Raw genomic sequence first — 57,671 nt, 5'->3', positions numbered from 1 at the left:
CGCGAGGCCATGCGCGCGGCGCCGGGTCTGCTGAAACTGGTCCGGGAGAACCGGAGTTTCCTGCGCCGCGCCGTCCGGCACGCGGTCGACGCCGGCATCGACCAGTTCCTGGACCTCGGCTCCGGCATTCCCACCCGCGGAAGCGTCCACCAGACCGCCCAGGCGCTGAACCCCGAGGCCCGGGTCGCCTATGTCGACATCGACCCGGTGGCTGTGGCCCACGGTCGTCGACTGCTGGCCGACAACGACCGCGCGACCGCCGTCCAGGGCAGTCTGCTCGAGCCGGAGGCGGTGTTCGACTCCCCCGAGATCAGGAGCGTCATCGACTTCGACCGTCCGGTCGCCCTGCTCTTCCTCTCGGTGCTGCACTTCTTCTCCGACGACAAGGTGCTGCCCGCCCTGAAGGTCTACCGGGACAAGGTGGCCCCCGGCAGCCATCTGGTCTTCTCCGTCGCCACGAACGCGGAGAACGACGATGCGGCCGACATGGTGCGGAGCATCTACGCGGACGCCTGGGCCGACTGCGTCATGCGCTCGCGCGACGAGGCCGCCCTGCTCCTGGGCGATTTCACCGTCCTGCCCCCCGGCATCGTCTTCCCCGTGTACTGGGAGAGCGGCATCCCGCTCGGGACGGAGACCAATCCGGTGCACCACAACTACTTCGTCGGCGTGGGCCGGAAGCCGGAGTAGGGCGTGAGGGACGAAGACATCCGGCTGCTGCACACCCTCGAGGACGCGGTGGCCGAGGAGCTGAACCGTCATCTCGGCACGGCTCAGTCATGGATGCCCCACGAATACGTTCCCTGGGACCAGGGGCGCAACTTCAACGGCGTGCTCGACGGCGAGGAGTGGTCTGCGCACCAGTCGAAGATCTCCGAAGCAGCCCGGCTGTCGCTGGTGATCAACCTGCTGACGGAGGACAACCTTCCCAGCTACCACCACTCGCGCGCGGAACTCTTCGGACTCCAAGGAGCCTGGGGCGAGTGGCTGCACCGGTGGACCGCGGAGGAGGGCCGCCACTCCATCGCCATCCGGGACTATCTGCTCACCAGCCGCTCGGTCGACCCGGTCGAACTCGAAGAGCTGCGCATGACCCAGCTCTCCAAGGGCCACGAGGCGGACGCGAGTGCGAGCATTCTGCATTCCATGGTCTATCTGACCGTCCAGGAACTCGCCACGCGTATGGCCCACCGCAACACGGGGAGCGCCTCAGGTGATCCGATCTGCGACCAGATGATGGCCAGGATCGCCAAGGACGAGAACCTGCACATGCTCTTCTACCGGAATCTGCTCGGCTCCGCGCTCGAAGTGGCACCGGACCGCACCATGGTGGCGTTCAAGGACATCGTCACGCAGTTCAGGATGCCGGGGCACTCCATTCCCGGATTCCAGCGCGCGGCACGGCTGGTCGCCGTCGAGGGAATCTACAACCTTCGTATCCACCACGACGACGTGCTGCTGCCGATTCTGCGCAAGCTGCGCGTCCTGGACCTCGGTGGACTGGGCACCGAAGGCGCGGCCGCCCAGGAGGAGTTGGGAGCGTATCTGTCCGAACTGAGCACCAGGGCAACTCGGTTCGACGAGGTCCGTGCGGCGATCCTGTCCAAGAAGACCGCCCTCGCCGAGTCAGGAGAGAAGCAGTGACCGGACCCCGCGTGCTCGGCATGGGCCACGACCAGCCGGGGACCGTTGTGACCGACGAGATTCCTTCCGGTGCGCCGGCCCTTCTCTTCGGGTCCGGCGGTGACCTGGCCTACGCCGGCCAGGTCGTCCGGCGCCCGTGACCGGACGGACCGACGTGAAACAGAACCCGGTGCCGAGCGTGGCGGCGACCTGGTGGACGCGACTGCGCCCGGCGTCCTCGGACGGCCCGGTCCGCGGCCGACGGCTGTTGGTGCTGCCGCACTCCGCGGCGGGGCCCACCGCGCTGGTCGACGTGCTCGCCCATGTGCCCGAGGACGTCGAGATTCTGGGGCTCGCCCTGCCGGGCCGCGGCGGGCGCTTCACCGAGGCGCCCGGCTGCGGCCTGGACGACGTCCTGGACAGTGCGGTGAGGGAACTCGCCGGCCGGAACGTGCCGACGGTGCTGTTCGGGCACAGTCTCGGCGCCTTGCTCGCCTTCCATGTCGCGGGCGTACTCGGGGAGGACTGCAAGGGGCTGGTGATCGGTGGACAGGTGCCGCGCGGCTGCCGCATCGTGCTCGACGCCGAGACTCCGGAGGAACTGCACGACGTGCTGGTGGCCGGTGGCGGAACCTCGCCGGAGGTGCTGGAGAATCCTGCCCTGCTGAAGGCGGTGACCCGGATCCTGTCCGCCGATGTCGCTCTGGGCAGGGAGGCGTCGGCGGCCGGCCGCCCACTGCGGGCGGGCGTTCCGCTGTTCGTCCTCGGGGCGCTCGACGACCCGCTGGCGCCGTTCGCGCAGCTGCCGGAGTGGGGCGCCCGGACCACGGAGTCGTGCGAGGTCTTTCCCCTGCCCGGGGGGCATTTCGCCCTCCTGGCGCCGGAGAACAGACGCGCCGTCGCGGACGTGCTGGCGAAGGCGCTGCAGAAGGCCGCGCCAGGCGCCTGCCCGACAGCTACCAGGTCAAGGCAGGGTCATGGGTGAGGATCGACTGCTGCAACCGCTTCAGCTGGGGGCCGGGTTCGATTCCGAGATCCTGGACCAGGACTTGGCGAATCCTTCCGTACGCCGCCAGCGCCTCCGCGGTGCGACCGCTCCGGTAGAGGGCCACCATCAGATATCCATAGAGGTTCTCCCAGGTCGGACGCTCGTCGATGAGGGAGCTGATCTCACTGATCACCGCCTTGTGGTTGCCCAGTTCGAGCTCGATCTCGAGGCGCTGTGTGTGGGCGAAGGCGCGTCGCTCGTCCAGGCGTTGACCGAGGCTGTCGAAGGCCGGCACGGTACGCAGGTCCTCGAGAGCGCGTCCCCTCCACAGCGCTATCGCGGAGTCCAGGACCTCGGATGCCTCCTCGAGCGATTCCAGTGACGACCTGAGTCGACCGGCCCTGGCGAGCAGCACCTCGAACTGGTCAAGGTCCAGCACGTGACCGGACAGATTGATCCGGTATCCGGGCGGCTGAGTGACGATGAGCGAGGTGGCGTCAAGGCCGAGCGACTGGAGGTACTGCCTGAGCTTGGATATGTAGACATGAAGCGCGGTCGGCGCCGTCCGGGGAGGCGCACCCGACCAGAGAACCTCGGTGAGCCGGCTGACGGAGACCACTTCCTCGCGGTGAGCGCAGAGGTAAGCCAGGAGGGAGCGTAACTTGAGGGCTTTCGGCGCGACCTGAAGGCCGTCCTGTGTGGCGATCCCGATCGGCCCCAGTACCTGAAACTTCACAGATTTCCCCGGTGATGTCCAGAATTCTCGGTTCTTTCCTGCGAGAGCGCCGCTGACCACGCGGGTGAGAGTGCCGCGACCACGCCTGCGAGGGCGCCGCAACCGCGAGCGTCAACGCTCCCGGCCGCCGCTCACTCGGCCCGGTCGCAGGACATCGTCGGCATCAGCGGGAGCGCCCGCAGCCGGGGCGTCGGCGAGCTGCCGCACACCCCGGTCAAGTGCACCTCGATCGTCGCCTCCGTCGCCTCCGTCGACGCTGACGGAGCATGCGTACGCGACAGCGTTTCCGGGCACGCCGCGCAGCCTTCCGCCGCGGGGCCGCGCGAAACCTCGACGGGTGAGCGATGGGTGAGCAAGGGGGATCCCCGTGCGGTTGCCGCCGCGGTCGACCCGATAGCGCGCGAAGGCCGTGCCTCAGGGTCTCGGATTTTCCCCGTCGGGCGCTTTGTTTTCGACCGGCCGCCGAATGATAAAAAGCATGCCTCGCATCACCCCCGTGATACCGCAGAACAAAACCAGGATGCTCACGCTCTCTCGATCCTCAACGATGCCGTGGTGACAGTCAAGAGCATCGACATGGGAGAAACGAGGGCCCTGGGTGACTCTGCCCCGTATGGTGCTTTATTTTCAACCTGATCCACGATGCGGCGAAATCCATGATCACGCCCCTCGCGAATCGACCAAGCGCACAAGGCAGGCATATGCGATTCACAGAAACTCATTTGCCGTTCGCCGCGGGAGCCCAGGGCTCTCCCTGGACGCCGCTCACGGAGACGTCGATCGTCATCCAGGAGGGCGTCGCCACGGCCGGCGAGGGCATCCCGCCCGCCGCCGTCGAGCAGGCCGCTGCTCAGATGGGCCGCCCGGCTCCGTGGCACGGGCAGACCCGGGCCGACCGGACGCCCAACCAGGACCAATCCGCCCGTGCTTCGCAAACCATTTTTAGAGTTCACCCATAAAGTGCATGTCAGGCACAATAATCCAAAAGACGGGCACAAGGGTTGGCAAAATCGTCACGAAAGACCTGCGGCAGCCCTTGACGCCCATCAAAGGCGTGAGCGATGATCATGGTTCTGAAAATGTGAATATTCAATGGAGGGCGTGCGTCAATTATGGAAAGCTTGGGATAACCCCGGACGCGGCTGGGAGATTCCTGCGGTTCGACTGAAGATCGGGCGGTTATGATTTTTAGAGTGCTGGGCCCCTTGGAGATAGAATCCTCCTCCGGACGCCAGAAGAGTCCTCGGGCACTCAAAATTCGCTCACTACTTGCGTTCCTGTGCGTGCACAATGGAAAGTCTGTTTCCACGGAGACCCTGATCGACGCACTCTGGTCCAGCCTGCCCCCGCAGACCGCCGCGACGGCACTTCAGGTCTATGTCTCCAAGCTGCGCAGGCACCTCGCCGACCTGGGTCTCGACGCATCCGTACTCACCACCCAGCCGCGGGGGTACCGCCTCAACCTGCCCCCTGAGCTGCTGGACGTCAGCCGCTTCGAAGACCTGTGGACCGAAGGGCAGCGACTGCTCAAGGAGGACCGCAAGGAAGAGGCGGCGGTCGTACTGGCATCAGCCCTGGCGCTGTGGCGAGGTGGCGCCCTCGGTGATCTGCGCTCGATACCGGCCTTCGACGCTCTCGGACGTCGGCTCGACGAGAAGCACATGGCCGCGCAGGAACTGCACATGGGACTTCAGCTCCGCCTGGGCAGGCACCGTGCCCTCATCGGCGAACTCTATGCACTCATAGCCGAGCTTCCCACCTGGGAGAACCTGTACGCCTACCTCATGATCGCCCTTTACCGATCCGGCAGGACCGCGGAATCTCTTGCCGTTTACGGCGAGATTCGCGATGTCCTGGTGAGCGAGTTCGGCATGGAACCCGGAGCCGGCCTTCGCCATCTCCACCAGGCGATTCTGTCCCGGGCGGCCCACCTCGACGACGTGGAGAACTTCGACCCGAGGCATCCGGAGCCCGTCCTGACCCACAGGCGCTAGGGCAGCCGACTCGCTTCCCGCTTGCGCGACCAGACTCGGTACATGTAGCGGTTGACGCTGTCCGGAGTGTCCGTGTCCATGTCGATCACCCGGGGTGTGAAGCGGTCGACGAACGTGGTCCTGGTGTGCAGAAATCGATCGTCGGCAGAAACCATGGTCTGCCCTCGCTCGAGCCGCATCCGATACTGCACGGACGACTGGTCGAGAACCGCGTCAAAGAAGTCGAGAGCCTCGCGCTGACGCTCACTCAGCGGTTCTCCGACCTGCTCGTGTGCGCTTTCGATGTAGGCCCTGAAATAGCTGACCAGCGGCTCGCCCTCGGCCGAGTACTTGATGATGGGGGACTGGAAGAAGTCGGCCTCCGTGGTCATTCCGCGCTTCTCGAACCAGAATTTTCCGGTCAGGATGTCAAGAATCTCAGGATGCTTCAGGAGAAGGTCATGGGCGGTCTTGGCGTCCACCATGACGCTCTCGCCGCCAATGTAGGCGCGCTGGGCACACGACAGGACGAGGTAGTCGATCGGCTCGATGTCGCTCACGCCGTCGTTGTGTATGTAGGCGCCCTGCTTGGTCTGGTGGTACCTGGCTCCCTCGGCGATCGTGCGGCCGGTGCCCCGGTCGTACACCTCGATCAGGCGCCAGCCTTCGTGGTTCTGGAGCATCGGCTCCCCCAGCGCCGAACCGAGTATCCAGGTGAAAAGAGCCTGGGAGCGCAACGATTCGATGCCGGCGACTCGGTCATAGATGACGAAGTGAGTCCCGGAATCGACCACTTTCCGCGTCGATTCGATTTCCTGCGTGAACTGCGGGCAGCGAGTCAGGTCTACCGCCAGATCGTCCACCCGCATCCCCCGAGACGCTTCGCCGAGCTCCCTGATGTACGGGACCAGCTCCTCCTGGGCTCGCTTCGAGAAGGTGTGCAGCGCTTCGGCGGGCACCTCGAGGGTGCGGGAGTACGACATTTCAAGAGCTGTAGCCATTCCGCAGTTCTTCCTTTCCTGACACTTTAAGGCAGTAGCCCTGATCCCCTGCCCTGTGGACCTGACGGACAGGGCTGCCTCGACTCTATGACTCAGGTCGACCCGCCGCAAACAAAAAGGCTCGGCTTACCTATCGGATTTCAACAGCGGTGCCAGTCCCGTGCAATTCCTCTGTTAGGAGAGTTTTAGCTTCACACACGAATGTCGGCGTGCTGCTCCGACCCGCGCCGGATGAGAAGCGCGGCCCCGGTTCCACAGGCGGCCACGACAGCCGTGGCGACCAGTGCGTGTTGCATCCCGTCGAGGAAGACGGCCTGACCGATGCGGGCCAGCGTGTCGGACGTGCCCAGGTGGAGCGCCGCGCCCGGAGACTGGCCGACCGCCACAGCCTGGGACGCCTCGTAGGCCTGGGACGTCGACAGGGAGAAGCCGGCGTCGGAGAGTTGCCGGGGGAGCGTCGAGTTGACGCGTGTTCCGATGATCGCGGCGATCAGGGCTGTGCCCAGGCTGCCGCCGACCTGCATCGCGGTCTGCTGGATCCCGCCCGCCACGCCGGACAGCTCCACCGGAGCATGGCTCATGACCAATTTGGTCGCACCGACTTTCACCGGACTGAATCCGAAGCCGAGCACGAAGAAGCACAGCATGATCTGGAGCGAGCTCGAACTCGCGCCCAGCCGGGACAGCGCGCACATGGCCACCGTCGTGGCCAGCATGCCGAACACGATGGGCGTCCGGGCTCCCCTGCGGTTCATCCACAGCCCCACCAGCGGAGCGCCGACGATCATCATCAGGGTCAGCCCGAGCACCCGGACACCGGACTCCACCGGGGTCAGGTGCTGGACGTTCTGCAGATAGAAGACGAGGACGAAGGGCGCCCCGATCATCACGAAGGCCAGCACGACGGTGAGAAAGGCGCCGACCGAGAACTGCACGGAACGGAAGATCCGCAGCGGAAGAAGTGGTTCCGCAACCCGGCTCTCCCACCAGAGGAAGCAACACCCCAGCACGGTCGCCATGCCCAGGAACAGCAGGTTCTGGCCGTATCCGCCGCCCGCGGCGGGTGTCCGGGTCAACCCCCAGACCAAGGAGCAGAGCGCCACGGCCAGCATGACGACACCTGGCATGTCGAACGACTTGGCCGCGCGGTCCGGCCGCACCTCGCGCAGTCCGACCAACCCGAGCACGAGCGCCAGGGCGCCGAGGGGGACGTTGACGAAGAAGATCCACCGCCAGGACGCGTGCTCGACCACCAGACCACCGACGATCGGACCGGCCGCGGTGGAGGCCGCGATGATGGAACTGCGGACCGCGATCGGCATGTTGAGCCTTTCCGGAGGAAAGGCGTTGCGCACCAGACCGAGAGTCGCCGGCTGCATCAGCGCCCCGAAGACTCCCTGCAGGGCCCGCAGTCCCACCACCCAGGCGATGCCGTCGGACAGGCCGATCGCGACCGAGGACAGGGTGAACCCCAGTACGCCGGCCAGGAAGACCCTGCGATGTCCGAAGCGGTCCCCCAGCTTGCCGGCCGTGATGAGCAGTGCCGCGACGGCGAGCAGATAGCCGTTGGTCACCCACTGGATCTGGGACAGGCCCGCCCTCAGCTCGTGCTGGAGGACCGGCTGGGCCACCACCACGATCATCCCGTCGAGCGACACCATCATCGCTCCGATGGACACGGTGATCAACGTCAGCCAGGGCCGGCCGCGAAAGCTTCGCCACCCCACTCGTTGCGTGCCGTGTGCCGCCGCCGCAGGGCTCGGCGGAGCTGCCTTGCTCATCCTGGGATTCCTTCGCCGACCTTGGCCGCCGCCATCGACCAGAAGCCCGACAGCCAGGTCAGCACGTCCTGCATGATGTAGTGATCCGCGTCCGGGCGCAGTGCTGAGATGTTGAACGTGCGTGCCCCCTCGGTGGGCACCCCCAGCACGGTGATCCGAGGATCCGGACTGCCGTCGGAGCGGATCGCGTGGAAGTCACGCGTCAGATCGATTCCGCCGGGTTCGAGGACGTCCCCGTCGGCGGACTCATTGCGCCAGAGCCGTACGACTCCCCGGCTCAACAGGTTTCTGTAGAGGGGACGGATGTCGAGCCTGGGGTCGAAGCCGTGCACCCGCGCCTCCACCACCACGTCGACCGGGCGGCGCGCACCGGTGTGCGGGCCCTCGACGACGAGCCCTGGCCGTGGGCCCGACAGGCGCAGATCCGCTTCGGGGCCCGCCGAGACGTCCAGCACGCCGTGCCGGATCAACGCGGCGAGTTTTTCCGAGAGTTCCGGCGCCGCCCCGTTGACCAGCCTGTTGTGACAGCGAACGTACTGCTGCAGGAACGTCCGCTGCGAGGACGCCGTCAGCCCGGCCTCGTCGACGGCGTAGGAGATGACGGAACGCAGATCGCGCCAGACGCCGTCCGCGGCGGCCTTGTGGGGGTTGGTCAGATTGCCTTGCAGCGACCAGAGTCGGTCACGCCTCATGAACTCCAGCACCGCCTGGCGGTAGGAGTCGGCATCGCCGTCGGCCGCGAGAGGGGAGACGACGCGCTCCCAGTCGAAGCGGTTCCCGCGGATGTCCCGTTCCAGGCCGGTCGGCCCCTCGCCGCCTCCGATGAGGGGTTCCAGCGACAGCCCTCGCTCCAGGTGGCGGCGGCACTCCCGCTCGGAGGCCGGCCCCAGCACCACCTTGGTCCAGTGCAGGAGTACGTCCCGGACCGGCCAGGGCAACCGTCGCTGCTCGGCCTCGACCGAGGACGCCCCCCGGGCAACGCTCTCGAGCACGTCCGTGATCTCGTCGAGCGCCTTCTCCATCGGCGCCAGCAGACGGGTCGGCTCGTCCCCCTCGGGCCTCCTGCCCGCGAGGAAGTCCAGGTATCCCGGCATCACACGCTGCGTCAGGAGGAGAGCCGTGCCGGGGCCGAACAGGGTGACGTAATGCGTGTGGGCCATCTCGAGCAGCACGAGCGGCAGCACGTTCCGCTCGAAGTCGAGCTGGAGCCGTTCCTCTCCGCCGCGTCGCACCGGACGTCCGGCACTGGCCCGCAACTGGTCGATCGCCTCACGGGTGAGGAACGTGCCGGGGTGATCACCCGCCCCCTGCATCCGCTCCTTGTCGTTGTACGGCCGCGCGCAGTTGAAGAGTCCCGACCGGCTGAGCGCCACGATGCCGGCCGGCTCGTCCCCACTGGGCCGGTAGCGGAGACCGTCCGGCCCGTCGTCGACGAACGTCCCTCCCCGTCCCTCGGTCAGATGCAGGATGACGTCGATCGCGGTGAGCCCCATCCCGATGCAGCCGACGACCGAGTCCCGGCCGACGATCTGCGAGGAGAGCTCGGTCCGGAGCGGGTACGGGTGCGGAACGTGGTGGGCGCCGGCCCGCGCTGCCAGATCGGCCAGGCGGCGCCCCTCCCGAGCACGTGCCGGATCGTGGTGGGAGTGCCCCGTCAACAGCAGGGCCTCGTCCACCAGGTACCCGTCCCCGTCCCGGGTGACGATCCGAAGTCCGTCGCCCAGCGGCTCGATGTCGGTGACCTCGGCGACGTGCAGCCGGATCTCCACTCGGGGATGGGCACTCAGCCTGCGCGCGAAGCCGTCGAACATGTCGCGCAGGGCGAGGCCGTGCACATAGCGTTTCGGCACGTCCTGCGGCGACACGTCGAAGTCGGGCTCGCCCGTCTCCGCGTAGCGGTTGCGGCACCACTCGTACAAGGTGGGGCGATCCGCCGCCGGCAGCAGCGGACGGGCACCCGTCACACTGTCGTCGGCGGCGAAGCCGACCTGGCCGCTGATGCGGTTGAGATAGCTGGTTCTGGCCTGGGAGGGACTGTGGACCTGACCGGCGCCGAACTCACCCGACGGTTCGAAGACATGGACCTCGAGCCACTGTCCGGCTCCCAGGTTGTCGACGGTCGCCGACAACCGCTCCAGGGCGTAGGTAGCCCTTGGTCCGCCGCCCACGAACGCCAGGCGATAGGGCTCGGCAGCCGACGTCGGTCGGTCCGGCGCGATGGCTCCGGTGAGCGTCACCGTGTACCTCCGGGCAGCGGGGCCTCATAGGAGGACTCCGTCTGTCCCCCGCCCCGCGCCGTGCCGGTGGCGACGGGCTTCCAACCGGGCGGGCCGAAGACATATCCCAGGCGATGGCGCCAGCTTCCGGCCCGCCGCACATCACGGAACATCTTCGCGAATTCATGGATCTGAATGTGCCAGACACTGTTCGAACTGAGCGGGGTGGTGAGCCCGTAGGTCGGACGGTGCAACTCCGGCTGGAAAGTTCCGAACAGCCGGTCCCAGATGATCAGAATACTGCCGTAGTTCTTGTCCAGATAGATCTGGTCGCTCCCGTGGTGTACGCGGTGGTGCGAGGGAGTAACGAATACGGCCTCGATGAATGCCGGGCACTTCCCGATCTTCTCGGTATGCGCGAAGATGCCGTAGAGGAGATGCAGCGACTGCATGGTGAAAACCAGGACCGGTGGTACGCCCAGCAGGGGAAGCGGCAGCCACATGAGCTTCTCGAACCACTGCGCCCACTTACGACGGACCGCGACGGCGACATTGAGATACTCGCTGGAGTGGTGGACCTGATGACCCGCCCACATGACGCGGACCCGGTGAGTCATCCGATGGTATCCGTAGATGGTGAGATCGACTCCGAAGAAGAGAATGACCCAGGTGTACCACGCATTCTCCGGCAGATGGAAAGGAGCCACCTCGACGTACACCCATGCGTACACCAGGAGGGAAATGCTCCGCGATACCGTCGAAACGACGAGCGCGCCGACTCCCGTGAGGACGCTGGCCCGCGTGTCCCGGAGATCGAAGCGCCGGGTGTCGTCCTCGTCGTAACGCAGCACGAGTATCTCGACAATGATGATGAGCGCGATGGCCGGCAGGGCGTAGGTGATCGGATCATGCAGGCGCTGGCTTATCTCGGAAATCATGCTGCCCCCTCTTTGAGCGGCGTCTTGTCCTTGTCCTTGTGCATCGAGGCGAACCTGGGGACGTACTCGAGGCCCGACAGCAACTCGATCTGCTTCATCACGTCATCGGTGACACTGCGCCGAAGCCGAGGGTTCCCCTCTTTGCCGCGGTGCTCCGGGAAGGTCATCGGAGCACCGAAGTGCATGTCGAACCGGACGATCTTCGGCAGCAGCCGCCCGAGCGGCTGAACCCGATCGGTGCCGACGAGCCCGCACGGCACCACCGGGGCGCCGGTCGCCATGGCCAGCCAGCCCACACCGGTACGGCCCCGGTAGAGCCGGCCGTCGGGGGACCTCGTGCCCTCCGGGTGAATGCCGAAGACCTCGCCGTCCGCTATGACCTCGCGGGCGAGTTCCAGAGCGGCCACACCCCCGGGGCCGCCGTCCCGCTCGACCGGCACGATCCCTATCGTCCGGAAGAACGCCGCGCTCAGCCTCCCTTTGACTCCCGTCCCGGTCAGCCGCTCGGCCTTGCCGATGAAACGCACCGGGCGCACCACGGCGAGCGAGATGAAGACATGGTCGGAGAACGACAGGTGGTTGGCCGCGATGATGCACGGTCCACTCGCCGGGATGTTGTTCAGACCGCTGACCCGTGGCCGGAATATCACGCGCATCAACAGGGACAGGACAGCCCTCACGAATTTCCTGAACATAAAACCCCCCTCGATTCTGCTGTCTGGTGTGCTCAGTCCGCGAAGACGTGCAAGATGACCTGTTCAAGTTGATGGGCGTACAGCGGGGCGCTCGACGCCCGCACTGCAAAACGCACCTGCGGGGCCGCCCGCTCGGCGTTGTCCAGGAGCAACGGCGGCAGCATCAGCGCGGGTACCTCTCGGAGCGTCCCGGAAGCGTTCGCCAGGTGCCGGAGCCCTCTTTCCCGCAGCGAGTCCGGCAGCCAGTTCAGCCGCGGAATTTCGATGTCGATTATCTCGGAATCGGTTCCGACGGTCTCGCCGATTCCCGGCGGGAGTGCGGAGAACTCTGTCGGCGTCAGCGAGACGACTGCCGGTTCCCGGTTCAGCACAATCAGCATGGGGGAGCCGTCGGCCAGATACTCCTCCAGCGCTTGTGCATCCTGAGGACCGGGCCACAGGCTGTCAGCCCGCCACTCCCCGGAACCGTCCCTCCGGAAGGGGAGACGGCCCGTCCCCTCGAACACGACCAGGGCGCTGCCGCAACGTACCAGGGGGCGATCGGCCATCCGGACCGTCCTTCCTCTCCGTGAAGTCGACGACAGACCGCCGAACGATCTCCACTGCACACGAGTTTCGTCCGGGATCGACGCGCGTTATTCCCGAACCGAAATCTAGACGCTCCGAGGCCGATACGGTAAGCCCGGTCCTGGCGCTTGTACGCGTATTTCAGCGGGTGTTCAGGGGTGGTGAAACCAGAATGCTAGCCAGGCTTTAGCCAAAAGAAGTGTGCGAGTGCCGCCCACGGAATTGGTCCCGCGCGGAACGGCGGAGGCGCCGGTGGCGCGCCCGCCCCCTCGACCGCCGGCCGGGGACCGAGTGCCCCATACCCGGGCAAGGCGCCGAGCCGTCCCCAGGACGGTGTTGTAGACAGCGTCTACCTCATGCTAGACACTGTCTACGTGAGATCCGACGCACATCATGCAATGCGAGCGCGACTACTCGACTGCGCGCTGGACATGGTCGCGGAAGGCGGCGTCGAGGCACTGTCGCTGCGCGCCATCGCCCGGCGCGCCCGCGTGTCCCACGGTTCACCGCTGCGCCACTTCTCCGGGAGGGCCGAGCTTCTGTCCGCCGTTGCCAGCGAGGGCTACCGGAGGCTGGCGGACCGCAGCGACAACGCACTGCGCGCGTGCGGCGCACAGGCCACGCCGGCACAGCGACTCCGAGCAGTCGCGTTCGCGTACGTGGAGTTCGGCGTGGCCAACCCCGGACTTCACGAGCTGATGGCACGTCACGATCTGCTCCTGCAGAGCGATCCGGAACTCGGCACGCTGAGCCGCTCCCTGTTCGAGAAAGCAGTCGAACTGGTGCGGGACCGGCAACAGGACGAATGCTGGCACTCGGAAATCGAGAGCAGCCGGCTCACCGCCGTCCTATGGGCCGCACTGGAGGGTTTCACCCACTTGTGGCTGATCAACTCCATTGCCAGAGCCGCCGGACCCGTTTCCTTGAACGAAATGGTCGCGCTGGCCCTGCAGGCGCTCGACATCGCACCCCGCGTTCAGAAGTGATCCCGTCCCTGACATCAAGTGAGACATCATGCTGCTCCACGCCGTCGTGCGACTAGCGGTCGCCCCGCTCGCCCGAATGATCTACCGGCCCGTGATCGAAGGACGCGACAACGTGCCCTCCCACGGGCCCGTCATCCTGGCCGCGAATCACCTCTCGTTCATCGACAGCGTCATCATTCCCTTGGTGGCGCCACGCCCTGTCGCGTTCCTGGCCAAATCCGAGTATTTCCAGGGACATGGCGTCAGGGGACGCATGATGCGGGCGCTCTTCACGGCGCTGGGCGCCGTTCCCGTCGAACGGGGCACTCACCGCGCCGCGCAGGCCTCGCTCGACGAGGCGCGCAGAATCCTCGACAGGGGCCAGGCCTTCGGCATCTATCCCGAGGGAACGCGATCACGGGACGGAAGGATCTACCGTGGCCGCACCGGCGTGGGATGGCTCGTTCTCGGTACCGGCGCGCCGGTTGTCCCCGTCGCAATTCTCGGCAGCGACCGGATTCAACCTGTGGGGGCCCGGCTACCACGCATTCGCCGCGTGACCGTCCGTTTCGGACAGCCCCTGCAGTTCCCGGAGAACGATTCGTCGGTGCGCAGCGCACAGGCGCGACGCTTCATCACGGATGAGATCATGAACGAGATCCAGCTGCTCTCCGGTCAAGAGTCGGCAAATTGTTACAACGAACACCAGGAAGTCGCGTGATCGACCGCGCCGGAATCACCAAACCCTCTCGACCATCCCCCCTAAAACACCGCTAAAACCAGGGCTAATTACCCGCCAGTAACCTCAAATCTACCTCAAGTCCACTTGACCCTGATCGACACGGAAAGCAAGGATTGTTTTAGTCAACAAGGAGTATTCATCGGCGAGATACGAATCTCGTCAACGGGGGAGTAGAAATGATGTTCAGAATACTTGGGCCACTGGAAATAGAGACTTCCGCCGGCATCAGTATCACCCCTTGGGCACTGAAACAGCGCGCCCTCCTGGCATATCTCTGCGCCAATAACGCAAGCTTCGTCTCTTCGCGGCGCCTCCTGGATTCGTTGTGGGCCGACACCCCGCCGCGCAGCGCGTCCACCGCGCTCTACGTTTATGTGTCCAAGCTGCGGAAGCACCTCAAAGAACTGCACATCGACCCGGCGATCCTCGTCACCGTACCCTCCGGATATCAGCTCGATCTTCCCGAGGAGTACCTGGACCTGCACCTTTTCGAAAGTCGCTTCTCCCAGGCCTGCGATCTGCAGGCGAGGGGATGGGCCGAACAGGCCTCAGACGTCCTGAACAGCGCCATCGGCCTCTGGCGCGGGCAGGCGGTAGAGGATCTGCGACACCTTCCGGCATTCGACAGCATCGGCCGTCGCCTGGACGAGAGGCGCATGCTCGCGATTGAGCGACGTTTCGAGCTGGAAATCAGCCTGGGGCGTCACAACGTACTGATCGGGGAGCTTCAGTCGCTCACTGAGGAACAGCCTACCTGGGAAACCATCTACGGCTATCTGATGATCTCGCTCTACCGTAGCGGACGCACCGCGGAATCTCTGTCCGTCTTCAGTCGGATCCGCCGGGTGCTGGTTGACGAGCTCGGAATCGAACCGGGCCCCAGGTTGCAGGAGATCCAGCGTGCCGTCCTCACCCGGGATGCGTGGCTGGACGACATTCATTCCCCCATCAGCAGCAGCGTTGCTTTCGCGGCCTGAGGAACGACGAAATGAGGAAATCCATATGACCGGATCTCGCGTGCTCTCTTTCGGCCATTACCAGCCGTCCAAGGTCCTGACGAACGAAGACCTCGCCATGATGGTCGATACGAGCGACGAGTGGATTCGGACCCGGGTGGGAATTCGCACGCGTCGCATCGCGGGCGATCACGAGTCCGTTTCGGACATGGCCGAGAAGGCCGCCGCGAACGCGCTGGACAGGGCCGGAGTCAGCGCAGCCGACATCGACCTGGTCATCGTGGCCACCTGCACCGCCCAGGACCGCTCGCCGAACATCGCCGCGCGCGTCGCCGCCAGGATCGGGGCCCCCTCTCCGGCGGCACTCGACGTCAACACGGCCTGCTCCGGATTCCCGCACGCCCTGGCCCTGGCCGATCAGAGCCTCAAGGCCGGCAGTGCTTCGCGCGCCCTCGTCATCGGGGTCGAGAAGCTCAGCGACTTCACCGACTGGACCGACCGCACCACCTGCGTACTGATCGGTGACGGCGCCGGCGCCGCCGTCGTGGAGGCCTGCGAGGAGCCCGAGATCAGCCCGGTCGTGTGGGGTTCCGTGCCCGAGATGGGCCAGGCCGTCCGAATCGAGGCGCCCTCCGACAAGTTCGCCCAGGAAGGGCTCACGGTCTACCGCTGGGCCACCATGACCCTGCCGGACGTCGCACTGAAGGTGTGCGAGCGGGCCGGTGTGCGGCCCGAGGAACTGGGCGGAGTGGTGCTCCACCAGGCCAACCTGCGCATCATCGAGCCGCTCGCCAAGAAGATCGGCGCCGTCAACGCCGTGGTCGCACGGGATGTCGTCGAGTCCGGGAACACCTCTGCCGCCAGCATCCCCCTGGCACTGTCCAAGCTCATCGAGCGCGGCGAGATCCGGAAGGGATCACCGGTTCTGCTGTTCGCGTTCGGCGGCGGACTGGCCTATGCGGGCCAGATCATCCGCTGCCCCTGACGCACCCCGCCACGCCCTGGTCTCCCGTCGCGGCGCCGTACTCGGCGCCGCGACGTCTGCGACGTCTGCGACGGCACACGCGAAACCCTCCCGCCACACCCGGCCCGGGTCAGTTCTTGCCGGGCAGCAACCTGGCGAGCGCGACGAGGAAGCGGTCGACGTCCGCCGCCGTCATGCACCCCATCGTCGACAGCCGGAAGAAGTTCCGGGACAGCCGCTCCTGGGCGCTGTAGATGACGAACCCCTCCGTACGCAGGCCGCGGTGGAGTGCGGTGTAGTCGAGGGCCTCGGGGATCCGGACCGCGGTGAGCCCGACGGCCCGCTGGTGGGGCGGCAGGAGTATGTCCAGGCCCAACTCCTCCAGTCCCGAGCGCAGTTGCCGCGCAAGGCCTTCGTACCGGGCGTGCCGGCGCCGGGGGCCTTCGGCGAGCACCAGGTCAAGGGCGGTCTCGAAGGCGTAGAAGGCGGGGATTCCCGGGGTGAAGGCCGGGGCCGCGGCCTTCGCCTGGGCCGTGTAGTGCCGGTACAGATCGAGGTAGTAGCTTCTGCGGGGCGCGTCCGCGAGAGCCTCGAAGGCCTGCCGCGCGGCGCAGACGAAGGCCAGGCCGGGAGCTCCCTCGAGGCATTTGTTGGCTGAGCCCGCCAGCCAGTCGATGCCGTCGTCGGCCAGCGAGACGGACTCGGCGCCGATGCTGCTGACCGCGTCCACGATGACCTCGCGGCCGTGTTCGTGCGCGATACGGGTCACGGCGGCCACGTCGTTGAGCATGCCGCTGCTGGTCTCGTGGTGGACGACGCCCACGTGGGTCAGCGCGGGGTCGGCGGCGAGTGCGTCCTCCACCGCGGACAGGTCGAGGGACGTGGCCCAGCCCATGTCCAGTCGCCGGCTGCGAATGCCGTGCGCGGCCGCGATGTGATGGAACCGCTCGCCGTAGTGACCGTTGTCGAGCACCAGCAGGCCGCCCTGGGCCGGCACGGCCGAACTGACCGCCGCCTCCACCGCGGAGGTGCCCGATCCGGTCAGGACGACCGAGGAGTGCCGTTCATCGCCGCCGGCGACGAGTGTGGTCTTGTGCCGCACCCGGGTGAGGAGGTCGGAGAACTCCGGCTCGCGATGGCACATGTCGGGGCCGGCCAGGGCCGAGCGGACCCGGTCGTCCGTGATGACCGGTCCCGGATTCATCAGGACCAGTCTCTGCGGCCGGGACGTCGTGCTGTGGCTCATCGAGCGATCGCCTCCGCGAATCGTGCCGCCGATGCGGGCGGCGAGAGAGAGGGGCGGCCGAGGCCCGGGTCCGAGCCGGGGGCGATACGGACCCTGATGAGCTGGGCGCCCCCTTCCTCCTGGGCCCGCCGTACGGCGGTCGACAGGGCGTTCGCATCGGACACGTCGTAGGCGGCCCGATAGCCGCAGGCCCGGGCGATCGCCGCGAAGTCCACGCCCGCCGAAGCGGTGGGCTGCCCCCCGGTGGATTCGTAGGATTCGTTGTCGAGCAGGATGTGGCAGAGTCCGGAATGCGCCAGACGGCCGATGGCGGCCATCGCCTCGAGTCGCATCAGGGCCGCTCCGTCCCCGTCCAGAACTGCGACGCGGCGGTCGGGAGCGTGCAGCGCCACCCCGAGAGCGACGCTGGAGGCGCAGCCCATGGAACCGACGACATAGAGGTTTTCCGGACGGTCCCAGTCGCGTTCCAGCTCCCGCGCGGTTTTGCCGGTGGTGGCCACGAGCAAGGTGCGCTGGTCCATGGCCCGCGCCACATGCCCGATCGCCTCGGCCCTGGCCATCAGCGACGGGCCAGGAGCCGCCGACGCCGGCTTCGGATAGGGGCGGATGCTTCCCTTGGGCACGACGAAGGCGTACGGCAGGCCCGTTGCCGCCATGTGCGCCGCCGCCACGTCGAGCCGTTCCGCGAGGAGTCCGGGATCGTCCGGGAGGACCTCGTGCCGGATGTCCATGGCGGTGAGCATGTCGGGGGTGATCCGGCCCATGAGCTCGTGCTGGGGTTCGTCCGGGTGGCCGGGACGGCCGCGCCAGGTCACGAACAGCAGGACCGGCAGCCGCAGTGTGTGGCAGAGCGAACTGAGCGGGTTGACCGTGTTGCCCAGGCCGGAGTTCTGGAGGATGACCACCGGGCTGCGCCCGGCGAGTCGGGCGCCCGCCGCGAGGGCGACCGCCTCGCCTTCGTTCGCGGCGATGATGTACTCCTGCGGGTACTCGGCTTCCAGGCAGGTGATGACCGGACCGAGGAACGAGCAGGGCACTCCGGTGAACGGGCCGAAGCCCCGGTCGTGCAGCAGGCTCACGACAACGCCTGCGTCAAGGCCCGTGTCCGTCGCCGTGCTCATCGGCCGGCCCCCTGTCCGAAGAGCAGGTCGGTCGCGAGCCGTACGTCGTCGGCCGTCCGCAGCTCCAGCCAGCCGGAACCGATCTCCACCGCGCGGATCCGGTGGCCTGCCGCGACCAGATCGGTGATCAGGCCGGCCAGCGTCGCGGGCACGGAGTCGGCCCGGCGCTTCTCGGCGACCTCACGCAGGAGGGCGAAGCCCCTCGGGGAGAAGGCCGCGGCGCCCGCGAACTCTCCGTCGGCGTCCCGGCTCCCGGTCCCGACGACCTCGGCCTCCTCGCGTGCCACCCTGCGGGCGCCGCCGGCCGAGGAGCTGAGGCTCAGCGACAGCGCATCGGCCCGACGGGCGGCTTCGGCGCCTGCGGAGACGTCGACGAGGACAGCGATGTCAGCGCCCGCAGCGATCAGCCGGCGCAGCGGCTCGCTCGCCACGAACGCGTCGCCGGAGAGCACCACCGTGTGGCTCGACGGCGCGTCGGGCAGGTCCAGCAGGGCGGTCGGCGCATCCGTGCGCTCGGGGAGGATCGTCACGTCCTGCGGAGGACGGCCGGGCAACGGCGAGGCCATGGCCAGGGTCACCGATTCCATCCCGGACTGACGCAGGGCCGACGTCTGGTGCTCCAGCAGCGCGGACGTGAGCCCGACGTTCCCGGGTCCGCCTCCCGGTACCACGACGGCACGCGAGCGGGCCTCGAACGGGGTGATGAACTCGGCCTCGTGCTTCTTCTGCGTCGACATGCCCTGCAGGTCGAAAACCGTGGCCAGCGGGGCGATGCGGGTCTCGAGGCCGGTGGTCCGGTCGTCCCGCAGAATCGTCTCGAAGGTCTCGGTGACCGCGGTGATACCCGCCCGCAGCCCGTGATTGGCATAGATGACCATCTTCGCTCCGGCTTCACCGAGCTCGGTGGCGGTGATGGTGTGGTAAGTCGTCGGAACGACGACCACCGGCGTCGGCAGGTTCCATCGCTCGAGGAACTCCAGGACGGGTTCCGGGGAGTCGCCCTTCGCATGGATGAGCACCGCGTCGGCACCGGCCTGCGCGTACGCCTCGCCCCGGTGCAGGGCCTCCTCCATGCCCCAGCCGGCGATCAATGCCTCGATACGCGCTATGACCATCAGGTCGGGGGCGATCTGGGCGGCCTTCGCGGCGGCGATCTTCCCGCAGAACTCCCCTGTCGGGGCCAGCTCCTGACGTCCTGGAATGAAGCTGTTCACCTTGGGGAAACGCTTGTCCTCGATGGACACCGCCGAGATCCCCGCGGCCTCGTAGCGGCGGATCATGTTCATCACGTTGTGCGCGTTCCCGTAACCGGCGTCGCAGTCGGCCACGACAGGGACGTCGACCGCGGCGGCCAGGGACGAGGCCACGCCCAGCAGTTCGCTCATGGTGAGGATGTCGGTGTCCGGGACACCCTGGGAGGCGGACACCTCGAGGCCGCTGGACCAGACGCCGTCGAAGCCGGCGCGTTCGGCGAGCCGGGCTCCGAGCGGGTTGTGGGCGCCGACGATGCGTACCACGCCGGGGCGGGCGAACAGCTCGCGCAGCCGCCGGGCCCCCGTCACCGTGGTCTCCTGGCTCTTTCCTGTTGTCGCAGCACTCATTCCGGTTCTCCTCTTCTAGGCTGCTAAGCCGGGGACAGCGGCGTCCGTGAAATCAAGCCACTAACCGGCCACGGGAAACCACGCTTTGCACGTTGATTCATCGACGTTGAACAGGATGTATTCCAAGCCTTCCGCACAACGTAGCCCGATGCCCTAAAAAGGACCTTAACGATCACCGTGCAATCGACTTCCGAATCCGGGAATACAGATCGACTCGACGCCGACCACCGGTGATTAAGCGACTCTTTAGCTCACCCCTCGTAGGCTCTGTCGAAAGCGTCATAGATTCAGTAGCGGCGCATAATTCCAAGTCGATAGGAATCGGCGAGAAAAGAGGGAGACGCCCATGAACGCCGCTCGCCCTCCGGATGTGCTCGTCACCGGCCTGGGCACCGTCAGCTGTCTCGGACTGAGCACCGACGAATACTGGGCGGGACTCCAGGCTGCCTGCTCCCGCCCTTCCGCGGTGCACGGGCTCGCCACGCATGTGCCCGACGCCCTGGCCTATCAGGTGCCATCGGCCGGCGCATGGTCACCAGAACCCGAGGGCGGTCGGGGCCGCGCCACCGAGTTCGCACTGCACGCCTCTCGTCAGGCGGTCGCCGACGCGGGCCTCTCGGCCGACGAGATCGCGGACATGGCGGTGGTGATCGGCACCGCGGGCGGCGACGGCACCGGGTGCGCGCCTGCCGCCACCCCCTCGACGGCCTCCCGGGCGGACACCGGTGAGTGGTCCCCCATGTTCTCCGTCGCGTCGGCGATCGGCGCGGAGTTCGGCGCCTTCGGCACCAATCTCAGTGTGAGCAACGCGTGCGCCGCCAGCGGCTACGCGCTGTCCATGGCCGCGGGCCTGATCCGGCGCGGGGAGGCGGACACGGTCCTGGTCGGCGGAGCCGAAGCGCTGGCTGCGGTCCCGCTCGCGGCTTTCAGACGGCTCGGCGTGTCCGACCCGCACCGGTGCCGGCCCTTCGACGCCGACCGCCAAGGCACCGTGTTCGGGGAGGGAGCGGCCCTTCTCGTCGTCCAGTCCGCCCGTGCCGCCGCCGGGCGGCGGGTGTACGGCCGGATCAAGGGCACCGCCTGGAGCTGCGACGGGCATCACCCCACCTCCCCCGATCCCGAGGCCCTGCAGTTGGTCAGGGCGGCCGAGGAAGCGCTGCGGGAGGCGGGAAGCCGCCCGGAGGACGTCGGCTGCGTCATCCCGCACGGCACGGGCACCCAGCAGAACGACGTGGTGGAGACCCAGATGCTGCACGCCGTGCTGGGCGAACACACCCACGCGACGCCCCTGTTCAGCCTCAAGGCGTTCATCGGGCACACCGCAGGATCGGCCGCCGCGTTCGGAGCGCTCACTGCCGCGCTGATGGCTCGGCAACGGACGATCCCGGCCAACGTACGCCTCGCGCGCCAGGACCCGGCCTGCCCGCTGTGGATACCCCAGGACGGGTCCACCCCCCTCGGTCGCGGCGACGTCCTGATCAACGCGTACGGATTCGGCGGCAACAACTTCTCCATGGTGTTCGGAGGCGAAGACCGGTGAACGCCCGTAGCAGCGTGGCGGAGTCCCTCGTCATGGCGAGCGGACTCGTGTCCTCACCGCCCGGGACCGTCGACGACACCTGGTTCGACCACCGGGTCCGTCTCGGCCCACGCGGATACAAGTACCTGCCCCCGGCCTGTCAGTACCTGCTGTGCGCGGCCCGGGAGGCGCTGTCGCGGACGGGTGGCGAGGCGGAGCGGCATCCGCAGGAGCGGCGCGGTGTGGTGGTCGGGACGAACTGCGCCGTATCAGCCCTGCACGCGGACATCGAAGAGACCGTGCGCGACCAGGGCATCGAGCGGCTGAGCCCGATGATCACGCCCTTCTTCTCGGTCAACCTCGTCGCGTCGCGGCTGTCCACCGAGCACCGCTTCAAGGGCTTCAACGTGACGGTGACCTCGCCGCGGACCGCCGGAATCGAGGCCCTGCACATCGCTTCCCAGGAGCTCGCCGCGGGGCGGGGGGACCTGGTGCTCGCCGGAGTCACGGAAGCCGCGGACCCCCGGCCGAATACCGCGGAACCCGAATCAGGGGCCGCGGTGCTGGCACTGCGGCCCCTGGGGGCGGCGCACGCCGGGGGCGACGCGGTGCTCAGGACGGCGCTGCGGTTCATCCCGCCCACCGCGCTGGAGTCCGAGGCAGGACGCCGTCGCGCCGAGGACACCGTGCGCACCGCTCTGGACGAGCTGTGCGCGTCGGCGCCGGCGCCGTCGGGCGCCCGACCGGCCTCGGTGACGCTGGTCATCGACGACTCGCCGGTCGCGGGCGCCGTCGCCGCGGCCGTCCGCGGCCGGCTGGGGCCGCGAGCCTCCGTGTCGACGGCGTTCCCGGCGGCCCGCGCGGGCGCGCTCGCCCCCGTGGAGGTGCTGCTGAGCCGATCCGACGCAGAAGACCTCGGTCCGCGCCTGGTCGTGGTCGCCGCCCGCGAGGGCAATGTCGCGCTGGGGTCCATTTCAACGCGCCCGGGCGGCGACGCCCGCGGGGCGTCCTGATTCGAAACGCAGAGCCAGAGGTTGAAATGCTGTCATCTCTCAAAGGGACGTGGTGCCTGGTTCTCGGCGCCTCCAGCGGTATGGGCAGGGCCACGGCTGTGGCCCTGGCACGCGAGGGAGTGAACGTCTTCGGCGTCCACTTCAGCACGGCGTCCCAGCAGGACGAGGTCGACGAACTGATCGAGGAGCTGCGCGCGACCGGCGTGCAGGTGTCGTTCCACAACAGCAATGCCGCGAGCAAGCAGACACGTGCCGAACTGGTCCCGCTGCTGGGTCGGCTGGCCGGCGCGAACGGCGTACGCGTCCTCGTGCACTCGATCGCGTTCGGCAGTCTGCTGCCGCTGATCCCGCGCGACGGGCAGCAGGACGTGATCACCCCACGTCAGATGGACATGACGGTCGACGTCATGGGACACAGCCTCGTCTACTGGGTGCGCGACCTGTACGTCGCCGGTCTGCTGCCCCGTGGCGCCAAGGTCTTCGCCCTCACCAGCCGCGGCGACGAGCACGCCATGCCGAGCTACGGCGCCGTCGCGGCCGCCAAGGCCGCACTCGGGGCGCATGTGCGCCAACTGGCCGTCGAGCTGGCCCCGTCGGGCATCGCGGTCAACGCGCTGCGCGCGGGGATGACGCTGACGCCCGCCATGCGGCGCATCCCGGACAGCGATGCTCTGGCCCAGCGTGCCGCCGAGGGCAACCCGCACGGCCGGACCACGACCACCGAGGACGTGGCCGAGGCCATTGTCACGCTGTCGGCCAGCGATTCGTCCTGGCTGACCGGCAACACCATCGCCGTCGACGGCGGCGAAGGCCTTGTCTGACCGCTCAACGAGAACCGATCGAGGGAGAGAGTGCACATGCCCAGGACGACCGCTGTCGCCGCCGGTGAGGAAGAACCGAACAAGGTCGCCGTTGTCACCGGCGGCTCGCGCGGCATCGGTCGCGCGATCGTGGAGCGCTTCCTCGCCGACGGCTATGACGTGAGCTACTGCTACCGCGCCCGCCCCGAGTCCGCGGGCGAGGTGGAGCGCTTGGCGGAGAAGCATGGCCGTCGGCTGTTCGAGGCCTCGGTCGATGTGACGGACGCGGAGGCGATGTCGCAGTTCCTGACCGCCACCGCGAGCCGGCTCGGTCCCGCAAGCGTGCTGGTCACCAATGCCGGCATCGTACGGGACGCTCCGCTGGCGACCATGTCCGGCAACGACTGGCACGACGTCATCGACACCAATCTGACCGGCACCTACAACGCGTGCCGCGCGATGATATTTCCGCTGATCAAGCAGCACGGCGGGGCCATCGTGAACATTTCCTCCGTTTCGGGGATTCACGGCAACGCCACCCAGACCAACTACGCCGCCTCCAAGGCGGGGATCATCGGTTTCACCAAGTCCCTGGCCAAGGAAGTCGCTCGCTTCGGCATCCGCGCCAACGTCGTGGCTCCGGGACTCGTCTCGACGGACATGACCCAGGGAATGAGCGACAAGGTCCGCGCCCGGGTGCTGGGGCAGATTCCCCTCGGCCGCGCCGGCACGGCGGCCGAAGTGGCCGACGCCGTCGCGTTCCTCGCCTCCGACCGGGCCGCCTACATCACGGGGCAGGTGCTCCAGGTCGACGGCGGAATCAGCAACTGAACAAGCCGGCCGAGGGGCCGGGCTGTTCATCAGAAGCCCTGGACGCCACCACCGGCATTTCACCCACACAGAACGCACAGAACGCACGGAACACACGGAACGAAGGGCGGCCTACCGGAAATGCAAACGACCACCGACATGCAGGACCACACCCCGGCACTGGACGTCGAAGATCTGCGGCGCACGCTCGCCGACATCCTCGACGTGAGCGTGACCGAGGTGACCGACACGGCCGACTTCGTCGAGGACCTCGACGTGGACTCGCTCATGGCCCTGGAGATCCTGGTGAGCCTGGAGCGCAAGTACCTGGTGAAGATGGAGCAGGAAAACCTCCAGCAGGTTCGCTCACTGCGCCACGTCCACGACCTTCTCGTCGAAAAACTGCAGGCCTCGTGACCCATCGGAACCGTGGACGAGGACGCCCCATGCTGCGCATGCTCCTGCGACGCCTTCTCCTGATACCCGTCAGACTGATCCTCCGGCCCCGGGTGACCGGTCTGGAGAATCTCCCGGACGGGCCGTTCATCATCGCGTCCAATCACCTCTCGTTCTTCGACTCGTTCTTCATTCCGCTCCTGACGCCACGCCAGGTCTACTTCATCGGCAAACAGGCCTGGCTCGACATCCCCGGAGTGAAGGGGCGGCTGCAGGCCGCGTTCTTCCGGTCCGTCGACATGATCTCCGTCGAAAAGGGCAACGGCGCGGGCATGCTGGCCGGGCTCAACACGGCACTCGACGTCCTGCACGGTGGGGACGTCGTCGGAATCCACGTGGAGGGCGGACGGTCACCCGACAGAAGGCTGTACAAGGGGACCTCGGGAATCGCCTGGCTCGCACTGGCCAGCGGCGTCCCCGTGGTCCCCTGCGGACTGATCGGAACCGAGCGAGTGCATCCGCCGGGGAGCAAGATGCTCCGTGTCGCCCGGTTCGACGTCAGATTCGGTACGCCGCTCACCTTCGCGGAGCACCTGGGACAGGAGTCCGACCGCAGGCTGCGGCGCAGTGTCACCGACCGCATCGTGCGGGAGATCGGTGCGCTGTCCGGGCAGGAGTACGCGGGCATCTACCTGACGACGATGCGGGAGCGGAGCGCGCGTACTTCGTGACGCGGCCAGGCGGGCGCCGACGGCGCCCGCCTTCGCTCAGCCGCAACCTCCAGCGGTGTCACGGTCGTAGAGGCCGATGTGCTCGGCGGCGTCGGCCGGAGGGACCGGGATCAGCCGTGACTCGGGCCTCGGCTGCGGCTGCGGCTGCGGCTGCGGTGCGGGCGCCCCTTCCCGGTCGGGGTGAGCGGCCTCCAGCGCGGCGACGAACTCGTCGAGTCTGTCCAGACCCCACAGCCGCTCTCGTCCGATACGGAAGTACGGGATGCCGAAGATGTCGTCGTAGTACGCGGCGACCATCACCTCCACCGCCTCGGCCCGGATCAGCGGATCGTGTTCCGCCGCGACCAGATCCGCGCCGTCGAGTCCGGCCTCGTCCGCCGCCCTGGCCAGCACACTCGGGTCACAGATCGGCTCGCCCCGGTGCCAGCGGGCCTCCACCAGCGCCCGGTAGAGCACTCGCTCCTGCCCTTGGCGACGGGCCTTGAGCCACGCCAGGTGCGGCAGTTCCCAGGCCTGGTCCGTGTCGATCGGCCACACCAGCGGAGAGCCGAACCGGGCGGCGGTCCGCTTGATGTCCGCAAGCAGGTACAGATGCTTGGCCTTGCTCATCGGCGTGTACAGCACTTCGGCGTCCTGGGCCCGTATGTCCTGCAGGATGCCGCCTTCCGGCTCCCAGTACGGGCAGTAGTCGAGGTACTCGCCGGCGCGGGGAAACCGGCGCTCCAGCTGGTCGATCGCGATCCAGCTGTACGGGCTGCGGAAACTGAAGTAGACACGAGGACGTCTACGCATGCGCATGCCTCCAGGGCAGATCGGTAGAGTCGCCGGGCCCGCGCGCGGCCTGGGCGAGAAAGGCCTGCACGTCGGCCGCGAGCTCGTCGGCGTGGGTGAGGTGAAAGCAGTGCCGGTACTCGGCGTGCCGGGTGACGGTCGCTGCCGGCATGGCCCGGCCCAGGAGGCCGCCGCGCCTCTCGTTCAGCGCCGGGTCGGGCTCCCCGGACAGGACCCGCGACGGCGGTAGCACGCCGGACAAGGGCAGCGTGCCGGTCTTCACGAACTGCTGGAACAGCGTCGCGATGCCGCTCTCGCCGATCCGGCCCAGCGCGGTGTCGACAATGGATTCGAACAACGACCGGTCGAGCCGTGCGTACCGTGCGCCCATGGCGGTGCGGATCCCGTCGGCGACGGCGTACCGGAACGATGTGGAGAACTCCTGCCGCAGCGCGTCGTCCACCCGGTCTTCCCGCGGGCGGTAGAAGGGCGCGAGCAGCATCGTGGCCGCGAGGTCGACCCTGTCGGGCATGCACAGGTACTCAAGGAGAGCGTTCGCCCCGAGGGAGTGGCCCAGCATCGCGAAGACCGGTTCGTCGAACCGGGCCATGGCCCGGTGCAGCCAGTCTCCGGCGCTGCCGCCGCTCCCCCAGCCGTAGTCGTTCCCGGCCCGCCACGGCAGGTCGAGCGCGACGAACCGGTAGCGGTCGCCCAGCCGCTCGACGAGCGGTTCCCATTCCCGCCAGCTGCCCTCGGCGCCGTGCACCGCGACGACGAGGGGCCCGGCGCCGGAGAGAGAGTGGAATCCGATGGTCTGCCCTGCGACGGACAGCATCTGCTCCGCAGTCATCACCGGGCCCCCGTCCGGCTCCACCCGCGCAGCACGACGGCGCCCACCGCGCCCTCCGGCGAACAGGACGTCACCACCGACACCTCACCGTCCCGGCCGGGATCGCCGCGGTGGCGGGCGAGCACCGCGGCGATCTGCAGGGCCCCGGACGCGCTGTCGCACTCACCGGCCAGCTCCTTGATCCGCAGGCGCTCCGTTCCGGCGCCGAACACCTCGTCGACAGCGGCCCCTTCGACCTCGTCCAGGGACGGTATGCCGCGCTCTCCCGTGGCCACGGTGACCACCTCGGCCGGGGAGGCGCCCGCCGCGCGCAGCGCGCGGCGGATCGACTCGGCCAGTCCCTGAACGGCTTGCCGCGACCGCCCGACCGGCTCGAACTGGCCGAACTCCGCGGCCAGGACTTCTGCGTCCATCGGCCTGCCGGAGGCCCGAACCTCCTGCGCGTCCTCGGCGACCAGCACGACCGCGGCCTCGCCGAGGGGCGCCCTGGTGGTCTCGGACGCGTACACATGGTGCTCGGCCCAGGCCCGGTGCGGGCTGAACTCCTCCACCGCGCCCAGCAGGAGGGTGCGCGCATGTCCGCGGCCGATGAGCGTACGGCCGTACCGCAGCACGGAGACCGCGGAGAGCGGGCCGCTCGGCACGGTGGCGTTGACGCCTCTGAGCTGATGCCAGATGGCGCACCGGCTTGCGGCGCAGTTCATCACGGCGTTGGGGAACAGCAGTGGTTCGACCATGTAGGGCCGCTCGTTGACGAGCGTCTCCCGGTCGAACTCGGCGGTGGCACGCAGACTCCCGAGCGTGGTTCCGAGTACGACGCCCACGTCGTCCCGGTTGTCCTCGGTCACGTCCAGACCGGCGTCCGTCAGCGCGAGACCGGAGGCCGAGACGGCAAGGGCGGTGCTGCGGTCCAGATTGCGGGTGCGCTTGCGGCCCAGGTAGTCGCGGACGTCGAAATCCACCATCGCGTGGGCCCGCGGCTGGGGCAGCCGCTCGTCGAACATGTCGCTCACGTCGACGAGACCCGACTTCCGGTCGCGCATCGCCCGGGCCAGGGCATCGGGCCCGACCGCCATGGAGGACAGGGTCGACCAGCCCGTGATCGCCAGTGTCGTAGCCATCAGGCGACCTCGCCGAAGACCGTCACCGCGTTGTTCCCGCCGAACGCGAACCCGTTGTTCTGTACGACCCTGAGCCGTGCGGGCCGGGCCACGTTGGGCACCGGATCGATGCCGGCCAGTGCGGGATCGGGTTGGCTGTAGTTGATGGTCGGCGGCATGAAACCTTCCTTGATGCCCAGTGCGGACGCGATCGCACCCAGGCCGCTCGCGGCGCCCATGGTGTGTCCCAGCATCGATTTGATCGAGCTCATGGGCGGTGGCGTGGCTCCGAACACCTGCCGGACGGCGTTCGCCTCCGTCAGGTCGTTGGCCGGGGTTCCGGTGCCGTGCGCGCAGATGTAGTCCACGTCCGACGGCACAATCCCCGCTTGGGCGTGCGCACGGCGCATGCACCGCGCGATGCCCTCCGCGTCGGGAGCCACCGGGTGGTTGGCATCGCAGCTGAGCCCGTATCCGAGCACTTCCGCATAGATACGGGCGCCCCGTTCCAGCGCGGATTCCAGCGTCTCCAGAAACAGCGCGGCCGCGCCCTCCCCGGCGAGAACTCCCGTCCGGTCCCGGTCGAACGGGGAACAGGTGCTCTCCGCCATCAGGCCACAGCGATAGAAACCCGCGTGGCCCCAGCGCACCACCGAATCGGCGCCGCCGGCGACCATGTAATCCAATTCGCCGTCGGCGATGAGGTCGTAGGCATGACCGATCGTGTAGTTGCTCGCCGAGCAGGCCGCCGAGATCATCATCGAGTCCCCGGTGAATCCGAGTTCCCGGTTGACGGCGGCACCGATCCTGGGCGTCGGCGTAAGGCGTATCTGCTCGGGCTCGAGGGATTCGAAGCCCTTGCGCACCCAGCTCTCGGTCAGGCCCTGCACCGGATAGGCCTCGCCCGTACAGGTGCCCATGCTCGATCCGGATCTGGGGCCGGTGATCGCCTCGGGGTCGATGCCGGCGTCCTCGACCGCGAGGCGGGCCGCGGCCGCCGCGAAGAGACTCGCCGGCCCCCATTCCCCGGGGGCGAGCCGACGCAGCATCGCCTCCGGCTCGAACCCGGTCACTTCACCGCCCATGACGTGCGGAAAGCCCGTGGTGTCGAAACTGGCCAAGGAGCTGATCCCGCTCCGCCCCGCTCGCAGACCGGCACCGAAGGCATCGATCCCGATCCCGATACTCGTCACCGGCCCGAGACCGGTGATCACAACGCGCCGGTCCATGCGTCAGTCCTGCCAACCGGCGTACTGGGCAACGACCTTGTACACGGCCCGCAGGCTTGTCATGTTGGGCAGCTCCGCCTGCGGGAGCTCGATCCTGTACTTCTTCTCGATCCGGGCCAACAACTCGATGGCGCGCAGCGAGTCACCGTCGTGATCCTCGATGAACAGGTCTTCGTCACCCAGTTCGTCCGGCTCGATTTCCAACGCGTCGGCCGCGATCTCCCGAAGTTCCTCGAGTCGCTGCAGCTGCAGGGTCTGCGTCATAAAATTCCCCTTTTGAACGTCCACTGCCCCGCAACTTCTAATATCGTTGCGAGTAGCACATAGAGGCAGCATAACGACCGACCCCTTACCCGCGCCTAAAATACCGCTATCCCCCGTTCAGGTTGCTCGCTTAAACTCGCTCTCGACCGAATCAAAACGCCGGAGATGCGTTCACCATAATTCCGGAGACACAATTCTCGCCGCGAATGACCCCTACCGCTCAGGGCGATCCGGCCGCAGCGCGAGAGACGGTCGTCGCCCCGGTCGACGGAGCCCGGCAAACCGCGCAGATCCTCAGGCGACACCGCCACCCGTCGAACCCGGCGATCACCGTGCCGGGGTCGCCTTCCAGCAGCACGGCGAGCGTCTCCAGATCGGCCGCGAGCGGGCACAGGAGGGGGACCGCGGCGCCGGTCCGCCGCGGTGCGCCGGGTCTGCTGCGCTCGCTGACGCGGATGGTCGTCTGCGAGGTGCTCATGCCCTTGGCGGGGATGCCGAGTTGCGTGTGCGGTGGGCATGTCAATATTGCCGCGACCGGAGATGGACGGTTCCGCGGCATGCCAGAGCAGTACTCACCGGCCTGCGCCTGCACGACGCCGTCCGTCCTGAGGTCCTGTCATTCTCTGAGGGCTCACAGACACCCGGGGCCCGGACTCGTCACCCCCCCCCCACGATGCCGGCCCGGTCCGTAGCGTGCCCCGTCCCGCCTTACGTCTTGGCTGTCGGCGGGGCGTCGCCGCATCAGGCCGGCGGCGCTCCGGTCAGACCGTTTCCGGTCCCGTGCCCTGCAGAAAAAGAGCCCCATACCGCCAGGACAACAACCAGGTCAGCTCGGGTCTGGACGCGAACCTGGTGAACCACAACCAGGTCGCAAGGTCGACGGACGGCGGCAGGACCTGGACCGGACCGGCCGTGATCTCCACTCCGAGCGCCCAACGCCCAACGCCCGGCGATCGACTTCGGCGCCAACGGTGATCTGGGCGTCATGCGGCGGACCACCACGGGCGACGCGTTCTCTGTCGTGGGTCCTTCTCGGTCCTTCTCGGTCCTTCTCGGTCCTTCTCGGTCCTTCCGCTCCCCCAGCGTTCCCCTTGGCTCCCCGGACGGCCCCGCGCAGAGCAGCCGCGACGGACACCGACAGCAGATTCGCTGGCGAAAGCGGGGGATACGAACCTCGGAGCTACGCACCCCCATTGGGATGGCCCCGGCGTCACAGGAGGCGTTCGCCGAGCGTACGCCGTGCGAGGTCAGCCGAGGTTGTTGCCCCAAAGGGGCGGGTCGTTGCTCTTGAGACTGGGAACCCCGCCGTAGGTCCCACCGTCCGCGGTCACCAGCGGTGCGGACAGCTGGTCCTCCAGCACACCGTCACGGACTTGGACGATCGTGCTGTCGTGGTCGGTCTTGCCGGGCTTGAACGTCTTGCCCTCGATCGCCGCCTTGAGGTAGTAGAGGGCGTACTTGGCGTAGAGGTCGGCGGGCTGGGAGACCGTGGCGTCGATCTTGCCCGCGGCGATGTCCTTGAGCTCCCTGGGGATGCCGTCGTTGGAGACCACGAACACATGCCTCTTGTCCTCCGGGCCGACCAGCAGACCCTGCTGCTTGAGCACCTGCAGGGTGCCGGAGAGCGCGAAGCTGGCCTGCATGTAGACGCCCTTGACATCAGGGTGGGCGGTGAGATCCTTCTGCAGCTTCTGCGCCGCGACCGCCCCGTCCCAGTTGGTCGCCTCCACGAAGACCTTGATCTTGGGATAGTTCTCCTTCATGCACTCGTTGAACCCCTCGGTGCGGTCCCGGCCATTGATCGAGGCAAGGTCGCCCTGGAGCATGACGACCTTGCCCGCGCCGCCGAGCTTGGTGCCGAGGAACCGGCAGGCTTTCTCTCCGTACGCGCGGTTGTCGGCGCGCACCACCATGTAGACGTCGCCGGTGTCGGGACGGGTGTCCAGGGTGACCACGGGGATCTTCTGCGCGGCCAGCTGCCGGAGGGTGGGCTCGATCACGGCGGTGTCCTGCGGGGCCATCGCGACGCCCTTCACCCCGTGGATGATGAAGGTCTGTGCGTTGGCGGCGAGTTTGGCGACGTCGTTCTGCGAGCGGGTGGTCTTCAGCCCCAGGCCGAGCTCCTTGGCGAACCGCGGCGTGTACTTGATGTACGCGTTCCAGAAGTCGGTGTCGGAGCGGGGGTAGTCGACGCCCACCACCGGGGCGCCGTCCGCGTCGCCCCCCGAGTCGGCGCCGGAGCCGCCGCAGGCGCTGAGCGCGGTGACGGCGAGGGCTGTGACGGCGCCGAGGCCGGTATACCGGAGGCATCGGGTCTTCACTGCTGGTTCTCCTTGGGGACGGTTTCGTGCGGGAGGTCAGGCGCGGGGCCGCATCCGCAGTCCGTGCATGACGCCGTCGACGGCAAGATCAGTACCTGTGGTGGAACCGGAGAGTGGACTCGCGGCGTACACGACGGCGACGTCGTCGGTGGTGACAAGTCGGCCCATCGGCTGGCGGGCGACCGATGCTGGCACGGTCGGTCTCGGGGTCGGCGGCACGGTCCAGCAGACGGCCGATCCACGGCTTGTCGGCCGTGCCGGGGTTGACACAGTTCGCTCGGATCCCGGGAGTGCACGAGGTCGAGGCGGTCGCGCGGGTGAGGGAGAGAACCGCGCCCTTCGTCGATGAGTACCGGGCCCGGTGGGGCGGCCCTGCGGTCGCGGCGATGGAGCAGGTGTTGACGATCGCTGCACTCCGGGAGCGGCGCAGATGCGGCGGGGCGGCCCCGGGACACTCGCACGACGCCGAAGACGTTGACCTCGAAGACCCGGCACCATTCGTTGCTGGTGTTGACCTCCCTTGAGCCCTGGGCGCCGATACCGGCGTTGTCGACCAGGGTGTCGATGCCGCCGAGCCGCCGTGCGGCCCCCTCGACCGCCGCCCGTATGGTCACGTCGTCGGCCATGTCGGCCACGTCGGCCATGTCGGCCGGTATGCCGGCCAGCGGTGCGGGCACGTCGTGGGGCTTGAGGTCGGGGCAGGCGACACGGGCCCCGCGGGCGGCGAGCAGCCGTGCCGTGGCCAGTCCGATACCTGATGCGCCACCGGTCACTACTGCCGTCAGCCCGGCATACTCCGACGCGCCCATGCTGTTGCCTCCGTTTTCCACACTAAGCCGTCGGGGCGGCGATGAGCGGTCAACGATGCCGGGTGGAGGTCGGCGCTGATGCCCGGGCGGTCCGGGCTGAAAGTGGCCGTCGAGGATGCGGGCCGGGTGGCGAAGTGCTCGTGCAGATGGTCGATGTACTCGATCATGCGGTTCTCGGTGCCGACACGCACGGCCACGTAGCAGGACCTCGTTCACCTGAGAGGTCACTCCGCGATGGCGGGCGGTGCGGCCAGGAACGGGCGCACCTCGAGCCACTCGCGGATCGGCTTCCCGCCCGCCTCAGGGGCGGCCGACAGTTCCCCGCCCAGCTCGACGGCGCGCTCGTAGCTGTCGACGTCGATCACCATCCAGCCGGCGGGTCACGCATGTACTGCACGTGCGCCGAGGACCGGGAGGAGTTCAAGGACCTACGACCCACCGGTACGTGAAGGGGAGGTCGCACCTTTCGAAGGCCGCCATGCGCCGGATGGGAGACACCTTCACGCCGGGCCCGGAGCCTGGCCCGGAACCCACAACTGAGACTAGAACTGAGACTAGGGACAGCCGCACGGCCCGCGCTCAGCACCGTCGCCGCATCCGCCAAAAGCAAAAGCCCCAGGTCACGGCGAGTGAGTCCTGAGGCTTCTACAGAGCCGCCTTCGGGATTCGAACCCGAGACCTACGCATTACGAGACCGTGAGCGTTCGTGTTGCGTAGTGCCTGGTCGTGCTGCTGAGTGACGTTCTGCCTGATCAGAGCACGTGTAGCTGGCTGGTCTGCGCTGCCTGGTATTACGTCGTCCAAAGGCGTCCGGCCACCGGCTGGCCACCGAAACGGGCACCGCAGGTGACAAGGAACCGCATCAGGGGTTGTCGGCCTCCCACAGAACCTCCTGCGGGCGGTCGCCTGCTCCCAGCGAATCTCTCCAGAGAAGTCTTTTCAGCGTAGCCGGTGCCGACCACCGCGTGCCCAGGATGGTGTCGAGGTTGTCCAGGTCCTGCTGCTGTTGGAGATTACCGGCCCGGACGACGCCGAGTACTTCGTGTCGGCGGCGGTTGAATTCATCCGTCGGCGACACTTCGCTGTCGGGAAGCGTTGCTGCACGCGGGGGTAGCTTGCCCGCCCGGGGCAGGGGGATGTCCAACTGCAGCTGACTGACGGCCTCGGCGCCGGACCGGTGAGGATGCGTCCTCGTTGCTCTCATCTGTTGCCTCGGTCTCGAAGCTGACACCGCGGTACACCGGGTGGTTGCGGTCGACCTCGCCTGCGACGTGGAGGGAGACTGGATGGCGAGTGCGGGCGTCCCAGGCGGCGAGGGACTGGTGGCAGAGTGTGGCGGCTATCGCAGCCAGGTCCTGTGGCCATCCGGCCGAGACACGGTGATCTGGGTCGCGGTGAAGCTGTGCCAGTCCTTACGGAACAGAGCCCTTTGAAGCTCTTCGGGGATGGTCAAGCGGGTGCATGTGCTGCCGTTGATACGGCAGGCCACACACCCGCTGTTGTGCGTGGCCGGGACAGGATCGCGGCTGTCGTCGCCCGTGCTGGTCTCGTCGAGGTCCTTGCGCCTTCCCCGAAAGGGCCCGAGGCGGATACGGTCCAGATCTGGCTCGACTCACTGGACGACGAGGCGGTTGTGGAGCGAGCCGTTCGTCTGGAAGCTGTGCGCGACCAACCGCATGAACTGGTTGAGGCGTGCCGCGAGCTGATCGCCGAAGCCCTCAGCCACAAGGAGCGGACTTCCAAGCCCTCTCGCACGAACAGCGGCGAGGGGCAGTAACGGATAGCGGGCCACGGCACGGAGATCCCGACGCCCTTGCGTGGGGACAGCATGACACGGCTGTGTTCAGACCTATTGCATGTACGAGCCAGTGTCCTCATGCCGCTGCCGCGGTCTGGAGGCTTTCCACGATCTGGGACGGCAGGATGGCCCGCGCCGGGGCGCTCTCGGCAGAGGCAAGGTAAGCGAGGAGCCTTGCCGGCTGCTCCGGCCGACCAAGAGGGACCGGTTCAACGCGGCGCCATCCCCGGGCAGACGCCGCCTTGATGGCGGTCAGATAGGTGTTCTCATTCATGCGCCCCAGGGTCCGGGCACGCATGAGCAAGGCGGCCAGGGACACCTGCCACTGCCGTTTGAGCGCGAAGAGGGCTGGCCAGTCGACAGTGGTCGGCAACTGGTCGTGGATGTCTTCGGCGGGCATAAGGAAGGCCGCCGCGAACTGGTGAGCCTGGGTCTCGACCTCCTTTACGCCCCAGATCTCCTCGCCGTGCAGCACTAGATGGGCGAGTTCGTGTGCGCTGTCGAAGCGGGACCGGGCTCGGTCGTCCTTGTCTGTACCCAGGACGACAACAGGATGATCAGGAAAAGGCAGAGAGAAGGCGTCGACATCCGTGTTGTCGAGGGGGAGACGGATCACCGCGACACCATGCGCCTCAAGAAGTCCAACGACGTTGGAGACCGGTCCGGAAGGCAGTCCCCACATCTTCCGTACCTGAGCCGCAACCTCTTCGACCTCCGCCCGTTCCGCCTGCAGTCCGCTTACGGGGAGCATCGGCACGTCGCCGGCGCAGAACCGCTGCGCGGATGAGGCATGGACGGCCAGGTCGTGAGCCACGTGAGCGATGGCCCGCGCACGGCGGCGGTCGGACACCGAGGTCCGGCGCAGCGACCGGAAGAAGCCCTCATGGCTTTCGACCATCGCTTCGTGGAAGAACTCCTGAGGCACCCCAAGTACCGAGGCCAGGACACTGCTCGTCTCCGGGCTGGGTCGTGCCGCGCCGCTCTCAAACTGGCTGATCGCGGCAGGAGTGAGCCCGCTCGCGCGGGCGAGCTGCGTCTGGCTCAACCCTGTCAGTTCGCGGGCGGTCCGCAGCCGAGAGCGCTCGAACGCCTGCGTGCTCATCTTTCCCCTTGCCTGGCCTGCCTGACTTTGATCTCCACATCTTGGCGGAACACAGAAACCACGCACGCTCCAGGGTGCGTGGCCAACACAAACCTTACGACTTCCGCGTGGAAACACACACGGAAACGCATGCTGTGATAATAAGTACTCTCGATAGTGGAGATCCGGCTGCGACAGGCGGAGCTTCCTCGAACCCATGGCGCGGGGGCGGTTGAAGTGACGGAGCGTTTCCAGATTCTGGCTCTCGACGGCGGTGGCTTCCGCGGCATGTTCTCCGCTGCGGTCCTAGCTCGCCTCGAAGAGGATCTCGGTGTCCGCATCGCCGACCACTTCGACCTGATCGCTGGCACCTCGACAGGCGGAATCATCGCGCTGGGCCTCGGACTCGGGCTGCCCCCGCAGCAGATCCTGGAGTTCTACACCGAGCATGGGCCGCGCATCTTCCGGGACCGTAGCCGCCTGCGGGGCCTGAAGCACCTGGTGCGCGCGAAGTACAGCGCGGAGCCACTGCGCGCGGCCCTCACCGAAGTCTTCGGCGAACGGACCTTCGGAGAGAGCACCAAACGCCTGGTCATCACCTCCTACAACGTCGCCGCCGACGACGTCTACCTCTTCCGGACCCCGCATCTGCCCGGCCTCAAGCGCGACTGGCGCGAGAAGGCCGTCAACGTCGCGCTGGCCACCTCCGCCGCGCCGACCTACCTGCCCGGGATGCCTCTGGACGGAGCACGGCTCGTCGACGGCGGCATCTGGGCGAACAACCCGGCCATGGTCGCGCTGACCGAAGCGGTGGGCCCGCTGTCTGTGCCCCTCGACACGATCCGGGTGTTCAGCCTCGGGACCACGACCGACGTCCGCCACCGCCACCGCCGTCTCGACCGCGGCGGTCTGCTGCCCTGGGCCCGCGACGCGGTCGAGGTCCTCATGCGGGCGCAGAGCGAGAGTGCCGCCAAGCAGGTACGCCACTTCGTCGGCAAAGACGACGTGCTCCGCCTCAACCCGACGGTCCCCACCGGCGCCCTCGCTCTGGACGACGTGGACACCACAACCCTCTCGGGATGGGCCGGACACGTCAGCCGCGACGTCTCCCCGGCCGTCCACCGCACCTTCTGTGATCACCTCGCGCCGGCTTTCGTCCCCCTCCACCCCGCTCGTAAGGAATGACGTGAACGCGTACCACCAGACGCAGGACAACACCGACTCGGCCGAACAGATGCTTTCCATGCTGCTCGACGGCGCCGTGGAAGTCCTCGACATCGCCCCCGACCTCCACGACACCGCCATCGAGCGGTACGGAGAAGTCGGAACCTGGCTCGCCGAGAACGGCAGCCCCGGATGGGAGATCCACTCCCAGGGCTCCTTCCTCCTCGGCACCGTGGTCCGCCCCAACACCGAGACCGGCGATTACGACATTGACCTCGTCTGTCGACTCCCTCTACAGCGGGACAGCACGACCAAAGAGGAACTCAAGCAGCGAGTCGGTGACCAACTGGCGGCCTACCGGCGCTGGAAGCAGCGCCGAGGACACACCGACGGCCCCGAAAGCCTCGAAGCCCGCCGCCGCTGCTGGACCCTCGGGTACCCCGGCTTCCACCTCGACGTCCTGCCCGCCATCCCCGACGAGGAACACCCGACCACCGGAATCCTCCTGACGGACAAGAAGCTCCACAAGTGGCAGCACAGCAACCCCCTCGGCTACGCGGACTGGTTCCGCGCCCGCTCGGAGCTCTCCCCCGCCCTCCTCGAAAAGCGGCTCGTCGCCAGCGTCGCGAAGGTCCCCGAACACCACATCCGCAGCACTCTGCAGCGACTTGTGCAGATCCTCAAGTGGCATTGCATGCTCTTCTTCGCCGAGGACACCGACAACCGGCCGCCGTCCATCCTCCTGACCACGCTCGCCGGCCGCGCCTACCGCGGCGAGGACGACCTGTTCACCGCCGTACGCAACGTGCTGGCCGCCATGCCTCTGTTCATCGAGAAGCGCGACGGTCAATGGTGGGTTCCCAACCCTGCCCACAAGGAGGAGAACTTCACCGACAAGTGGAACGAATACCCTGAGCGGCGCCAGGCCTTCCTCGCCTGGTTCGGCGAGATCACCACGATCATGGACAACCTGGCACTGACGGAGTCCAAGGGCCTGCACGTGGTCTACTCCCAGCTCATCAAGTCCTTCGCACCCGGCCCCGTGATGCACTCCTTCGCGAGCTACGGCGCCCGCATGAAAGCCCCCACCGGGCAGCGAATGAGTGCCACCGGGCTGCTCTCCGCGACGGCCACAGGCCCCCGCAGGAAGCCGAACACCAACTATGGCCAGCATCCCGCCGCGCGCAGTTAACCTCGGCCGCCAGCTGGCCGCGATCAAAGCGGCCGTCCCCGACACCCGAGGGACCGTGCGGGGCGGTGAGCTCGTCTGCACGCTCACCCTGCAACCCACCCCGGTGAGCAGGAACTACACGGTGCGGATCGTCTACCGCCACCGGCGCAGGCCACTCATCACCGTCACCGACCCACCCCTGGCACTCCATCCGGACGCAACGGCACTCCCGCACGTCTACCCCGACGGCGATCTGTGCCTGCATCTGCCCGGGGAGTGGCAGGAACACATGTTCCTCGCGGACACGATCCTGCCGTGGACCTCGGCATGGCTTCTGCACTACGAACTCTGGCTGGTCCTTGGTCACTGGACCGGCACCGGCGACGAACACGCAGTACCGTCACCCGCGAACCGGATCCGATGAGCGATTCACGACCGGGGACCACACCTTCCCTCACAGCCCAAGAGATGTGGCGCGCATCAAGGTCATCAACCCACCCAGCTGAAGTCCGAGTTGGCGACGGAGTTCATCCCAAGTCTCTGGCGAGATCGGTTCCCTCTGGGTGCTTAGGCGGGCGGGGATCAGCCGGGCGAGCGGCACGTTCAACTTGCCGCGCATCGCTTCCGCATAGCCCCACATCGACGTTCTATCCGTGTTCAGGGCATGCCAGACGGTCAGCGGATCGATGCTGGCGCCGCCCTCATATCGCGCTGCCGCGCAACCAGCTGCCAGCGTCTCGTGAACAAGGACGATGAACTTCGCTCGGATGCCCTCCAACGCCTGTTGCCGGCGAGTGTCGGTGAGGGCGCTTTCGTACGACCGTTGCCTTCCAAGGGCTTCAATCCGAATGGTGTTGGCTGTCTCTTCGGCCTCACCGCGTGCGGCCGCAGCTCCGAGGTTGTCAACGTCCTTCAGCCCCTGCACCACGGTGGGTGGAGTGCGGTCGGCGCGTACGGCAACACTCGGCCATGCCCCGTCGCCAGTAATGACCAGCGCGCTGTCGTCAGGAAGGCTTGCCCCTGCCCTACGCGCGAGCGCCTCGGACAAGGCCGGGTGACCATAAGTCGCCAGTGCAGTCCAGCTCTCCCCGTCACGCGATGCCCGCGCAGGGTCAGACGTGACGGGGCGGCCGGGCTTGTCGAGTACGGCACCGAAGCGTTCGAAGAGGACCTCGCGTAGGTCCTCCAGAGCAACGGGGGAGGGGGCGTGCTCGGGCAGCGGCATCGCATCTTCTGCGCCGAAGCCGACGCCTTCCTGCCGCACGACGTCGATTTGGTCGACCAGCTCGCGGATTGCTTGTTGCTGAGCTGAGGCCCTCTCGCTCTTCGGCGCCTTGAAGATCGCTTGAAATGCACGTTCGGTGGCGCCAAGAATCGGCTGAAGTTGCCCAAGCAGCTGACGGAAGTCGTCGATTCGTCCGGCGAGCGCTGCGTAGACGTCTTGCTCAACGGTGTTGGGTACGAAGTAGCTTCGGATGTGGACAACATCGCGCGCTTGACCGAGGCGATCCACACGGCCGATGCGCTGTTCGACGCGCATGGGGTTCCACGGCATGTCGTAATTGATGAGGAAGCTGCACGCCTGAAGGTTGAGTCCTTCGCTGGCCGCGTCGTTGGCCAGCAGGACGGTCACACGGCCGGAGCGCACAGCGTCGACAAGGTCACGCTTGGAGATGTCGACCCAGCCTTCGTGTTCACGGAAGACCTGTCCGCCTTGTCCGGTGAAGGTGGCCAGCTGTGATCTATAGGCTCCGACAAGCCTGTCCCGAAGGCTGAGAAGTGTGTCCGTGTACTGGGTGAAGACGATAGTTGAATGTCCTCGCCCACGGGCAGAGTCCAGATCGGAGCGCAACCGGTCAAATTTCGAGTCCGGCACGTGCTTCATCCGGCTGATGTACCCCCGGATGTCCTCTATTTCGGTCGGCGTCAGTGGCAGTGCCTGAGCGTCGTTGACCTGGTGCCCTTCTCCGGTCTCCAGTCCAGCGTCGCTCCACGCCTCCTCGAAGTCCTCTGCCGCCTGATCGTCGTCGAGCGCCAATGCCTCGCGATTGAGCCGCTTCGTCAACGTCGCGTGGATCGCGGCCCAAGACGAGGTCAGCCGACGGCGGTATACGGTCAATACGAAGCCGGCGCCGCGCTTGCTTCCGTGCGCAGACATGAGCCGGTCGATGAGGTCGTCGAGCTCGTCGTAGAGGTCCTGCTCCTCCTGGGTGAAGGGCACGACGACCGGCTGGGTGTCCCGATCAGCGAGGTTCTCTGTGAGGAGTCCGCGATCGCGGTACATCTTCAACGTCTCTCGGCTATGGCGGGTGACGAACTGGCCGACAGGGCTGAGAAGAGACAGCCATTCCCGCAGGGCTGCCAGTCCGCTGGGCGTCAGCTCCTGGGCGATCTCCTCCCCAGACAGGTCTCCCGTGCCGAACTTCTCAATGCGGGCTGCCGCTATCGGACCCACTCGGCTTCGGATCCCCTGCAGGACCGCTTCCTCTGCAGCGGTATGCGGTAGCCGAGGCGTGTCACGCAGCGTCTGGTCCAACCATGCCCAAGCCGTCTTGCGGCCCTTCGGGCCATCGCCCCTGGCTACCTCGCGGAAGTACTTCTCGAATGCATGCGGGCTAGCCAAAGGGCCCTGCAGACCCACATGGACGAGCAGGTCGCGCAGCTCGATCGGGGCAACCTGCATCGGCGTGGCGGTCAGCAACCAGAGTGCCTTGGCCGCCCCCCGTTGAGTGATGCGATCGAGCAGTTCGAGCAAGCGACCCGGGCGGTATTCATCCTCATCAATATGGGTACGGCGAGCGTGGTGTGCCTCATCCACAATCACGAGGTCGTACGGTCCGGCCGCAAGGAGACGCTCCTGCTCAGCCGGCCGACGCGCCAGGTGGCTGGAGGCGATCAGTACGGGCTCGGACTCCCATGGATTCACCCCTGGTACGACACTCCGCACATCGTCAGGGTGAGCACCATAGATCTTGCCGCCTTCAAGGCGGGGAACCCATAGCCCGAACTTTTCGAAGAGCTCGTCCTGCCACTGCCGACAGACGTTCGCAGGGGCCAGGATCAGGGCTCGTCGCACGCGCTTGGACAGCAAGAGCCGACGCAAGGACATGCCAGCTGAGATCGTCTTGCCGAGACCAACTTCGTCGGCAAGCAGCCAGGAGCGAGGGTAGAGTCCGGCAAGCCGTTCAACCACCTGCTGCTGATGTGGGAAAAGCGTCAGTCCCGTCGTTGCCACCGGAAGAGCCTCGGCGTCCACAAGGGCCGGTGCCACTTGCAGATAGCGAGCGACGGCAGCATCGTCGCCCATCGGCTCTGGCTCTTCGGGATCCCTCTCTCCCGGCACCACGTCTGGCGCCATGCTCAACAGGCGCGCCGACGCGGCATCCGGTAGCGCATACACCTTGAAGCCGACCATCCGGCCGGCCCAATGCTCCTCAAACTTCAGCGCCCAGTGACTGAAGTACATGGCAGCTTCAGTCCACGAAGGATAGACAGAGAACGACTCGAAGTTACGAGTCCACGCTTGGGCAGACTCGTTCACCGACCCCTGGAACGCAACGCCGTCGCCAGCCGTGTCACGCAGGACCCCGATTTTCTCGTGGAAGTACGGGTCCGTGTTGCCGCCGACAATCGGCGTCCCGTCCTGGTCCACCGGGATCGCAATCCGTACCTCCAGACGCCCCACCTTCGCCAACCAGGCAAGTACCTCAAGGCGCCGTCGATCCACTTCGGACTCAGTGACCAGCGCGTCGGCAAGCTTCTTGGCGAACGCCGGGCCGATCTCGGCACGGCCAAGTAAGGCGTCCCGGTCCCCCGGGCTGACCTCAGCACCGCACAGCAGCCGCACGCGTCCGCCGCCGTTGATGAAGCGGGACAAACCACGCGCAGCGACGCTCAGCGAAGAGGAGCGGAAATACCCCACCGAGCGGTCGTAGTGCACCGACCGTGACAGCACCGGGATGTAGAACGCCTCCAGCACACGGTCGCTGGAGTCATAGCCCGGCTTGAGGTCCAAGCCTCTCAAGCCGGGCAGCGTCGTGCCGTTGACTTCAGACATCAAAGCCGAAGGTCTGCTGCTCGTGCTGGGCAACGGGCTCCACCTCGTCGGCCGGCGGCTCAATACGATCGAACAGGGCCGCGCGGAGACTATCTAGGATCCGCGCCTCTGGGCGAGCGAAAGCCCCCTTGTCCTTCACGCGCGGAATCGCATGCAGCGCTGCACGGACCACTTCGACAAAGGTGGAGTCATCAGCCAAACCAGTGCGGTTCAGCCAGGCTTTCGCCGCCCCGAGACCATCCGAATCGTAAAGCGACATCAGAGCATGCAGCCGGTCGAGCCAGGTCCCGTATTCTGCAGCATCAGGGTCAAGTACACCTGCCGTGGCTCGCTGCGCCGGAGTAAGCAGGGTGACGCTGCCACTGGATGCCTTTACCACCTTATGCCGCTTGGCAAGATCGTCAAGGTCAAGATGCGTCGCGATGGAAAGCTTACGAGCCTCATCGTAGGGGAACTCTGCAGCTGCAAAGTCGCTCCACGCGAGCAAGTACCAGTCAGTGATCCGGTCAAAGTCGATGTCTCGACCGCCAAGCAATTCCCGCTTCTTGAGTGAAGCAACCTTCTCACGCGCAAGATCGAGAGCCGCATCGGGGCGCAGGACTTCAGAGTTTCCCTCGGCGTCAAGCTGGCCAGTGTAGACCGGCCAGCGATCAGAGAGTACGGATAGCACAGGGCCATAAGTCGCGATCGTGAGGTCTACACCTGTCATGCCCTGCGCTGCGAAGCGACCAGCAGCCTCTTCAGCCGCACGCTCAACGTCGCGGCGAATATCAGACCAGAAGGCTGGCTCGCTGCCAGAACGTTTACGGCATGCAAGGAAGATCGTGGACGAGGCGGCGTTCTTTTTCGCCACATGGAGAGAGTGCTCGCTTTCGGTCTGCACAGGCCACGAGGCGTCAATGGAGAACCCGGCATCAAGCAGGGCCGCGCCGAGAGTGTCCCATGCATCGATCCGCTTATGGGTGAACATCACCGTAAGAACACCAGTTGGCTTGAGAACGCGGTATGCCTCCCCGAAGGACTGCTTAAGCAGCTCTTCGTACCGTTCATCTGCCAGCTGGGCGGCACTCTTCGCGCCGTCATCCTTGCGGCGCCCGCGCCGGGCAGGAGCCGCAACGTCTTTGAAGAGCGATGGGTTGGCAACGGCTTCAGCGTTCTTGTCGGTCAGGATGAGATCGGTGAACTGCGGCCATGTGTCGCGTAGCGAGCGCTTGAGCCAGACGTAGAAGTAGTCCGAGATCTCCGCATACATGACGTTGTCGTAATATGGAGGATCAGTCACTACAGCATCGACCGATGCATCTGGCAGCGGCAGAGACGTGGCCGATCCGCGAATGATGCGGGCTTGGGCGCGCCACTCCTCTTGGTCATCGAGTGCTGCGTCTCGCTGGGTGAGCTTGCACATGCCAGCATAGACTCGTTCGACCTGACTCACGGTCCATGGAAGCAATGAATGCGCGCCATCGAATTCGGCAAACGACCACTTGTACGCGAAGTCATGCCTATCAAACGTGTTACGAATCTTGATCCGTGTGGCATCCCAGCTACTAAGCATGCCATTGTAATCACACGCCTTATCCAACGCCAGGGCCAGGTAGAGTCCGAGCGCGCGGCTGCGATCATCGCCCACCTCGGAACGCGCTTCCTCAACAACCTCCCGCAGCTCTTCCAGTGCAGTCACATTCGCGAGTAGCTGCCTAGGTGAAAACATGTCGGACCAGCGAGTTAGGCCCATTCTGCGAGGCTCGCCAGTTTTCCATCCATCAGGAATTAGGTCATTCGGAACAAGGTCCGCGATCTCCCATCCGGGCAAGCGAGCCGCAAGCTCCTCTTCTGCCGCCTCAACCGCAGCAAGATCAACCGGGGAAGGGCAGCGGAACTGGCGCCCCCTGACGCCATCGCGAGAAATGGCGACCGCGAGTAGCATTTGCCCGACCCGCCCTTCATTACCCATGGCATTAATATATTGACCAGAGAATGTTTCACCTGTCCAAATGCTCGTAGCGGTCCCCCTCTTGTATGTGGATCGCTCGCCCCACTTCTTTGCCGCCTCACCCTCCACAACGCTTAGCTCGTAGGTGCCCGCATCTGTATCGACTTCCAGCGCGACAGCGACGCTCCGACCAGAGTTTCCTCGCGCCAACCAGAAATCCGGAGACAACGGTGTCGGTCGACCTGTCGTCGGGCACGGGACGGTGTGAGCCCACACATAGGCAACGATGGTCTCCGCTCCCTGCCGGGGAAAGTGTGCTTCCAAGCGCTTGCGGACTCGATCAGTCCATCGACCTCCCCAGTCGCTGATAGTTTTTGCGAACTCAGGACCCATATCCGCCGGCAGTGCGACAGTCCCTTGCAGGATCGCCGTCGCAACCGGGTTTAGCTCATTCGCGATCGTGTCAAATCCATATCGCGAAGCCTCGAACGGAATTGACCCGCCTCCGGAAAAGAGGTCTAGAACGGACTGCGAGATGCCATCTGCTGCCTCATCGGAGGAGCGGATTCTGGAGAGGCGATGGATACGTTCGAGAATCGACTTATCGGGGCTTACGGAAAATGCGCGCGGGTATCCGTACCCATTTCCGGCAAGCTTGATTCCCGCCTCGTTTGCGGCGTTAATCTCCTTCTTCCGGGCCACGGCATCGCCAAGGATCCCGATCGCATTCATGAACCAGGCGTGGTACGCCTCTTCCCCACCAGGGAACTCTGCTTCAAGAGCAGTCAAGATGTGACGGGCTTCTACATCTTTAGCAGCGTCCTCGGTGGAAGGCCAGGCTGGCAGCACTGAAGCGACCACAGCTGCGCGGCTGGCGATGAGCGGACGCCGTGCCCACCAGACATGAAGTGCAAACGAAGGCGGCAGCGCCGTGAAAGTCGCGCGCTCTCGCACGCTCTCGACTCCGAGGGGGGCCGCCGGAAGCCACTGCTCAATCAAACTGCGGCTCACAGGCCGACCTCCCATTGCTCTTGGACAGCGGTCGTGTCCGCCACGTCCCGCCAATCGTCTCTCTGCCCATCACTGGGGCCACTCGTCTCAGATCAGTACGAGTCGTCCCGACGCGCCCAGCATGCCATTCCGCACCGACACGGTGAGGCCAGTTTGCGGCTTCTGCCTGAACGCGTGGGTAGTCAAACGCGAGGACATCGGTCAACACGTACCGACTCATGTGGTCACCGAGCCCGCCTTCCGCCGCGGTGCCGGGGAGTTACCGTCGCTGGCCGCCATCGAGGAGAATGCGCAACGCCTTGAGCCCATGCCGATGCTGCACCTGGGCGTGCCAGTATGCAGCCTCCTCGCGGCTCATGCCTGCCACGCCCTCAGCGATGTCGACGATGCGATCGGTCCGCCGGAGCGGTTTGACAGCACGTAGCAACAGTTCTGCGTGGGCGCCGAGCATGGGATCAAGGTCTAGCGGCTTCCGTGAAGTCCAGTCCCGGCCGCGAAAACCTGCGGCACGTAGCACGTCCTGGAGCGGAGCAGCGATATGCGTAGCCCGTCCGCCGTTCACGTGGATGGAGCGGTGGCCGCCGTCGAGGTCGTCAGCGGCTACGTCTACAGCGACAATTCGCCCATCCTCATCGCGGGTAATCAGGCAGGTGTACTGCTCGGCTCGGCTCATTCGTCACTCTCAGTGCGCATCGAGATTCTGCACTTGGTGGGACCAGTGTCTCGTGCAGCCTGAGCAAACCGTTCAGCCACGTCCCCAGACAACGGAGTCGGATCGGCGAAAGCCGCGGTGACCGATGCCTTGAGAACGGACTCACGCGGGCCGAGTAGCTGCTTGAGGGCTTCTCGAAGCGGAGCATAGTCGCTGGGTGTGCCCAGGTAGGAAACCTTTGCCGTGTGCATCTGGCTGTCGCCATCGCCGAGGGTGACGACCACGTCTACGGCGTAGGTCAGCTCGGCACCCAGAGTCGCCGCTGGCACGATCGAATGCAGTCGCAGCAGCTCGGGGCCACCTCCGGCGCCAAGGTGATCGATCTCGATCTTCAGTTCCAGCAGCCTCTCCCGCTGCGTATCCGCCGCTGCGCTGCGTGCCTGCGCGAAGGCGCTCCCAGCCGCGCCAGTTCCGGTGAATACCGTGGGCTTGGCCGGTTGCAGGCCCAGCTGGATGCCGCCGTTCGGAGAGCCGTTCAGTGTCTCGTCCGGGCAGCCACGACCAGGATGGACGGTGTCGCACAGAGGACACGCCTGCTCGGCGGGCGCCGGAGCTGAGCCGGGCGGGTGCAGGAGCACGTCAGCCGCTAGACGAATGCTCGCACCAGGGTGCTCCCTGGTTGCCCAGCCATCGTCGCCACGGTCCGGGTCCTGGTATTCCCACACTCCGTTGCGAACACCGGCACTGATCAGGGAAACCAGCTGGGCCCGGTCGAAGACCATCTTGAGGTCAGGACGCCTGGCGAATGCCTTGACCAGCTCTTCAGTCGGCTGGGGCCGATTCATCAGGTCGCCGAGCTTGTTCTTGACATGAGCCGGGTCGATTGCCTTGTCGCCGGCGCGGAGTGTCTTCTCCATTGCAGCCAGACGACTCAAGATCGCATCGGTCTGGTTGGGCCATACCGAAGAGGTGGTGACCTGATCAAGCTGTACTGCTTCGAGGCCCTGGCTCGTAGGCACATACAGCGCGTTCACGTGGTTGCAGACCGCGACCCTCGCCATGAGGGCGGACTCCTTGGCCTTGTCCTTGAGCTCCCCACGCTTTTCAGGCGTCAGGGCGTTCAGCGTGTCGGAGCTCATGGAGAGCTCCTCAAGGGCGAGATGCGTCTTCACGGCACGGACCATCGCATCATGCGTGCCCAGTGACGGTGCTAGAAGCACCAGCCTGTTGCGGTACTCGCGAACTCCGCCGGACGGAGTGCGCTCCCACAGCTCCTGGATCTTGGGCGGGATGACGCCGTGAAGATCCACGCCGCGCGGGTCGCCGAAGTCGTCCCAGTGCATTACGACCAGCCAGGCATCCTCGGCGTTGTCTGGGACCTTCGCGTCGTCCCAGTGGCGACGGACCTTGAGCGTGCTGTCGCGGAACTGTTCGGTGAGGATCTTCGTGGCCTTGGTGCGCGCCTTGGTCACGCTTATTTCACTTTCGGCCTCCTGGATCAGCTTCACCAGGGATGCCTCGGTCGAGAAGCGGTAGCCGCGCACATCGGCGTGCAGATACCAGCAGGCGGTCTCGAGGCCATCAAGCGCCTTCTGAAGCAGGTTCGGATCGTCCCCAGGGACGAGCGTTGCGCCGAAGAGCTCGGGGGGCTGCACACCCGGCACTTCACGTGTAAGGGAGTAGAGGTAGACCGCGGCAGCAAGACGACGCCCGTACGGCGCGCCCATCCGCTCGTCGACCCGCTCCGCGTGTGACAACTCCGCCCCGGCCTGCGACGCGATGTCTGCGCGGATCACAGGCTCGAACTGTGGTCTCTCCAGCCGGCTGGAGAGCTCCTCGGCGATAACCCGTTCCGCGAGATCGATGTGGTGCGGGTGAATCAAGTAGGTGCTTTCCGGTTGCTGCGCCCACAGCCGACGCACAACACGGGCAAGGAGCCGCAGCGCGCCCCGGGTGCGCTGGAAGTTCGGGATCGTAGACAGACGCTTGTCCAAGATCCGGATAAGGGCGGGATGGAACGGATACGTACGCGCAACCTCTGATGCCCAGCCGCTGCCAACCATGCCCTCTGGGAGGTCAAGGCCACTGGCATACGCGGCGTCGGCGGCCTCCGCATACGCCTGGGCGGCCTCCGCCGCGGCGCTACCGCTCTCGCGCTGTTTGAAGAGGCGACGCGCAAGGATCTTCGGGAGATCGGGTTCCTCACTGGGGCGAAGGACCAGCTCCTTGCGCGCCATGAGCGAACGAGCCTCGTTGATGGCCTCAAGCACATCGCTGGTCGCGTCGCCGAATGCGTCAGTCACCCCGGTGGTGGTAATCACCAATGCCGCATGGGGCAGACCGTCCACCGCCTCCATGAGCGCCATCAGGAAGGCCGTGGTCTGGCTGGCGAGCGTAGTCTCGCCGACTCGCACCCCCTTGGCGACGTGGTAGTAGCGAGCGATCTCATCGATGAGGAGCAGGGAGGGGCGATCTCCCAGCATCCGCTTGATCGCATCGGAGCCCGGAGCAGTCAGCGCCTCGTCATCCGCTCGAACGAACTCGTACCCGGCAGCCCCACCAATCTGAAGGGCTAGGTACCCCCAGACAGTACGGGGAGTGACGCCGGCGACCTCGGGGAAGCTCTGCGCACCGGTGCTGGTGCCGACGAACGCCCCCACCTGCTCCACCGGCTCGGCCGGGAGAAGTGAGGCGTCCATGAACTCTGCCGCGTGAACTGCGTCAAGTCGTCCTCGAGCCGCATGGAACAGCGCGATGAGGTTGTGGGTCTTACCACCGCCGAGGTTGGTCTCCAGCCGGATCACACTGGCGCCGTCCGGCTTGCCACCGCCGATGCGGCCCAGGACCTCATTGAGCAATGACTTCAGGCCAGCCGACGGGAAAGTGGCCGCGAAGAAGTGCCCTGCGTCGGCATACGTGTCCGGGGCCGTACCGGCGATGACCTCCTCGAGTGACGCGGCAAAACGCGACTCTGTGAGTTCGCCAGCCAGCACGTCGTCGCGCGGCTCGACCACTCGGAACAGGCTCTCCACGTTTCTCCCCTTCGCCGCCTTCTCCACAGAGTATCCGTGAGTATGGAGCCCGAAGGGACCAATCTGTCCTGATCCACAGCACAGCCGCCAGCTCGCCGGATCCAGACGCGGCGAGGTCTCCCGTAGGAAACCAGGCGGCCGTCACGCATCCCAAGTCTTCGGGGATGCGAAGGGCCCGTGGACCAGCACGACTCCGACGCGCGACGGTTCCACTTCACCTCCGTACCCAGGTTCTCTGTGGCCGCGTACATTCTTCCGCAAGGCGGCCTTGATTGGGGTGGTTTGCGCCCAGTCCGGAATACCGGCAGGCCGGTTTCGATTGCTCCTCCTGTAGTGATCACGGAGGGGGACGCTGGTGACCGACCTGAAGCTGTTCCGGTTGGCTGCCGATGGCCAGGACGCCGAGCTGCGGGGCTCGACGGTCGCGCTGGAGGTGGAACTGCAGCGGCGGGTCGAGGCAGGTATGGAGGCCATGCTCGGCATCCGCTTCCTGGCGTCGGAGTACCCGACGGGGCCTTGGCACCGTGGCCGGATCGACTCGCTCGGCCTGGACGAGAACGGCACGCCTGCGCTGATCGAGTACAAGAAGGGTGCTGACAGCGGTGTCCTCTCACAGGCCGTCTCCTACCTGTCGTGGCTGGACTCCGCACGTCACGAGTTCGAGGCGCTGGTCAAGGAGAAGCTGGGTTCCGAGGCCGCCGAGGCGATCGACTGGCGGAACCCGCGGATGGTCTGCATCGCGGCCAGCTTCTCGCACCACGACCGGGTCGCCGTGCACCGGCTGCACGAGCGGATCGACCTGGTTCGCTACCGCGTCTTCGACGGCGAGCTGCTGAGCCTGCTGCTGATCGAGTCCACATCTGGGTCTCCCAGTCCCGCTCCGGCTCGGCGGCGGAGTCGGCAGAGGGAGGTGCCGACCGGTGCCAGCGTCGGGTCGGTCCAGGCGCCTCCGGACGCGGCTCCCGCTTGCCTGCAGGACCTGTACGCCGAGTTGGATGAGTCCCTCACCGTCTGGGGCGAGGTGGAGGTGGCTCAGCTTCGGCACTACATCGCCTACCGTCGGTTGGTGAACGTCGCCTCCGTCATCTTCCGCCCGAAGCACCAGGCGATCCTGGTCTACCTCAAGGTCAACCCGGACACGGTCGAGCTGGAGGAGGGCTTCTCGCGCGACATGCGCGGCATCGGCCACCTCGGGACGGGCGACCTGGAGGTGCGGATCGCCTCGGCGGCCGACCTGGAGAAGGCGGGACCGCTGATCCGGCGGGCGTTCGAGGCGGCCTGACGCAACAGGAAGGGCGGCTGGTGCCTCGGTTTCTCAATGCACCAGCCGTCCTTTGGGGTCTGCGGTCCGTCGGCCCTGGTCCGGTCGCTCTCATACTCATGCCTCCGGTCCTGCCAGGACGAAGTCGTCCTGGGTCAGCTCCGCTCGGAGCCTTCGCTCTGCGACGTCGGCGTAGTGCGAGGACAACTCGACGCCGACGAACCGCCGGCCCTCGCGCAGGGCGGCGACGCCCGTGGAACCGCTGCCTGTGAAGGGGTCGAGCACGGTGCCGCCTTCGGGGCAGATCCGCACGAGCTGCTGCATGATCTCGACCGGCTTCTGGGTGATGTGGACGCGGTCCTTGCGCGGCTGGGAAGCGATGAAGTGGCCGGGCAGGTAGAGGTCCCGGTCCTTTTCGAGGCTGCCCTTGACGCCCCAAGTGATGAACTCGGCCGACTGCTTGAACCCGCCCTTGCGGGGCCGGCTGGCGGGCTTGATCCAGGGGATCGTGCCGCTCCAGGTCCAGCCCGCCATCTGCAGGGCGTCGCTGGTGGTCGGCTCCTGGCGCCAGTCGGAGAACACCATGGCGACGGAGTGCTCGGTCGCGGCCCGGTATGCCTCGGTGAGCAGCGCGGTCAGCCAGCTTCGGTAGCTCCGCTGGTCGCGGTTCTCTCCGGGGAAGTTTTGCAGGTCGTGCGCCGATCCGCTGGTGACGTACTTGGCGCGGGCGGTGCGGCCGGTGCGGTCCGAGCTGGTGCGTCCGCCGGAGTTGTACGGGGGGTCGGTGATGACGGCGTTGACGCTCTCGTCCGGGAGGGTCTTCAGCACGGTGAGGGCGTCGCCTCGGTGCAGCGTGTAGCTCATGTGCGGGGCCTCTTTCAGGGCACGACGGGACTGGGCCAGCTCCGGACGGCGGTCAACAGCGGCCGTTCGGAGCTGGGTTGCGCCGGAGGTTAACCGCGATTTCCGGCCGCACCTAACGAGCCCGTGTCGTACTCCGGGCCCGGGTTCGGCGGTCGTTTGGTGCGGCCGGAATCCCGGTCTACTGTCTCGCCGTGTCACCGAGGAAGAGCCCGGCTCCACCCCAGATGACCTGTGCTGATCCGTGTTGCCGCGTCCAAAAGCGCGGCCGGGAGGGCACGTTGGCCCCCCGTTCTCGAAGCCGTGAGGAGACCCGGTGCACCGCCTGAGATTACGAGCGCGGCTGGCTGCCGCGCATGACCTGAAACCGGCGTCCGGGAGCTACCAACTCCCCTGACACGGGCCCGCCCTGAGAGGCGGATTCACATCGGCGCGGTGCCGACGGCTTTGCACGAGAAGTCGGCACCGCGCCTCCTACGAACCCGAGGAGCCGCTGCGATGCAGCACGCCCTGATACGCCCACGCCCTGACCCAACCCCGTTGCCCGGCCGGGCTGTCCGCCCCTGCGAACGGCGACGGCGATGAAGAAGACCACCGGAACTGTCGTCGGTCTCTGCGCCTCCGGTCCGCTGCTGCTGGCCGTTCCGATCCTCGGTATCGCGGCCGGGAGTGCTTCGGCCTCCTGCTCGACCGGCGGTACACAGGCTGTGGATACCTCGGCCGTTGCCGCTCAGGTGAAGGCGATCCTGGACGACGGAGACAGGGGAACGGTCTCGGTGCCGGGCCTGGACGACCCGGCCGAGCAGGTGCCCAACGCCAAGACCATCCAGGCCACGGGTGTCGCGATGAACATCCCGGCCCGGGGCCAGATCGTGGCCCTGGCGACTGCCTTGCAGGAGAGCGGCCTGCGGAATCTGACCTACGGCGACCGCGACAGCCTCGGGTTGTTCCAGCAGCGTCCATTGCAGGGATGGGGCACCGCGAACGAGATCCTCGGCCCTGTGTACGCCTCGACGAAGTTCTACGAGGCGCTGGAGAAGGTCTCGGGCTGGCAGTCCCTGTCCGTCACCCAGGCCGCCCAAGCGGTGCAGAAGTCCGGCTTCCCCGAGGCTTACGCGAAGTGGGAGCCCCTGGCCACCGCCTTGCAGCAGGCGATCGAGCCGCTGCTGTCGACGGCCGGCGGCACGTCGCCGAGCCCTTCGCCATCCGGCTCGGGCAGCACGGGTAGTTTTCCGGCGAGTACCGCGGGTGGCTGTACGAGCGGCGGGGACGGGACCGACTTCGGGACCATCCCGCCCGGCGCGGTGCCGGCCGGATACAAGATCCCGGCAGACGCTCCGCCGAAGGTCCAGACGGCGATCCGCTGGGCGCTCGGCCAGCTCGGCACCCCGTACCAGTGGGGCGGGAGCTGCGCCGATTCCCACGGGCCCGACCCCATGGGCCGCTGCGACTGCTCCTCGCTGATGCAGCAGTCGTACAAGGCCGCCGGGGTCGCCCTCACGCGGACGACGTACACGCAGGTCAAGGAGGGCAAGGCGGTATCGGTCGACGCTCTCCAGCCCGGTGACCTCGTCTTCACCGAGGGGACTGCCGAAGTCCCGGAACACGTCGGGATGGTCGTCGGCCAGGGCTTGATCGTGAACGCCCCACACACCGGTGACGTGGTCCGCCTCGCGACCCTCGCGTCCTGGAAGCCGCAGATCCTCGCGGCCCGCCGAGTCGTCTGACCGGCGCTTCTCCCCTCCCCCTTTCCTTGCACCGCCGCTTCGCCCCCCTCGGGCTTTGGTGTGCATTAAATCGAACTGGAGTTCTTAATGTATCTCGCCGACAAGGTCGTCCAGCTCGCCTACGACCCCGGGATCAAGCCGAACGATGGTGGCCTCCCCGGCTTGGCGGTCCTCAAGCAGGTGATGGGCTCGATCAACCTCTTCGGGATCATCGCCGTGGTCGGCGCGCTCGCCGTCAGCGCGGGCGTGTGGGCCTGGGGCCATCACTCCGGCGGTCACCAGGCCGAGGCCAGCGGCAAGAAGGGCGTGCTGGTCAGCGCTGGCGCGGCCCTCCTGCTGGGTGCCGCGAACGGTGTGGTGGCGTTCTTCAGCACGCTTGGGACGCAGGTCCACTGATGTCTCCCCGTTCCACGAACCCCGGCGGCGCATCTCGCGTGCGCCGCCGGGCGCTGCTCGGCACCGCTGTCCTGGTGGTGCTCGTCGCCCTCGCCGGCCTGGCCGCCTACCTCACCCGCGACGGCAGGACCTCCTCCAAGGCTCCCGCACCGCAGGCGAGTTCGGCTTCCCACTCCTCTCCGACCGCTTCTGCTTTCTCCTCCCCACCACCGCACGGGAGCCGCAGTGCACTGCCCATGCCCCCGTCCACGCACGACCCGATCACCTTCGGGAAGGCGGCAGCCGCGGCGCTGTGGTCCTACGACACCCGTGCCTACTCCCAGCATGAGCTGCTGTCTGCCCTGCACAAGTGGCTGACCAGCGAGACAAAGTACGCCGACAGCGCCTCGGTCGACGCGCTCGTTCCCTCGCGCGTGCTGTGGAAGGAGATGGCCGCCAACGGCCAGTTCGCCACCGCCACCGTGAACGAGGCGCACTTCCCCGACTCGTTCACCCAGGCCCTGCAGGCGGACCCTGGGGCGATCACCACCGCGTACGTCTACGCCGTGACGGTCTCCGGCAAACAGTCGATCGCCTGGAACGGCTCACCGCACGGCGGTGCCGAGAACCGCGTCACCACCCTCGCGGTCCAGTGCCGCCCCTCCCAGCCCTGCTCCCTGGCCGGTGTCCTGCCGACCGTCGCGCCCTGACCCCCACCCCAGAAAGGAGGTACCGCCATGGGAGTCTGCGACCTTCCGCTGATGAACACCGTCTGCGACACCGTCGACTTCGCCACCAACCCCGCCGGGACCGTCACGGACGGCATCGGGGCGTGGATCGCGAAGTCAGCGGGTGAGCTGGCCGCCAGCGCGGCCGACCTCGCCGCCAAGGCCGTCAACGAAACCACCGCCATCGATCTCAACGCCGGTTGGTTCCGGGACAACTACGAGCTGCTGTTGCCCATCGGCCTCGCCTTGACCGTCGGCACGTTCTGCATCCAGTTGATGTTCGCGGCCTGGCGACGGGACGAACGCGCCCTCGCCCAGGCGGCGATCGGCACGATGACCGGCGTCCTCTTCTCCTTCTGCGCCGTCGCCTTCACCTCCGTCGCCATCACCGTGGTCGACGCTCTGTCCGACGGCCTGTTCCAAGCAGCCAACAGCTCAGTCGACGACGCGATCCGCCGCGTCATCAAGGTCAACAACCTGGGAGCGATGTACGGCCTCGGCTGGACAGTCCCAGCCCTGGTCGCCCTCGGCTGCGCGATCGGCGCGTGCTGCGTCACGACGTCTTCCATCTTCTTCCTCGGAGGTAAGGGCGCGGCGACGGGCGCGTGTTGAGCAGGCATGGCGAACGCCTCCATGGCGAGCGAGTAGGGCTGAAAGGGGTGTGCGGTGGGGGTCGGGCCGCAGGGGACGGACTCTCGGCGTTTCACGACCGCGAGAACCCGCTTGCCGCTGCCGTCTTGATTGAGGCAAGCCGTCCATGCGTCGGCCTCGGCCGTGACGAGCAGAAGACCGCGTCCGTCCAGCGAGTCCGGCCCGCTGGTGCGAGGGATCGGCGGCAGGGGGGAGTTGTCCTCCACCTCGATGCCCACGGTTCCGCTCTGGGCGGTGAGGGTCAGCGTGATGTGCTCGACCACCACCTGGCTGTCCGCGTCCGAAGGGCGCTCGGTGCCGCCTGGCGTACCGCCGTGGCGCTCGGCGTTCGTGGTGAGTTCGCTGACGATCAGGACCGTGCGGTCCATCAGCTCTTCAAGTCCCCAGGCCGACAGCGTTTCCCGCGTGAAGGTCCGTGCCGCCCCGGGTGCCATGTCGTCCGAGACCATGGTGAGGCTCACCCGGTACTCGGGGGACTCGATGACGGACTCCAGGCTCCAGATAGGCATCATCTCGGCCTCCTCACAGTGTCCGCCGGAGTCCGTCAAGGACTCGGCGGCAGGTCTCGGTGGAGGCGTCGAAGCTGCGGAGGTGCGTGTCGACCGCCGTTCTCGGACCTCCTTCTCTGGCCTGGGCAGGCTCGGAGACATGGCCCTGCCCGCCCGGCGGCATCCGGTCTCCAGAGCCGTACGTCTGAATTGCGTTCACCGAATCCCTCCCGGGGGAAAGCCAGTTGGTGGTTTGGTTGACCTTGAGCGAACCGTGAATCACGGTGGGTTGGTATCCCCCACCGGTCGGCGATGCCGTCAAACCCGTCAAAGATCATCTTGTGAACAGGGGCGCACGATGAGGCGCGAGCGGAACGAGAAGCTTGCCGCTGTGATCGCGGAAACCGGCTGGTCGCAGCCGAAGGTCGCCGCTGCCCTCGTACGGGTTGCGGCCGAGGTCGGCGCCGACGAGCTGCTCGGCACCAGCCGCTCGCACATCGCGATGTGGATCGCGGGAACGGAACCCTCCGGGCGGGCGCCCATTATCTTGAGCGAGACATTGTCCCGTCGGCTCCAACGCCCCATCACTCCCGCCGAGATCGGCCTCACCCCGCCGAAATCGGGTGCGGTAATGGCATCCGAATGGGACGTCGATACGGTGAGTGCGTTGGTGGATCTGGGGAGAAGCAACGTGGACCTGGAGCGACGCCGAGTGCTGGCCGGCACTGCCTACTCGGTGACCGGACTCGCCCTGCCTGGACAGACGTGGTGGGACGAGGCCCCCGAGCGTGCCCGATCGCGCCCCGCTTCGACGACCCGGAGAATCGGGACTGCCGAGATCAACGCGCTGAAGGAGATGACCGAGTTCTTCTCGAAGCGCGACCAACGCCAAGGCGGAGTGGACGGCCGGACAGCCCTCTACCAGTACATCTACGACGACGTCGCGACGTACGTCGGCGGTGTCTTCGCCAGTGACGAGACGCGCTGCCGCCTCTTCGCCGCCGCCGCCGAGCTGGTGTACGTCGCCGGCTGGATGAGCTTCGACGCATCGCACCACGAGGCCGCCCGGCGGTACTTCACCCTGGCGGTGAAGCTGGCGGCCGAGGCCGAAGACGCACCGCTGGCCGGCCACGTCCTGCGAGCCATGGCCCACCAGGCGACAGATCTCGGCCACCCCAAGGCAGCCGTGGACATCGCGACGGCCTCGGTCCAACACAAGCGGTACACCCTGGCGACTCCGCGCGAACGAGCCTTGCTAGGCGTCGTGCGGGCGCGGAGCCTGGCCACGGCCGGACGGCGGCAAGAAGCGCGTACAGCCCTCCTCCGGGCTGAGGACGACCTCGCGGCGGCAAAGCCCGGGGATGACGAGCCCGCCCGTGTCTGGTTCTTCTCCGAGGCCAGCCTGGCGCACGAAACAGCTCGCGCGCTCTGGGCTCTCGGCGACCTCCAGGGAGCCCAGGACGAGTTCTGGCGCAGCGTCCATACGAGGGAGACCGGTGCCTTCGGTCGCACTCACGTCGTGACCTTGGGATACCTGGGCGCCGCGCAGGCAAGTCAGGGCAACGTCGAGGCCGCGTGCGGCACTTGGGCCCAAGCCCTGGACGCCATGAACGGCGTCCATTCCGGTCGAGCCCGCGATGCGGTGATCAACATGCGCCGGGTTCTCTCCCCGTACCGCAACCGCGGGATCAGCGCGGCAGCGGAGATCGACGAACGAGCCAAGGCCGTGCTCAGGCGAGTAGCCTGACCGCGCCATGACGATGGGGCGCGCGGTGCGGACACGTACCGGGCATCCCATCTGGAGGGAAAGAAGGGGCAGTTGTGACCGAACAGTCCATCGAGGTGCCGATCGTCGCCACGGTTGTGGGGGGCCATCTGAAGGTCGGCGACGACTTCCAGGGCGGCGTGGAATCCATCATCCGGCTGCGCCCGGACTACCCCCTCGACACGTTGCAGGGGATCGAGGAGTTCTCGCATCTCCAGGTCACCTGGTACTTCTCCGAGGGCTCACCCAGCGACGTCGCGCTGCATGCCCGCAGCCCTCGCAACAACCCGGAGTGGCCGGCGACCGGAACCTTCGTACACCGCAACCACCGGCGCCCCGCCCGGATCGCGACGTCGTTCCCCCGCCTGCTCGGAGTGGACGGGCGCGACCTCCACGTGACGGACCTCGACGCCGTCGACGGCACACCGGTCATCGACTTCGTGGCCGTGTTCAAGGAGATGCTCCCGCGCGGCCCTGTCACACAGCCTTCGTGGCCAACCGAGATGCTCCATGACTACTGGAGGGATGCGCGCGAGCGGTGATCGAGTGCCGATGGAGGGCTGGCAGCCCGTCGAGTCCCTCCTCGTACGGCTGTCGTTCAATCTGCTTGTGCTCGTGGCTGAGCACCGGTTCCGCGCCCGGAGTCGTGCAGCCGCACATGATGATCACGACCCGGCGCTCGGGGAGGGCCTCCGGAAGAGGCTTCCTGGTCACCGACTTCATCGGCCCGGAACTCCCCGATGTCCTCGCGCTCGCCGGCGTCGTCATCTCCCGCAGGCGGCGCGGGCACGATCGCCGAACTCACTGCCCTCCGCAAACCATCCGTCCTGATCCCTTTGACGACGTCGGCGGGCAACGAGCAGGAGCACAACGCCGGCGCAGGGCGTGGCGCCGCACCCGGCCCACCTGCACTGGTTCCGCCGTCTGCGGATTCGCTGGGAGGTTCGCGACGACATCCACGAAGCCTTCCTCACTCTGGGATGCGCACTCGTCTGCTGGCGACGCTTGTCTGTCACAGCCGACCCGAGCCCTCGCCCTCCCGCAGTAGCCATTCCCTGACCGAGGGAGCGTGACCGAGGAGCTGACGTACCTGCATGCCTTCATCTCGTGAAGTCACCCGCGGCAGCGGGGTGAAGGCATCGGGAAGTACATCCAGCAAGCTCCCCACGCGTTCTCCCTCACGCAGAGTG

General features: G+C 66.9%; 50 protein-coding genes and 4 pseudogenes (1 of these 54 cut by a window edge). 27 read left to right on the top strand and 27 right to left on the bottom strand.

The annotated features are described in order from the left end of the window. The 4 genes in view from OG562_RS23970 to OG562_RS23955 are tightly spaced (at most 3 nt apart) and all read left to right on the top strand, a layout consistent with a single transcriptional unit that may run on beyond the window. A protein-coding gene (locus OG562_RS23970; RefSeq protein ID WP_266401055.1) for an SAM-dependent methyltransferase crosses the window boundary here: on the top strand, positions 1-690 show its 3' portion. The gene continues 120 nt to the left of window position 1, outside the view; the window shows 690 of its 810 coding nt (coding positions 121-810); its start codon lies off the left edge, out of view; the stop codon is at positions 688-690. Positions 691-693: 3 nt separating this feature from the next. Next, a complete protein-coding gene (locus OG562_RS23965) occupies positions 694-1,644 on the top strand; it encodes an acyl-ACP desaturase (RefSeq protein ID WP_266401053.1) in 951 nt (316 codons plus the stop codon). Next, positions 1,641-1,784: a hypothetical protein gene (locus OG562_RS23960; RefSeq protein ID WP_266409879.1), complete on the top strand. Its 144-nt coding sequence runs from the start codon at positions 1,641-1,643 to the stop codon at positions 1,782-1,784. Before OG562_RS23965 ends, OG562_RS23960 begins: the two co-directional genes overlap by 4 nt. Next, on the top strand, positions 1,781-2,608 hold the full coding sequence (locus tag OG562_RS23955) for a thioesterase II family protein (protein ID WP_266401051.1): 828 nt from the start codon (positions 1,781-1,783) through the stop codon (positions 2,606-2,608). Before OG562_RS23960 ends, OG562_RS23955 begins: the two co-directional genes overlap by 4 nt. Here OG562_RS23955 and OG562_RS23950 read toward each other — a convergent pair. After that, positions 2,580-3,407: an AfsR/SARP family transcriptional regulator gene (locus OG562_RS23950; RefSeq protein ID WP_266401049.1), complete on the bottom strand. Its 828-nt coding sequence runs from the start codon at positions 3,405-3,407 to the stop codon at positions 2,580-2,582. The genes OG562_RS23955 and OG562_RS23950 overlap by 29 nt on opposite strands. Before the next feature lie 1,121 nt (positions 3,408-4,528). Between OG562_RS23950 and OG562_RS23945 the strand changes: the two genes are divergently transcribed. Then, positions 4,529-5,341, top strand: a complete 813-nt coding sequence (locus OG562_RS23945) for an AfsR/SARP family transcriptional regulator (RefSeq protein WP_266401047.1) — start codon at positions 4,529-4,531, stop codon at positions 5,339-5,341. Here OG562_RS23945 and OG562_RS23940 read toward each other — a convergent pair. From OG562_RS23940 to OG562_RS23915, 6 genes are all read right to left on the bottom strand, one after another. Beyond that, positions 5,338-6,321 (bottom strand): TauD/TfdA family dioxygenase, encoded by a 984-nt coding sequence (locus OG562_RS23940; protein ID WP_266401045.1) that lies wholly within the window; start codon positions 6,319-6,321, stop codon positions 5,338-5,340. The genes OG562_RS23945 and OG562_RS23940 overlap by 4 nt on opposite strands. Positions 6,322-6,512: 191 nt before the next feature. After that, positions 6,513-8,000 (bottom strand): MFS transporter, encoded by a 1,488-nt coding sequence (locus OG562_RS23935; protein WP_266401043.1) that lies wholly within the window; start codon positions 7,998-8,000, stop codon positions 6,513-6,515. A 98-nt stretch (positions 8,001-8,098) separates the two neighbouring features. Continuing rightward, positions 8,099-10,339: an FAD/NAD(P)-binding protein gene (locus tag OG562_RS23930; RefSeq protein WP_266401041.1), complete on the bottom strand. Its 2,241-nt coding sequence runs from the start codon at positions 10,337-10,339 to the stop codon at positions 8,099-8,101. Then, positions 10,336-11,256 (bottom strand): sterol desaturase family protein, encoded by a 921-nt coding sequence (locus OG562_RS23925; RefSeq protein WP_266401039.1) that lies wholly within the window; start codon positions 11,254-11,256, stop codon positions 10,336-10,338. Before OG562_RS23925 ends, OG562_RS23930 begins: the two co-directional genes overlap by 4 nt. Further along, on the bottom strand, positions 11,253-11,936 hold the full coding sequence (locus OG562_RS23920; protein WP_323187547.1) for a lysophospholipid acyltransferase family protein: 684 nt from the start codon (positions 11,934-11,936) through the stop codon (positions 11,253-11,255). The genes OG562_RS23925 and OG562_RS23920 overlap by 4 nt, the downstream gene beginning before the upstream one ends. Before the next feature lie 47 nt (positions 11,937-11,983). Further along, positions 11,984-12,499 (bottom strand): hypothetical protein, encoded by a 516-nt coding sequence (locus tag OG562_RS23915; protein WP_266401035.1) that lies wholly within the window; start codon positions 12,497-12,499, stop codon positions 11,984-11,986. Positions 12,500-12,892: 393 nt separating this feature from the next. Between OG562_RS23915 and OG562_RS23910 the strand changes: the two genes are divergently transcribed. The 4 genes from OG562_RS23910 (at position 12,893) to OG562_RS23895 (ending at position 16,166) form a co-directional block, all read left to right on the top strand. Next, the gene (locus OG562_RS23910; RefSeq protein WP_266401034.1) at positions 12,893-13,504 is read left to right on the top strand and encodes a TetR/AcrR family transcriptional regulator; all 612 of its coding nucleotides are present in this window, start codon (positions 12,893-12,895) and stop codon (positions 13,502-13,504) included. Between the two features lie 28 nt (positions 13,505-13,532). Next, positions 13,533-14,204 carry a 1-acyl-sn-glycerol-3-phosphate acyltransferase gene (locus tag OG562_RS23905; RefSeq protein ID WP_266401033.1) on the top strand — a complete coding sequence of 224 codons (672 nt, stop codon included), beginning with the start codon at positions 13,533-13,535 and terminating at the stop codon, positions 14,202-14,204. Positions 14,205-14,401: 197 nt separating this feature from the next. Further along, complete coding sequence (locus OG562_RS23900) at positions 14,402-15,202, top strand: AfsR/SARP family transcriptional regulator (RefSeq protein WP_266401032.1); 801 nt, start codon at positions 14,402-14,404, stop codon at positions 15,200-15,202. A gap of 25 nt (positions 15,203-15,227) precedes the next feature. After that, the gene (locus tag OG562_RS23895; RefSeq protein WP_266401031.1) at positions 15,228-16,166 is read left to right on the top strand and encodes a beta-ketoacyl-ACP synthase III; all 939 of its coding nucleotides are present in this window, start codon (positions 15,228-15,230) and stop codon (positions 16,164-16,166) included. A gap of 109 nt (positions 16,167-16,275) precedes the next feature. Here the strand turns inward: OG562_RS23895 and OG562_RS23890 are convergent, their stop codons facing one another. The 3 genes from OG562_RS23890 to OG562_RS23880 are packed head-to-tail and all read right to left on the bottom strand — an operon-like array spanning position 16,276 to position 20,113. Continuing rightward, positions 16,276-17,391, bottom strand: coding sequence for an alanine--glyoxylate aminotransferase family protein (locus OG562_RS23890; protein WP_266401029.1), 1,116 nt, complete (start codon positions 17,389-17,391; stop codon positions 16,276-16,278). After that, positions 17,388-18,470, bottom strand: coding sequence for a phosphonopyruvate decarboxylase (gene aepY / locus OG562_RS23885; RefSeq protein ID WP_266401028.1), 1,083 nt, complete (start codon positions 18,468-18,470; stop codon positions 17,388-17,390). The genes OG562_RS23890 and aepY overlap by 4 nt, the downstream gene beginning before the upstream one ends. A 38-nt stretch (positions 18,471-18,508) precedes the next feature. After that, positions 18,509-20,113, bottom strand: coding sequence for an isocitrate lyase/phosphoenolpyruvate mutase family protein (locus OG562_RS23880; RefSeq protein ID WP_266401026.1), 1,605 nt, complete (start codon positions 20,111-20,113; stop codon positions 18,509-18,511). Between the two features lie 346 nt (positions 20,114-20,459). Between OG562_RS23880 and OG562_RS23875 the strand changes: the two genes are divergently transcribed. From OG562_RS23875 to OG562_RS23850, 6 genes are all read left to right on the top strand, one after another. Beyond that, complete coding sequence (locus OG562_RS23875) at positions 20,460-21,653, top strand: beta-ketoacyl synthase (RefSeq protein WP_266401024.1); 1,194 nt, start codon at positions 20,460-20,462, stop codon at positions 21,651-21,653. Beyond that, complete coding sequence (locus OG562_RS23870) at positions 21,650-22,645, top strand: beta-ketoacyl synthase N-terminal-like domain-containing protein (RefSeq protein ID WP_266401021.1); 996 nt, start codon at positions 21,650-21,652, stop codon at positions 22,643-22,645. Before OG562_RS23875 ends, OG562_RS23870 begins: the two co-directional genes overlap by 4 nt. 26 nt (positions 22,646-22,671) lie before the next feature. After that, the gene (locus OG562_RS23865) at positions 22,672-23,466 is read left to right on the top strand and encodes an SDR family oxidoreductase (RefSeq protein WP_266401019.1); all 795 of its coding nucleotides are present in this window, start codon (positions 22,672-22,674) and stop codon (positions 23,464-23,466) included. 36 nt (positions 23,467-23,502) lie between these two features. After that, entirely contained in the window at positions 23,503-24,276 is a 774-nt protein-coding gene (fabG, locus tag OG562_RS23860) for a 3-oxoacyl-ACP reductase FabG (protein ID WP_266401017.1), read from the top strand. 120 nt (positions 24,277-24,396) lie between these two features. After that, positions 24,397-24,672 (top strand): acyl carrier protein, encoded by a 276-nt coding sequence (locus OG562_RS23855; protein WP_266401016.1) that lies wholly within the window; start codon positions 24,397-24,399, stop codon positions 24,670-24,672. Positions 24,673-24,701: 29 nt separating this feature from the next. Then, entirely contained in the window at positions 24,702-25,382 is a 681-nt protein-coding gene (locus OG562_RS23850) for a 1-acyl-sn-glycerol-3-phosphate acyltransferase (protein ID WP_266401014.1), read from the top strand. Positions 25,383-25,418: 36 nt separating this feature from the next. Here the strand turns inward: OG562_RS23850 and OG562_RS23845 are convergent, their stop codons facing one another. The 10 genes and pseudogenes from OG562_RS23845 to OG562_RS23800 form a co-directional block, all read right to left on the bottom strand. After that, positions 25,419-26,174 carry a 2-hydroxychromene-2-carboxylate isomerase gene (locus OG562_RS23845; protein WP_266401012.1) on the bottom strand — a complete coding sequence of 252 codons (756 nt, stop codon included), beginning with the start codon at positions 26,172-26,174 and terminating at the stop codon, positions 25,419-25,421. Continuing rightward, positions 26,167-27,003 carry an alpha/beta fold hydrolase gene (locus tag OG562_RS23840; RefSeq protein WP_266401010.1) on the bottom strand — a complete coding sequence of 279 codons (837 nt, stop codon included), beginning with the start codon at positions 27,001-27,003 and terminating at the stop codon, positions 26,167-26,169. Before OG562_RS23840 ends, OG562_RS23845 begins: the two co-directional genes overlap by 8 nt. Next, positions 27,003-28,124, bottom strand: coding sequence for a beta-ketoacyl synthase N-terminal-like domain-containing protein (locus tag OG562_RS23835; protein ID WP_266401009.1), 1,122 nt, complete (start codon positions 28,122-28,124; stop codon positions 27,003-27,005). The genes OG562_RS23840 and OG562_RS23835 overlap by 1 nt, the downstream gene beginning before the upstream one ends. Continuing rightward, the gene (locus OG562_RS23830; protein WP_266401008.1) at positions 28,124-29,332 is read right to left on the bottom strand and encodes a beta-ketoacyl synthase; all 1,209 of its coding nucleotides are present in this window, start codon (positions 29,330-29,332) and stop codon (positions 28,124-28,126) included. The genes OG562_RS23835 and OG562_RS23830 overlap by 1 nt, the downstream gene beginning before the upstream one ends. A 3-nt stretch (positions 29,333-29,335) precedes the next feature. Beyond that, the gene (locus OG562_RS23825; protein ID WP_266401005.1) at positions 29,336-29,596 is read right to left on the bottom strand and encodes an acyl carrier protein; all 261 of its coding nucleotides are present in this window, start codon (positions 29,594-29,596) and stop codon (positions 29,336-29,338) included. A gap of 220 nt (positions 29,597-29,816) precedes the next feature. After that, positions 29,817-30,074 (bottom strand): hypothetical protein, encoded by a 258-nt coding sequence (locus tag OG562_RS23820; protein ID WP_266401002.1) that lies wholly within the window; start codon positions 30,072-30,074, stop codon positions 29,817-29,819. Between the two features lie 769 nt (positions 30,075-30,843). Further along, a complete protein-coding gene (locus OG562_RS23815) occupies positions 30,844-31,917 on the bottom strand; it encodes a sugar ABC transporter substrate-binding protein (RefSeq protein WP_266401001.1) in 1,074 nt (357 codons plus the stop codon). A 36-nt stretch (positions 31,918-31,953) separates the two neighbouring features. After that, positions 31,954-32,726 (bottom strand): annotated as a pseudogene (locus tag OG562_RS23810) (SDR family NAD(P)-dependent oxidoreductase). Then, positions 32,699-32,893: a hypothetical protein gene (locus OG562_RS23805; protein WP_266409877.1), complete on the bottom strand. Its 195-nt coding sequence runs from the start codon at positions 32,891-32,893 to the stop codon at positions 32,699-32,701. The pseudogene OG562_RS23810 and the gene OG562_RS23805 overlap by 28 nt, the downstream one beginning before the upstream one ends. Before the next feature lie 57 nt (positions 32,894-32,950). Continuing rightward, positions 32,951-33,094, bottom strand: coding sequence for a hypothetical protein (locus OG562_RS23800; protein WP_266401000.1), 144 nt, complete (start codon positions 33,092-33,094; stop codon positions 32,951-32,953). Positions 33,095-33,159: 65 nt separating this feature from the next. Here OG562_RS23800 and OG562_RS23795 point away from each other — a divergent pair. After that, positions 33,160-33,366 (top strand): annotated as a pseudogene (locus OG562_RS23795) (hypothetical protein); the annotation flags it as partial. Positions 33,367-33,787: 421 nt separating this feature from the next. Here OG562_RS23795 and OG562_RS23790 read toward each other — a convergent pair. After that, positions 33,788-34,078 carry an RNaseH domain-containing protein gene (locus OG562_RS23790; RefSeq protein WP_266409484.1) on the bottom strand — a complete coding sequence of 97 codons (291 nt, stop codon included), beginning with the start codon at positions 34,076-34,078 and terminating at the stop codon, positions 33,788-33,790. Positions 34,079-34,600: 522 nt separating this feature from the next. Continuing rightward, on the bottom strand, positions 34,601-35,626 hold the full coding sequence (locus OG562_RS23785) for an XRE family transcriptional regulator (RefSeq protein ID WP_266400999.1): 1,026 nt from the start codon (positions 35,624-35,626) through the stop codon (positions 34,601-34,603). Positions 35,627-35,842: 216 nt separating this feature from the next. Between OG562_RS23785 and OG562_RS23780 the strand changes: the two genes are divergently transcribed. The 3 genes from OG562_RS23780 to OG562_RS23770 are packed head-to-tail and all read left to right on the top strand — an operon-like array spanning position 35,843 to position 38,364. Continuing rightward, positions 35,843-36,790 (top strand): CBASS cGAMP-activated phospholipase, encoded by a 948-nt coding sequence (locus OG562_RS23780; RefSeq protein WP_266400998.1) that lies wholly within the window; start codon positions 35,843-35,845, stop codon positions 36,788-36,790. Between the two features lies 1 nt (position 36,791). Beyond that, on the top strand, positions 36,792-37,961 hold the full coding sequence (locus OG562_RS23775) for a cyclic GMP-AMP synthase DncV-like nucleotidyltransferase (RefSeq protein ID WP_266400996.1): 1,170 nt from the start codon (positions 36,792-36,794) through the stop codon (positions 37,959-37,961). Further along, the gene (locus tag OG562_RS23770; protein ID WP_266400994.1) at positions 37,933-38,364 is read left to right on the top strand and encodes a hypothetical protein; all 432 of its coding nucleotides are present in this window, start codon (positions 37,933-37,935) and stop codon (positions 38,362-38,364) included. Before OG562_RS23775 ends, OG562_RS23770 begins: the two co-directional genes overlap by 29 nt. A gap of 30 nt (positions 38,365-38,394) precedes the next feature. On the opposite strand, the gene OG562_RS23765 is transcribed toward OG562_RS23770, so the two are convergent. From OG562_RS23765 to OG562_RS23750, 4 genes are all read right to left on the bottom strand, one after another. Beyond that, complete coding sequence (locus OG562_RS23765; protein ID WP_266400991.1) at positions 38,395-41,997, bottom strand: DEAD/DEAH box helicase; 3,603 nt, start codon at positions 41,995-41,997, stop codon at positions 38,395-38,397. Beyond that, a complete protein-coding gene (locus OG562_RS23760) occupies positions 41,990-44,941 on the bottom strand; it encodes a DUF1156 domain-containing protein (RefSeq protein WP_266400988.1) in 2,952 nt (983 codons plus the stop codon). The genes OG562_RS23765 and OG562_RS23760 overlap by 8 nt, the downstream gene beginning before the upstream one ends. 259 nt (positions 44,942-45,200) lie before the next feature. Then, the gene (locus OG562_RS23755; RefSeq protein ID WP_266400986.1) at positions 45,201-45,614 is read right to left on the bottom strand and encodes a hypothetical protein; all 414 of its coding nucleotides are present in this window, start codon (positions 45,612-45,614) and stop codon (positions 45,201-45,203) included. Then, the gene (locus tag OG562_RS23750) at positions 45,611-48,625 is read right to left on the bottom strand and encodes a DUF499 domain-containing protein (RefSeq protein ID WP_266400984.1); all 3,015 of its coding nucleotides are present in this window, start codon (positions 48,623-48,625) and stop codon (positions 45,611-45,613) included. Before OG562_RS23750 ends, OG562_RS23755 begins: the two co-directional genes overlap by 4 nt. A 355-nt stretch (positions 48,626-48,980) precedes the next feature. Between OG562_RS23750 and OG562_RS23745 the strand changes: the two genes are divergently transcribed. After that, positions 48,981-49,907: a DUF5655 domain-containing protein gene (locus tag OG562_RS23745; protein ID WP_266400981.1), complete on the top strand. Its 927-nt coding sequence runs from the start codon at positions 48,981-48,983 to the stop codon at positions 49,905-49,907. A 96-nt stretch (positions 49,908-50,003) separates the two neighbouring features. Here the strand turns inward: OG562_RS23745 and OG562_RS23740 are convergent, their stop codons facing one another. After that, the gene (locus tag OG562_RS23740; protein WP_266400979.1) at positions 50,004-50,750 is read right to left on the bottom strand and encodes a site-specific DNA-methyltransferase; all 747 of its coding nucleotides are present in this window, start codon (positions 50,748-50,750) and stop codon (positions 50,004-50,006) included. 578 nt (positions 50,751-51,328) lie between these two features. On the opposite strand from OG562_RS23740, the gene OG562_RS23735 reads away from it, so the two are divergent. The 7 genes and pseudogenes from OG562_RS23735 to OG562_RS23705 all read left to right on the top strand — a co-directional run. After that, complete coding sequence (locus OG562_RS23735; RefSeq protein WP_266400977.1) at positions 51,329-52,474, top strand: C40 family peptidase; 1,146 nt, start codon at positions 51,329-51,331, stop codon at positions 52,472-52,474. 87 nt (positions 52,475-52,561) lie between these two features. Next, positions 52,562-52,870 (top strand): DUF6112 family protein, encoded by a 309-nt coding sequence (locus OG562_RS23730; RefSeq protein WP_266400976.1) that lies wholly within the window; start codon positions 52,562-52,564, stop codon positions 52,868-52,870. Next, the gene (locus OG562_RS23725; protein ID WP_266400973.1) at positions 52,870-53,559 is read left to right on the top strand and encodes a hypothetical protein; all 690 of its coding nucleotides are present in this window, start codon (positions 52,870-52,872) and stop codon (positions 53,557-53,559) included. The genes OG562_RS23730 and OG562_RS23725 overlap by 1 nt, the downstream gene beginning before the upstream one ends. 27 nt (positions 53,560-53,586) lie before the next feature. Then, positions 53,587-54,123: pseudogene (locus OG562_RS23720) on the top strand (ATP-binding protein); the annotation flags it as partial. Positions 54,124-55,074: 951 nt separating this feature from the next. Further along, entirely contained in the window at positions 55,075-56,463 is a 1,389-nt protein-coding gene (locus OG562_RS23715) for a Tat pathway signal protein (RefSeq protein WP_266400970.1), read from the top strand. 74 nt (positions 56,464-56,537) lie between these two features. Then, complete coding sequence (locus tag OG562_RS23710) at positions 56,538-57,023, top strand: TrmO family methyltransferase (protein ID WP_266400967.1); 486 nt, start codon at positions 56,538-56,540, stop codon at positions 57,021-57,023. A gap of 161 nt (positions 57,024-57,184) precedes the next feature. After that, positions 57,185-57,356: pseudogene (locus tag OG562_RS23705) on the top strand (glycosyltransferase); the annotation flags it as partial. Between the last annotated feature and the right edge of the window lie 315 nt (positions 57,357-57,671).

Origin of the sequence: Streptomyces sp. NBC_01275 (assembly GCF_026340655.1) — a bacterium.
Taxonomy (GTDB): Bacteria; Actinomycetota; Actinomycetes; order Streptomycetales; family Streptomycetaceae; genus Streptomyces.
The sequence above is the reverse complement of the archived record's forward strand: the minus strand, read 5'-3'. Positions and strand labels throughout refer to the sequence as shown.

Excerpts from the sequence above, each read along its gene's own strand:
- OG562_RS23945 (WP_266401047.1), top strand. The coding sequence starts at position 4,529 with ATGATTTTTAGAGTGCTGGGCCCCTTGGAGATAGAATCCTCCTCCGGA.
- OG562_RS23940 (WP_266401045.1), bottom strand. The coding sequence starts at position 6,321 with ATGGCTACAGCTCTTGAAATGTCGTACTCCCGCACCCTCGAGGTGCCC.
- OG562_RS23925 (WP_266401039.1), bottom strand. The coding sequence starts at position 11,256 with ATGATTTCCGAGATAAGCCAGCGCCTGCATGATCCGATCACCTACGCC.
- OG562_RS23915 (WP_266401035.1), bottom strand. The coding sequence starts at position 12,499 with ATGGCCGATCGCCCCCTGGTACGTTGCGGCAGCGCCCTGGTCGTGTTC.
- OG562_RS23905 (WP_266401033.1), top strand. The coding sequence starts at position 13,533 with ATGCTGCTCCACGCCGTCGTGCGACTAGCGGTCGCCCCGCTCGCCCGA.
- OG562_RS23900 (WP_266401032.1), top strand. The coding sequence starts at position 14,402 with ATGATGTTCAGAATACTTGGGCCACTGGAAATAGAGACTTCCGCCGGC.
- OG562_RS23895 (WP_266401031.1), top strand. The coding sequence starts at position 15,228 with ATGACCGGATCTCGCGTGCTCTCTTTCGGCCATTACCAGCCGTCCAAG.
- OG562_RS23890 (WP_266401029.1), bottom strand. The coding sequence starts at position 17,391 with ATGAGCCACAGCACGACGTCCCGGCCGCAGAGACTGGTCCTGATGAAT.
- OG562_RS23880 (WP_266401026.1), bottom strand. The coding sequence starts at position 20,113 with ATGAGTGCTGCGACAACAGGAAAGAGCCAGGAGACCACGGTGACGGGG.
- OG562_RS23875 (WP_266401024.1), top strand. The coding sequence starts at position 20,460 with ATGAACGCCGCTCGCCCTCCGGATGTGCTCGTCACCGGCCTGGGCACC.
- OG562_RS23865 (WP_266401019.1), top strand. The coding sequence starts at position 22,672 with ATGCTGTCATCTCTCAAAGGGACGTGGTGCCTGGTTCTCGGCGCCTCC.
- fabG (WP_266401017.1), top strand. The coding sequence starts at position 23,503 with ATGCCCAGGACGACCGCTGTCGCCGCCGGTGAGGAAGAACCGAACAAG.
- OG562_RS23855 (WP_266401016.1), top strand. The coding sequence starts at position 24,397 with ATGCAAACGACCACCGACATGCAGGACCACACCCCGGCACTGGACGTC.
- OG562_RS23850 (WP_266401014.1), top strand. The coding sequence starts at position 24,702 with ATGCTGCGCATGCTCCTGCGACGCCTTCTCCTGATACCCGTCAGACTG.
- OG562_RS23845 (WP_266401012.1), bottom strand. The coding sequence starts at position 26,174 with ATGCGTAGACGTCCTCGTGTCTACTTCAGTTTCCGCAGCCCGTACAGC.
- OG562_RS23840 (WP_266401010.1), bottom strand. The coding sequence starts at position 27,003 with ATGACTGCGGAGCAGATGCTGTCCGTCGCAGGGCAGACCATCGGATTC.
- OG562_RS23835 (WP_266401009.1), bottom strand. The coding sequence starts at position 28,124 with ATGGCTACGACACTGGCGATCACGGGCTGGTCGACCCTGTCCTCCATG.
- OG562_RS23830 (WP_266401008.1), bottom strand. The coding sequence starts at position 29,332 with ATGGACCGGCGCGTTGTGATCACCGGTCTCGGGCCGGTGACGAGTATC.
- OG562_RS23825 (WP_266401005.1), bottom strand. The coding sequence starts at position 29,596 with ATGACGCAGACCCTGCAGCTGCAGCGACTCGAGGAACTTCGGGAGATC.
- OG562_RS23820 (WP_266401002.1), bottom strand. The coding sequence starts at position 30,074 with ATGAGCACCTCGCAGACGACCATCCGCGTCAGCGAGCGCAGCAGACCC.
- OG562_RS23805 (WP_266409877.1), bottom strand. The coding sequence starts at position 32,893 with ATGATCGAGTACATCGACCATCTGCACGAGCACTTCGCCACCCGGCCC.
- OG562_RS23800 (WP_266401000.1), bottom strand. The coding sequence starts at position 33,094 with ATGGTGATCGACGTCGACAGCTACGAGCGCGCCGTCGAGCTGGGCGGG.
- OG562_RS23785 (WP_266400999.1), bottom strand. The coding sequence starts at position 35,626 with ATGAGCACGCAGGCGTTCGAGCGCTCTCGGCTGCGGACCGCCCGCGAA.
- OG562_RS23770 (WP_266400994.1), top strand. The coding sequence starts at position 37,933 with ATGGCCAGCATCCCGCCGCGCGCAGTTAACCTCGGCCGCCAGCTGGCC.
- OG562_RS23765 (WP_266400991.1), bottom strand. The coding sequence starts at position 41,997 with ATGTCTGAAGTCAACGGCACGACGCTGCCCGGCTTGAGAGGCTTGGAC.
- OG562_RS23755 (WP_266400986.1), bottom strand. The coding sequence starts at position 45,614 with ATGAGCCGAGCCGAGCAGTACACCTGCCTGATTACCCGCGATGAGGAT.
- OG562_RS23740 (WP_266400979.1), bottom strand. The coding sequence starts at position 50,750 with ATGAGCTACACGCTGCACCGAGGCGACGCCCTCACCGTGCTGAAGACC.
- OG562_RS23735 (WP_266400977.1), top strand. The coding sequence starts at position 51,329 with ATGAAGAAGACCACCGGAACTGTCGTCGGTCTCTGCGCCTCCGGTCCG.
- OG562_RS23730 (WP_266400976.1), top strand. The coding sequence starts at position 52,562 with ATGTATCTCGCCGACAAGGTCGTCCAGCTCGCCTACGACCCCGGGATC.
- OG562_RS23725 (WP_266400973.1), top strand. The coding sequence starts at position 52,870 with ATGTCTCCCCGTTCCACGAACCCCGGCGGCGCATCTCGCGTGCGCCGC.
- OG562_RS23715 (WP_266400970.1), top strand. The coding sequence starts at position 55,075 with ATGAGGCGCGAGCGGAACGAGAAGCTTGCCGCTGTGATCGCGGAAACC.